The following is a 56,187-nucleotide window of genomic DNA, read 5'->3' on the forward strand; positions in this document are numbered from 1 at the left end:
GGGTCCTGGGGGTCGCGCCAGAGTAAAGGCGGTGCGTCCGGGCTGCCGGTGATCACCAGGCGCTCGCACTTGCCGGCGGCGAGCGTCAGGCTCGGCAGCAGCGTAAGGCCCAACAGTACAGTCCAGGGGCGCAGCGCCATGGCATGTTCCTTCCTAAAGTGCTCGCGAAAAACGTCAACGATAACGCGTGCGTTCTGAATAAATGCGGCGCCTGTGGTTTTTTCGCAAGCGAGCTCGCTCCTACAGGGAATAAAAAAGCCCGGTCATAAGACCGGGCTCTTTATAAGTGAAGCGGCTGGATTAGACCAGCTTCTCCAATTCAGGTACGGCTTCGAACAAGTCCGCCACCAGGCCATAATCGGCAACCTGGAAGATCGGAGCTTCTTCGTCCTTGTTGATCGCAACGATCACTTTGGAGTCTTTCATACCGGCCAAGTGCTGGATCGCGCCGGAGATACCGACGGCGATGTACAGCTGTGGCGCAACGATCTTGCCGGTCTGGCCGACCTGCATGTCGTTGGGTACGAAACCTGCGTCAACGGCTGCGCGGGAAGCGCCGACCGCAGCACCCAGCTTGTCGGCCAGGGCGTACAGGTGTTTGAAGTTGTCACCGTTCTGCATGCCACGCCCGCCGGAAACGACGATTTTGGCAGCAGTCAGTTCAGGACGGTCCGACTTGGCCAGCTCTTCGCCGACGAAGCTGGAAGTGCCAGCGTCGTGGGCAGCGGAGACGGCTTCAACGGCAGCCGAGCCACCTTCGGCAGCAACCGGGTCGAAACCGGTGGCGCGTACGGTGATGACCTTGACCGAAGCATTGGACTGCACGGTGGCGATGGCGTTACCGGCGTAGATCGGGCGCTTGAAGGTATCGGCGCTTTCTACCGAGATGATCTCGGAGATCTGGTCAACGTCCAGCTGGGCGGCAACGCGTGGCAGGATGTTTTTGCCGTTGGAGGTAGCGGCGGCCAGGATGTGGCTGTAGCCAGCGCCAAGCTCGGCGACCAGCGGTGCAACGTTTTCCGGCAGCTGATGCGCATAAGCGGCATTGTCAGCGTTCAGGACTTTGCTCACGCCTGCGATTTTTGCAGCCGCTTCAGCCACGGCGCCAGCGCCCTGACCAGCAACCAGCACGTGGATGTCCCCACCGATTTTAGCGGCAGCGGCCACGGTGTTCAGGGTGGCCGGGGCCAGTACCTTGTTGTCGTGTTCAGCGATTACCAAGATAGTCATGATTAGATTACCTTCGCTTCGTTTTTCAGTTTCTCGACCAGTTCAGCCACCGACTTGACCTTGATGCCCGCGCTGCGTGCAGCCGGCGCTTCGACTTTGACGGTCTTGTTGGTAGAGGCGGTGGAAACGCCCAAAGCGTCCGGAGTCAGCGTTTCCAGAGGCTTCTTCTTGGCTTTCATGATGTTTGGCAGGGACGCATAACGCGGCTCGTTCAAACGCAGGTCGGTGGTGACGATGGCCGGCAGTTTCAGGGAAACCGTCTGCGCGCCGCCGTCGATTTCACGGGTGACCGCAACGCTGTCGCCGCTCACTTCGACTTTCGAAGCGAAGGTGCCCTGGCCGTAACCGGTCAGTGCAGCCAACATCTGGCCAGTCTGGTTGTTGTCGCTGTCGATGGCTTGTTTGCCCAGGATCACCAGTTGTGGCTGTTCCTTGTCGACAACGGCCTTGAGCAGCTTGGCAACGGCCAGGGAGGTCAGCTCTTCAGCGGACTCCACCAGAATGGCGCGGTCGGCGCCCAGGGCCAAAGCGGTACGCAACTGCTCTTGGGCAGTGGTCGGCCCGATGGACACCACGACGATTTCCGTCGCCACGCCTTTCTCTTTCAGGCGTACGGCTTCTTCCACAGCGATTTCGCAGAAAGGGTTCATCGACATCTTGACGTTAGCAAGGTCGACGCCGGAATTGTCCGCCTTGACGCGAACTTTCACGTTGTAATCGACAACGCGTTTGACAGCTACAAGAACCTTCATGGATTCCTCGTTACTCTCCGGTGAAAAGAAAGTCGCCTAGGCGAACCTGGCGGTTGATGCTCATCGGCACACAAGGGCACCTCCAAAGACCTCGGCAGTGGCCTTGCACACGGGAAATGACGACCGTTCGTCAGTGGTGACTGAGAGGTCATTCTTTATCGTGGCGTGTAAACTGCGCTCCAACGTTTGGGTGCGCATCACCTTCATTGCCTTCGGCCTGTCTTTGGACGTGCTCTTGAAACCTGCAGTCTGCCTACGGGAAGCGCAAAACCGACCGTATCTTGACCGGAACGCCTATTCTGGTCAATACGGCAAAATGGTCAGTCATAAGCCCCGTTGCTTTGATTTATCTAGGCTGCAGGCGATTCAAACAAACGTTTGTATTGGACGCTGTCGGTGGTCTATATATAATGCGCCACCTAGAGAGACAGGTGGGTGCTGCCTTCGCGCAGAACCACACCGAACCTCCACCCATTAGAAAAAAAAGCCTGTTGAGCCTTGAGTAGGAGATAGCCTGTGGAACGCGAATACATGGAATTCGACGTGGTCATCGTCGGCGCTGGCCCGGCGGGCCTGTCTGCCGCCTGCCGACTGAAGCAGAAGGCCGCCGAAGCCGGTAAGGAAATCAGCGTCTGCGTGGTCGAGAAAGGCTCCGAAGTCGGCGCCCATATCCTCTCCGGTGCCGTGTTTGAACCACGTGCCCTGAACGAGCTGTTCCCGGACTGGAAAGCACTCGGCGCTCCGCTCAACACGCCCGTGGTGCGCGATGACATCTATGTACTGCGCAGCCCGGAAGCCTCCACCAAGGTGCCCGACTTCTTTGTGCCCAAGACCATGCACAACGAAGGCAACTACATCATTTCCCTGGGCAACCTGTGCCGCTGGCTGGCCCAGCAGGCCGAGAACCTCGGCGTGGAAATCTACCCAGGCTTCGCCGCCCAGGAAGCGCTGTTCGACGAGAACGGCGTGGTACGCGGCATCATCACCGGCGACCTCGGCGTCGACCGTGAAGGCAAGCCAAAAGACGGCCTGTACACCCCGGGCATGGAGCTGCGTGGCAAGTACACGCTGTTCGCCGAAGGTTGCCGTGGCCACATCGGCAAGCAACTGATCCAGCGCTTCAACCTGGACAGCGACGCCGACGCCCAGCACTACGGCATTGGCCTGAAGGAAATCTGGGAAATCGACCCAGCCAAGCACCAGCCGGGCCTGGTGGTGCACACCGCCGGTTGGCCGCTGGACATCATGGGTAAAGAGAACACCGGTGGCTCGTTCCTTTATCACCTGGAAAACAATCAAGTCGTGGTCGGCCTGATCGTCGACCTGTCCTACAGCAATACCTTCCTGTCGCCGTTCGATGAATTCCAGCGCCTCAAGCACCACCCGGTGCTGGCCCAGTACCTGGAAGGCGGCAAGCGGGTCAGCTACGGCGCCCGCGCGATCTGCAAAGGTGGCCTGAATTCGCTGCCGAAGATGGTCTTCAAAGGCGGCGCGCTGATCGGTTGCGATCTGGGCACCCTGAACTTCGCCAAGATCAAAGGCAGTCACACCGCGATGAAGTCCGGCATGCTCGCCGCCGACGCCGTGGCCGACCGCCTGTTTGCCGAATCCGAGGGCGGTGATGAACTGACCACATATGTCGACAGCTTCAAAGCCAGCTGGCTGTATGAAGAACTGTTCGCCAGCCGTAATTTCGGCCCGGCCGTGCACAAGTTCGGCGCAATCATCGGCGGCGGTTTCAACTGGCTCGACCAGAACATTTTCGGCGGCAAGATCCCTTTCACCCTGCACGACACCAAGCCGGACTACGCCTGCCTGAAGCTGGCCAAAGACAGCCAGAAGATCGACTACCCCAAACCCGACGGCAAGCTGAGCTTCGACAAACTGAGCTCTGTGTTCATCTCCGGCACCAACCATGAAGAAGAACAGCCGTGCCACTTGAAGCTCAAAGACCCAAGCATCCCGATCGGCACCAACCTGCCGCTCTACGATGAACCGGCGCAGCGCTACTGCCCGGCAGGCGTGTATGAAGTGGTGACCAAGGAAGACGGCGAGAAACGCTTCCAGATCAACGCCCAGAACTGCGTGCACTGCAAGACCTGTGACATCAAGGACCCCTCGCAGAACATCACCTGGGTGACGCCGGAAGGCGCGGGCGGGCCGACTTACCCGAATATGTAAGTCGTTCGCTTAACCAGAAAAGGCTCCCGAAATGGGAGCCTTTTTTGTGGGCGACATCGATCAATATGTGGGAGCTGGCTTGCCTGCGATGGCGGTCTTCAGGTGCCAAATGTATGGCTGACCCACCGTTATCGCAGGCAAGCCAGCTCCCACAATAACCTCGTGGTGTCAGGCGGCCCGCTCTTCGCCTGGGTTGCGCAGGAAGTAACGTTTGTACTCCCGACTGAACTGCGACGTACTTTGATACCCCACTTTGTGCGCCGCCTGCGCCACGCTCATGCCTTCCACCAGCAGCAACTGCTGGGCCTTCAATAGCCGCAGGCGCTTGAGGTACTGCACCGGCGATAACAAGGTGCAGCGTTTGAAATGCTCATGAAAGGTCGACGCACTCATGTGCGCATACCCGGCCAACGTCTCGATATTCAGCGGCTCGGCGTAATGGGCATGCAGGTGATTCAATGAGGTGGCGATGCGCGAAAACTGCCCCTGTTGTTCCACCAGCGCACGCAGCACATCGGCCTGAGGCCCACGCAAGGCGGTGAACAACAATTCGCGCACCCGCGCAGGCCCCATGATCCGGCTTTCCAGCGGATCGTGCAGGCACTGCAACAACCGCTCGACGCAGCCGCGCATCGTATCGTCCAGCACCACCGAACTCATCGACTCCAAGGTCTGCGCGGTCGGCGGCGGCCCGGCTTGCATGCCCATGGCAATCACCAACTCGCCCAACACCACGCGGTCGATGCCTACCGTCACGCCATACAACGGCGCCTCGGGGGCCATGGCAAAGGTCTCGCATTCGAACGGCACTGGCATCGCCTGGATCAGGTAATGCCCGGCGCCATACTCCAACGTGCGCGGGCCGAGGTAGGCGACCTTGCTGCCCTGGGCCACGAACATCAGGCTTGGCTCATAGATCTGCGGCCCACGCGCCACATCGCAACTGGCGCGCAGCACCTGCACGCCGGGCAGGTGAGTCGGGGAAAAACCGTCGCGGGGCGTGAGCCCTTCGATCAAGGCAACCAGCGTGGCATTGGCGTCCAAATGGCGGGTCAACAGCATGGCAAAAAACTTCGCGGATGAGGGATGACAGCATCATCGCAGGTCTGGCGGCCAATATATCCAAACCTCAGGCACTGCCGGACGAATAGGCATGAGACTCGGAGCAATTGCCATGTTCGCGCCAGGGGCCGGCGCGCAGAATTTGCCGCCTCTGCAGTCCAAGCTTTTGTGAGGTTTACTATGTACACCGCCATCGGTTACGCCGCCCAGTCGGCCACCACGCCCCTCGCCCCGATGTCATTTGAACGCCGCAGCCCGCGCGTCGATGACGTGGCCATCGAGATCCTTTACTGCGGCGTGTGCCACTCCGATATCCACCAGGCTCGCAACGAATGGGGCATCGCCGTGTACCCGCTGATGCCGGGCCACGAAATTGTCGGCAAAGTCACCGCCGTCGGCGCCAACGTCACTGCGCATAAAGTCGGTGACCTGGTGGGCGTAGGCTGTATGGTCGACTCGTGCCGTCACTGCGAAGCCTGCCAATCAGACCTTGAGCAATACTGCCTCGAAGGCCCGACCATGACCTATGCCACGCCGGACCGCGTGGATGGCAGCAACACCATGGGCGGCTACTCCGACAGCATCGTGGTCAGCGAGCATTTCGTGGTGAAGATCCCGGCCAAGCTCGACCTGGCCAGCGCTGCGCCGATCCTGTGCGCAGGCATCACCACCTACTCGCCCCTCAAGCACTACGGCGTGAAAGCCGGCGATAAAGTCGGGATCCTCGGCATGGGTGGCCTGGGCCACATGGGCATCAAATTCGCCAAAGCCATGGGCGCCGAAGTCACGTTGTTCACGCGCTCGGCCAGCAAGGCCGAGGAAGGCCGTCGCCAGGGCGCCGACCATGTGATCGTGTCCACTGATGCCGAGCAAATGAAAGCTGCTGCCGGGCACTTCGATTTCCTGCTGGACACCATCCCGGTGCAGCACGACCTGAACCCCTACCTCGATGTGCTGCGCTTTGACGGCGTGCATATCCTGGTCGGCCTGATCGAGCCGGTGGACCCACCCGTCAACGCTGCCAAGCTGGTGCTGGGTCGTAAAGTCTTGGCCGGCTCGCTGATCGGCGGCATTGCCGAAACCCAGGAAGTCCTGGATTTCTGCGCCGAGCATGGCATTACCTGCGACATCGAGATGCTCGACATTCGCCAGATCAACGAAGCTTATGCGCGCATGATTGCCGGTGATGTGAAGTACCGCTTTGTCATCGACATGGCGAGCCTGAAAGCCTGATCAGGCCTTGGCGCCCAACTCCGCTGACAGCCGGGCTGCGACCTGTTTGATCACAGGGATCAGTTCGGCCATTTTCTCCAGCGGCATGTAGGGCACCGTACTGGCAATGCTGATGCCGGCGACAATGCGCCCGCTGGCATCGCGCACCGGTGCGGCCACGCAGCGGATCGAAGGCTCGTTGTCTTCGAGGTCAAACGCGTAGCCACCCTCGACATACTCATGCATGCGCTGTTCGAACTGCGCCCAGGATTGCTCCGGGTGCTGCGGCCATTGCAGGCTCTTGCCCACCGCCGGCAAGCTCGCCTCATACAAGCGCTGCCACTCCTGCGGCGAATCGTCCAGCATCAACGCCTTGCCGATACCGGTGCGCGCCAGCGGCATGCGATGGCCGACCCGCGAGCGCATTTCCGGCCCATTGCGGCCGGGGTTCTTGTGCAGGTAAAGCACCTCGTCGTACTCACGAATCGCCAGGTGAATGGTATCGCCGGTCAGCGCCGACAACTCATCCAGGTAGGGCACCGCCAGGTTCACCAAGGGCAACTCTTCACGGGCCTGGAACCCCAACTCGATCAGCTTGGGCCCCAGCAGATAACCGACCTGGGGCACCACGCGCAGGTAACGCTCGTCCACCAGGCAACTGGCCAGGCGGTGCGTTGTGCTGCGCGTGGTGCCGATGCGCCGGGCGATCTCCTTGAGATCCCGCGCACCAGCCGCCACCGCTTGCACCACGCCCAGGCCGCGCAACAGGGTCTGGGTGCCGGTGGGGGCGGCGTCTTTGACGGGGGTGTGGGCGTTTTCCTGCATATCGGGCCTATAAGTATGAAAGCGGGGGCATTATGGCAAATACCGCCCTCTTGAACACAGGAGATCCAAGGTGGGAGCTGGCTTGCTGTGGCGAGGGAGCTTGCTCCCGTTCGACAGCGCAGCTGGAGCCGGCTTTTGGGGGCGCTTCGCACCCCAGCGCAAGCAAGCTTGCTCGCCACAGCAAGCCAGCTCCCACAGTTTGATCTTCAGAGGGCGACCATTAGCGTTGTTTCATGCGGTCGATTATCACCGCCAGCAACAGGATCGAGCCACGAATCACATATTGGTAGAAGGTATCGATGTTCTTCAGGTTCATCGCATTCTCGATGATCGCCAGAATCAACACCCCGGCAATCACATGGCGGATCATGCCGATGCCGCCGCTCAGTGACACCCCGCCCAGCACGCACGCCGAAATCACCGTCAGCTCGAAACCCTGGCCAATCATCGGCTGGCCCGAGGTCATGCGTGACGCGAGGATCACCCCGGCCAAGGCGCCGATCAAACCGTGCACGGCAAAGATGATGATCTTGGTGCGATCGACATTGACCCCGGCGAGCAACGCCGCTTCCTGGTTGCCGCCAATGGCCATGGTGTTGCGCCCATAGGTGGTGTAATTGAGCAGCCAGCCAAAGAACACAAAGCACAGGACGGTGATGATGATCGGCACCGGCACGCCCAGCAGCTGGCCGTTGCCGAACACGAAGAACCCTTCGTTCATCACCCCCACCGCCTTGCCGCTGGAGAAGATGTAGGCCAGGCCACGTACGATCTGCATGGTCGCCAGGGTGGCAATCAACGCATTGATGCGCAGCTTGGCGATCACAATGCCGTTGATCAGCCCTACCACCAGGCCCATGGCCAAGGCCGCCGACACGCCGAGTACCACGCTGTCGGTGTCACGCATCACGATGCCCGCCACCACCCCGGCGCAGGCTATCACCGAGCCTACCGACAAGTCGAAGTGCCCTGAGGCCAGGCAGAACAACATGGTGCACGCAGCAATACCGACGGTCGAAATCGCCAGGCCCAGACCGCGCATGTTCAGCGGTGACAGGAAGTTATCGATGAATACCGCGCTGAGCACAAAAATGCCCAGTGCCGCCAGCAGCATCACCCAGTCATCGAGAAATTTGCGCTGATTGAAACCCGGCCAGAAACCCTTTGCAGTTTTTACCTCAGACATAGCCAAACCCTCTTGTTCTTGTTCAAGCCCGCGACTGTGGCAGCGCCAGTTGCAGCAGGCGCGCTTCATCCGCTTGGGCGCGGGGCAACTCACCGGTCAGGGCGCCTTCACTCATCACCAGGATGCGGTCGGAGATGCCCATCACCTCCATCAGGTCGCTGGACACCACGATCACCGCAATGCCACTGGCCGCCAGGTTATGGATGATCTGGTAGATCTCCGACTTGGCGCCGATGTCGATACCCCGGGTGGGCTCGTCCAGCAGCAGGACCTTCATCGGCATCGACAACCAGCGGCCAAGGATGGCTTTCTGTTGGTTGCCACCGGACAGGTACAGGATTTTCTGCTCGGCACTGGGCGTCTTGACCTTCATGGCCTGGATCTGCCGCTCGGCGTTGTCCCTCTCCCAGCCGTCGCGCAGCAACCAGCCGAACGAGGCATGGGCACTACGGGCGCTGATGTTGATATTTTCCGCCACGCTGGACAGCGGAATGATGCCTTCCTTTTTGCGGTCTTCCGGACACAGCAATACCCCGGCGGAGATGGCGTCCCGGGGTGAGCGCAGTTGCAGCGCTTGCCCGCACAGTTCCAGGCTGCCGGCACTGGCGCGCTCCAACCCACTGAGCAGGCGAAACAGCTCGGTACGCCCCGCGCCCACCAGCCCGAACAGGCCCAGGATCTCGCCCTTGCGCACCTCAAAGCTGATCGGTTCACGCAGGCCAGGACCGAGCAAGCCGTCTACCTTGAGCGCCACTTCGCCCTGCTCACGCGGTCGGTAATCGTAAATATCCTGGATATCGCGACCGACCATGCAGGTCACCATCTGATCGTGGGTCAGCGTGTTCATGTCCTCGAACGTGCGCACGTAGCGACCGTCCTTGAACACCGTCACTGCGTCGCAGATACGGAACACTTCTTCCATACGGTGCGACACGTAGAGCACCACTTTGCCCTCCTCGCGCAGGCGCGTGATGATCGCCATCAAGCGGTCGATTTCCCGCGCCGAGAGGCTACTGGTCGGCTCGTCAAAGGCGATCACATGGGCGCCACGGGACAGCGCCTTGGCGATTTCTACCAGTTGGCGCTGGCCCAGGGACAGGCGCCCGAGTTTTTCGTCGGGGTCGATTTCATCGGCCAGGCCCTTGAGGCAGGCCAGGGCCTGCTTGCGCAGCAGGCTCCGGTTGACCACGCCAAAGCGCGTGGGCAAATGCCCGAGGAACAGGTTCTCGGCCACGCTCATTTCCGGCACCAGATGCAGCTCCTGGTGAATCACCGCCACACCGCTGGCGATGCTGTCGGCGGCGCATTTGAAGGCCATGGTCTGCGCGCCGATCTGCACCGTACCGCTGGACGGAATGTAGGCGCCGCCGAGGATTTTCAGCAGGGTCGACTTGCCTGCGCCGTTCTCGCCCATCAGCGCGTGCACCGAATGCGGCCGCGCTTCAAAGCTGATCTGCGCCAGGGCTTTCACACCGGGAAACTCCTTGCCGATGCCATTGAAACGCAGGGCCGCGCCGCTCATTTCCACAGGCCGATCTTGGTCAGTTCTTCCTGGAAATTGGCGCGGGTGATCAAGGTCACTTCGTCCATGGCGGTGTATTTGGCCGGTTCCTTGCCGGTGGTGACCCACTCGTACATCGCCAGCGCGGTGTTATAGCCCTCGATATGCGGGCTGGGCAGCATGGAGCCGAAGAAACCGCTGTCGGCTTTCTTCAATTCGCCAATGGCGTCGGTGCCATTGATGCCGATGCCGATGACGTTGGCGGCCTTGAAGCCGGCACTTTCGGTGGCGCGCACGCCGCCGAGCACGGTGTTGTCGTTCATGCCGCCGATGATCAGGTTCTTCGCCCCGTTCGGCAGCTTGACCAAGGCCGAGTTGGTGGCGTCCATGCTGCCGGGGACGTCGAGGGTTTTCAGCGCAGCGGTGAGGATGTGGTCCTTGGGAATACCGGCCTCCTCGAGGGATTTGATCGAGCCGTCTGTACGCTTCTTACCGGTGTCGAGTTCGTTGAAGGTATTGATCACCGCATAGGTGTCCTTCCAGTCCCAACCGCGTTTTTTCGCTTCGGCGGCCATGGCGGCGCCCTGCTTCTGGCCCACTTCAAACGCGGCCATTCCCAGGTATGGCACGTCTTCCATGAAGTTGCCCTTGGCATCGACAAAGCGGTCATCCACGGCCATCACTTTCAAACCGTTGACCTTGGCCTTGGCAACGATGGCCGGGCCCAGGGACACGTCCGGCGGGCAGATCACAAAACCCTTGGCGCCATTCGCGGCCAGGCTGTCGATGGCCGACAAGGTCTTTTCGCCATCGGGCACGGCGATCTTGATCACAGTAAAACCATGCTCTTTGCCGGCTTTTTCCGCGAATGCCCACTCCGTTTGAAACCAGGGTTCCTCGGCCTGCTTGACCAGGAAACCGATCTTCACTTCTTCAGCCGATACCCAGCCGCAGAACGCCATTGCCAGTGCCACGGCACCGAGTGTTTGCTTGAACATGGACCACCTCCTTCTTGTTATTGGAAAACGCTTTAGTCGTGGTACATCACAGACCGCCCGCCATCGATCATCAGGCAAGTGGCGTTGATAAAGGGCGCCTCGTCGGTCGCCAGGAACAGTGCTGTCATGGCCACTTCGATGGGCTGGCCAATGCGTTTGGGCGGGTGCAGGTCGAACGCACGCTGGCGTTCGGCGTGAGGGTCAGGGAAACCGTTCCAGTAATCGACGTTGAGCTGGGTTTCGATATAGCCGGGGGCGATGGCATTCACGCGGATGCCCTTGGGCGCGTACTCGATGCCCAGGGCCCGGGTAAGGCCGAGCAGGCCGTGCTTGGCCACAGGGTAAGGAAAGCAACCGGGAATGATGTGGCTGGAATGGGTGGACGCGATATTGATGATGCTGCCGATGCCCTGCTCGATCATGTGCGGCAACACCGAGCGGCAGCCGTACCAGGCACCGTCGAGGTCGATGGCGAAACAGCGGCGCCAGTCCTCTTCGCTCATCTCCAGCGGGTCACGGAACACGTTGACCCCGGCACAGTTGACCAGCACATCCACGCGGCCAAAGCGCTCGATGGCCAGGTTGACCAGTGCCTGCCATTGATCCTTGGAAGTAATATCAACCGGTTGGGCGTAAACCTGCGCACCGTGTTCGCGCCAATGAGCGGCGATTTTCTCGACTTTGTCGCCCTGGATATCCGCAATGATCAACCGCGCCTGCTGGGCCTGGAAACAGGTAACGATGGCTTCGCCAATGCCTTGGGCGGCGCCGGTGACGATCACCACCTTGTTCTTCAGCCGCTCGCCATAAGTCGGCTCGGGCACGGCGGGTAGGGACAACGGTTGCGCCTGCATCGCTTCACCTTTTTATTTTTTGTAGTGAGTGCTGATGCTGGCGACTATAAACCCATCGCCTGAAATATCTCAATATATAAATTAAGATCCCATATATTGAGAAAAATAAAAAAATGTTCGAGCGGGTTAGCTGTGGCGAGGGAGCTTGCTCCCGCTGTCTGCGCAGCAGACTCCCGCTTTTGGGGGGCGCTTCGCACCCCAGCGCAAGCAAGCTTGCTCGCCACAGGAAAGCTCACATTCTGGTTTTAGTGTTTACATAAACGAGGCTTCAGCCTTGGGCAAAGTCGCGCAGGGCATCGCCTTCCATGCGATAACGCACCCATTCTTCCTGAGGCTGGGCGCCTATGGATTTGTAGAAGGCAATCGCTGGCTCGTTCCAGTCCAGCACGCTCCATTCAAAGCGCCCGCAACCGTTGTCACAGGCGATCTTGGCCAAGTGGCGCAGCAACTTCTTGCCGGCCCCGCCGCCGCGTTGTTCCGGGTTGATGTACAGATCTTCCAGGTACAGGCAGTTACTGCCCAGCCACGTCGAGTAACTGAAAAAGAACACCGCAAAGCCAATCGGCAAGCCGTCGCGCAAGCAGATAAGGCCATGGGCCGTGGCGCCTTCGCTGAACAGGCTGCGTTCGATATCCACCACGCTGGCGATCACTTCATGCCGGGCTTTCTCGTACTCGGCAAGTTCAGTGATAAAGGTCAGGATCTGCGCAGCATCGCTGGGCACGGCGGGGCGAATCTCGATGGTCATGGGCGAGCCTTGGGCAAATTCAAAGGCCACATACTAAGACGGTTTGATGGCCGTTTGCAGTGCAATTGATGCCAATCAGCACGTTTCACTCCGGCGCGGGGTGAAGCAAGCATCAGCAACAACAGAACAAAGCCTGGGGACGCCCATGGTAAACAATGGGCATAAATCCAACGATCAGAGACCTGCTCATGCACGCCACGCCACCAGTGGGCACGAAGACATTCGCGCTGTTCTGCCTCGCCAGTTTCCTGCTGTCACTGTCTTACGGCTCGACCTTTTTGTTGTCACTGCTGATCCATGCCCGTGGCGGTAATGAACACGACGCGGGCAGTGTCATTGCCACGGCAATGCTCAGCACCTTCGTAGCGGTGGTGCTTTCCGGGCATCTGGCCGATGCGATGGGCGCGGCGCGAGCGATTGCGAGCACCGGCCTATTGTTAGTGGTGGCCTGCCTGGGGTTTGCCCTGACGCCAGGGTTTGGCCAGGGCTTGATGCTGTTTGGATTGTCCCTTGGCTTGGGCTGGGGCGTGTTCTATACCTTGGGTCCGATCATCGTGACGCTGCTGGTGGAACCCCGCCAGCGGGCCAAATATTTCGCCTTGCTCTCGGGCAGTATGTTGAGCGGCATAGGTTCCGGCCCTTTGCTGGGACGCGCCGCCACTGCGCTGGACCTGCCCCTGACAACGGCGTTTTATATTGCCGGGCTCGCCAGCCTCGCCGGGGTGGTGATGTTCTGGCGCATGGGCTCTCGGTTGCGACAGCACGCGAATGTACCGACATCCAGGATTTCCTGGGCTGCAAGCCGCCGCGTACTGTCTTCCAAGGCGGCGTTCGCCATCCTGATGGTTGGCCTGGGTGGCTGCGTATTCGGGGGGCTATCTTCGTTCCAGACCAGCTATGCCGTTGCCCATAAGCTGGACTATTCGCTGTTCTTCGCGGGTTTCCTGACAGCGGCAATTATCAGTCGCCTGCTGATCGCCGGTTTCGTGGTCAAGCGCGATGCGTACCAGGCTGCCTGCGTATTATCCGGGGTGATGCTCGGCGCGATCACGCTGTTCGCGTTTGGTGTCAGCGGCAACCTCAGTTATGTGCTCGCCGCCGCCACGCTAGGGATCGGGTATGGCCTGACGTATTCGGTGATTAACGGCCTGGTGGCCAACGAAGCGCCCAGCGGTACCACTTCCCAGGCGTTATTGCTGTTCAGCCTGGCGTACTTTATCGGCGTCTTCGGGTTTCCCTGGCTCGCAGGCAAGATCATCGTCGACTTCGGCCTTGCGACAATGATGCTGAGCGTACTGGTGATCGCCGCACTCAACTGGACGATCACAGTGGCGCGCTTGGTAGCGCGCCGACTATCGGCACATAAAGTGATACATGTGAGCTGATACCGTTCGTCGCCATCCCGGCACGATCGGCAAACGCGGGCAGACCAATACAGGGTAAGGACATTAATCATATGGAGACACCCTGATGAAAAATTCCAAATTTGCTGCCCTCGCCCTCACCGGCCTGTTGTCTGCCGCGTCCTTGAGCGCCTTTGCGGCTAGCTCGACCACTGGCCCCACCGATCCAACGCCGGACGCCACTACCGAGTCGCAAAAATCCATGGGCACCGGCCTGGATACCAACGGTGGCGCGATCATCGACAACAGCGCCGACCCACGCACCAAAGGCAACGACACCCAGCGCCAGGCACCGCCTGCCGTAGGCAACGGCAAGATGGGCCCTGGCACGAGCAACAATGAGCCGAAGATCAACAAGGGCGACGACTCGAACATCCCCGGCGCGCAGAAACAACCAGCGCCTTGATGCACCCTTGGTACGACCAACACCCGACCATTTCCCAGTGAAGAGGTACGCATGAACGTCGATAGAAACCTTGAAAAAGAAGTCCTCACCCGCCTGCTGCACGCCCATCCGCAAGGCTTGGGCAAGGAGGTGCTGGACAATTACCGCGGTGAAAAAGAGGTCGCCAGTGTCTTGGCGTTCCTGCAGGACCGCGGGCTGATCAAGGATGGGCATGTGACCACCGACGACGCCGGCGAATACGCGTTGAACCTGCCGATCAAGCTCACCGCTTCTGGTGTGGATGAGGCGCGCAAGCTCGACGCTCAAAGTACTCAGTAATCCATTTCTGGCCTGGCCCCGCGACTGGGGCCAGAGGGAGTTTTAGCGATGCCTCGTGGAAGCAAAGCCAAATACACCGACGAACAGAAACGCAAGGCCGCTCATATCGAAGACAGTTATGAGCATAAGGGGTTGCCCAAGGACGAAGCCGAAGCCCGCGCCTGGGCGACCGTCAACAAACAGTCCGGCGGTGGTGAAAAAGCCGGCGGATCAGGCAGGCGCAAAGCACCGGCCAAGAAAACCCAGGACCGGCAGGAATCGGCCAAGCGTGCCGCTGCCAGCCGTGAAGGCCACCCGCGCAGCAGTGGGGCTTCGCTGGGTACGCAGACTAAGGAAAGTTTGATGAAAGAGGCGAGGGCCAAGGATATTCCTGGGCGCTCAACCATGCGCAAAGATGAGTTGGTTCAAGCGCTGAAAAAAGCAGGTTAAACGCAGAACCCGTTGTGGGAGCGGGCTTGCTCGCGAATGAGGTGTGTCAGTCAGCACATGCTTTAACTGATACACCTCCTTCGCGAGCAAGCCCGCTCCCCTAGGGTTGTGCGTATTTATTCAGCCAGCAATGCGTCGACTTCGGTGACGCCAGGTGAAGTGGCCGGCCCCCAACGCGTCACCGCCAACGCCGCCGCTGCGTTCGCTCGACGCGCCGCCTCAACGGGTTTCAAGCCCTGCGCCAACCCGGCGATAAATACCCCTGCATGCGCATCCCCCGCACCATTGCTGTCTACCGCCTGCACCTTGAAGCCAGGTACATGCTCAGTCTCTACCCCGCGCCCTACCCAGCAACCATTTGGTCCATCACGCACAACCAGCAGTGCCTGCAAGTGCTGATTCAGCATGGGCAGCGCCTGACTCATATCCGCCGCCCCGGTAAACGCGAGGGCTTCAGGGCCATTGCTGGTCCAGATGTCGATACGCGGCAACAAGGCACGCATCAACGCCGAGTCCGGCGCCTTGACCAGCGGGCCCGGGTCGAATACCACCACGATCTCTCGCGGAAGCGCCAGCAGCCAGTCAAGCAACGGCTGCGCCTTACCTTCAAGCAGCAAGCTGTAGCCACTGACGTACACATAATCATCGATACGCGGGACGATCTGAGCCAAGTCGTCGGCACTCAGCTCACCCTCGGCGCCGAGATGGGAGATGAAGGTGCGTTCGGTGCTCGCTTCAGTCAGCGACACGCACAACCCGGTATCTTTGCCAGCGCTGGCCGCCAAGGCCATTTCAACACCTTCGGCCTGCATCGCGGCACGCGCCAGCTCGCCAAAGCGCCCATCGCCATGGCGGCCCAGGTAAACCACCGGCAACCCATTGCGCCGTGCCGCAGCCATTACGTTGAAACCGCCACCGACTTGGAAACTGGCGGAGTTGGCCAGCACGTCACCGCCGCTTGCCGGCAGGGTGTCGAGGCCCATGACCAGGTCGACAATGACCTGGCCGGTGTGCAGCAATCTAGACATTGGCGCTCTCTGCTAAACCCGGACGACGGTCAGAGGCCCCGCCCAAGACTGCATATATTCCGCCAGCCACCACGAAGGTCACGATCCAGCCCAGCCCGTTGTGGCCAAGCCAGGAGTCGGACAGCGGCCCGGCAAACCAAATGTTTTCGGCGGTGGTGCCGATGGTGGTGAAGCTGAACCCCAGCACAATGGCCACGGCCCAGGCGCCAAATGCACGCCACTCCACGCCGCCGCGATACCAGTAGGCACTGTTGGGGCTGACGTCCAGCAGGTCGGTGGGGCTGTAGTAATGACGGTGAATCAGGTCGACCACGAAAATCCCAACCCACGCCGTGATCGGCACCGCCAGCAGCGAAATGAAGGTAATGAACGGGCCATAGAAGCTATCGGCGATCAGCATGAAATAGATGGAGCCGGCAAAAATCGCCACGATATCGACGATCACTGCATGCACGCGCTTGACCTTCAAGCCCAGGGTCAGGGTAGTGAGGCCGGCCGAGTACACCGACAGGTTGTTCGACAGCAACAGGCCGCCGAACGCGGTGATCAGGTACGGCACGGCCATCCAGGTCGGCAGCATGTCGCGGATCGCGATGATGGGGTCGGTGGCCGATGCCAGGTCATTGTTACCCACCGACAACAGGCCACCCAGGGTGATCAGTAGCACCAGCGGGATACCTGCACCAAACGCGGCGGAGGCCACCAGGCGCACGGCCTTGACGCTGCGGTGCTGGTAACGCGACATGTCTGCACCGGCGTTGGCCCAACCGATACCGGTACCGGCAGCCATGGTGCCTACGCCAATGATCATCGCGCTCAACGGCGCCGGGGTGGCGTTGAACACCGCGCTCCAGTCGATGGTGGCACACAGAAAGCCGCCCACCAGAATGTTCAGGCCGCCGAATACGTAGGTGGCCCACTTCTGGATCACCAGCAACGTGGCGTGGCCCAGGCCCGATACGGCCAGGGTCAACAGCACGAAGATGGCAATGAAGATCAGGGTGAGCACCGGCGCGCTCTTGGCCTCCACTGCCGAGCCGAACAGGATGGAGCTCAACGACAACAATACGAAGGCTGCGGTGGTGGTGTTGACGGTTTCCCAACCCAGGCGGGACATCAGCGACACCAATGTCGGGCCGATATTGCCGCGCACACCGAAAATGGCGCGGGACAAGGTCAAGCTGGGCGCACGACCACGGCGACCGGCGATGGAGATGATGCCCACTACGGCAAAGGAGCCCGCGGCGCCAAGAATCGCGACGATGATCGCCTGCCAGATGGCCAGGCCACGAAACGCCACCAGCGTTGCACCAAGGGGCAAACCGAGGATGCTGATATTGGCCGCGAACCACACCCAGAACAGTTGCAGCGGATGACCGTTGCACTCGCCTTCCGGGACCGGCTCAATGCCGCGTGTTTCCAGTTGCCCGGCGGTTTGGCCGGAAGAGGGGCTGCTCATTAAGGGGGGCTCCTGATGCCTGTATTGTTGTTGTGGTTGTGGCAGCGAGTCGAATCTTTATCCAGTCTTCCTGACCCAACGCTTTTGAATGTGGGAGCTGGCTTGCCAGTTCCCACATTTGGTTCCGTGTTTATCGCAAGGCCAATAACCCTTGGGCCAGCGGCTGCAAGTCCAGGCCATTGACCCGCTTGACCTGTTCAACCAACGCCTCAGGCCAGCACTGCATACCCAGGCACGCCCCCAGCATGGCGCCGAGGATCGCGGCAATGGTGTCGGTGTCGCCGCCCAGGCTGGCCGCCAGGCACAGGGCTTCGAAGGCGTTCATATCACCCGACGCCACTTGCTGGGCCAAGGCAAACGAGACCACCACCGATTCCTGAGAAGCCACCGAAGTACCAATCAACTCGTAAAGCAGGTCGGCAAACAACGCTTTGTCGCCGCTGCCGACGCTCAGGGTGCGAGCCCAACTGATGCGGGTAGAAATGCGTCCGCCCGCGATCCAGTGACCATGGCTTTCGGCCTGTCGGGCAATCTGGGTCCCGATATTCAGGGCTTCCCCCAGGTCCACGCCATTGATGCCTGCCGAGACCACCGCCGCCACGGCCGCAGCGCTGGAAATACCCAGGCTGGTGTTATGGGTGACCTGGCACGCCTGGATCACCGCCTGGATAAACCGCGCCGGGTCGCTGACATCGGCGGCGATGCCCACCGGGGTTATGCGCATGGCCGCGCCATTGGTGGTGCCGTAGCGCCCGGATTCCTCCGGAGTATGACCGGCGAGGATCATGTCGATCGCGCGTTTGGTGGACGGCCCGAGCAAGTCCTGAGAACCCTTGGCACGCATCCCCGCTTCCCAGTCGATCAGGCGCTGGGCAAGCACGGCGGGCTCGATCTGGCCCTGGCCTTGCACCAGTAACTCGGCAACCAGGATGGCTTGTTCGGTGTCATCGGTGATGGAACCGGCAGGCATATTGGGCGCAATGGGCTGGTCCGCGTCGGCGTCTTCCAAGGCGGTGATAGCACCGAAGCGCTTTTGTACCTGCTCGCGGCTCAAGGATTGGGTGGGCATGCCCAAGGCATCGCCCAGGGCCAGGCCATAAAAGGCGCCAAGTGCGCGATTTTTTCGGGTCATTTCGACGCTCCAAACTGCAGGTGCAGGCGAAAGTGCAACGGGTCAAGCAGGCTTTCGACATGCTCCATGAAACGCTCGCGACGATCATAGGTGGTGCGTGACGCCTTGAGAAATACCGTACCGCTGGGGCGCCCGAGTAATTCGGCGTCTTCATCGCTCAGGGGTTCAGCACCGATCCACTGGTCGCCGTCGGCCCCGACGTAGCCGTAGGCGGCCAGGGTGATGGTCAGGGAATTATCGATCAGCCCAATGTGGGGCAGGTTTTCCAGATCGCCAACGGCCGGCATCAACGAGCGTTCCAGCGACACCGCTGTACCGTCAGCCGTGCGCCGGAGGCGGTCGAGGGTAATGAACTGGTCGGTGCCGAAACGGCTGAACAGATCCGGGCGCGTCACGGCTTCGAAACGCAGGACGTCGGTGCTTACTTGGGCGCCCGTATCGGCCAAGGCCTGGGCCCAACCGCTGCGTTGGTCCAACACCATGCCGTCAAAGGTGACAATCGAACCGACGCCGCTCTGGGTGGCGATGTAGTTGCGACGCTTGAGCTCGGCCAGCGCCTCGCGCAGCGTGCCCCGGCTGACCGCAAACTCCTCGGCCAGTTGGTGCTCGCCCGGCAATAGAAAGCCGTCGGCCATGACTCCACCTTCGATACGGCGGATGAGTTCATCGACGACGCGTTTTTTCTTATCAAATCGAACATGTCTAATCATGTACAAATTGATAACCGAAAGCGCGCGTTTACCGCAAGAGGATTATTTCAGGCTGAAGACAAAAACCGCCTCAGGGCTCCAGGCCGATGGGGAAAAACTCCCCGCTGCTCCAGACGCCAAGCCAATTCTGACCGTTGATCGGACGGCTCACCGCCAGCTCCACCAACTGGTAAAAAACGTTGCGATGCACGAGGGCTTCGAGGTTGGTGCGAACGCGCACATAGGGGGCGGGTTCCTGGGTGATGGGGTCGGTGACCACCCGCAGCGGGTGTTCGAGGCCTGCCTCGACCTGTTCGTCGACGTTGGTGGTAAAGCACAACACCTGGCTTTCGCCCTGCCCTTGCACTTGCAGGGTCACTGCGACAAACGGCGCATCATCAACGCGGATGCCGACCTTCTCCACGGGCGTCACCAGAAAATAATCATCGCCATCGCGGCGGATGATGTTGGAGAACAACTTGACCATCGGCTTTCGCCCGATAGGTGTGCCCTGGTAGAACCAGGTGCCATCGCGGGCGATGCGCATGTCGATGTTGCCGCAGAAATCCGGGTTCCACAGATGCACCGGTGCCGGCCCCTTGCCCTTGGGCAGTTGGGCCAATAAATCATTGGCCTTGGCGGAATCGGTCATGGCGGGCTCCTCTGTCTTACTGATCACTCATACCCAGCAAACCGCGGGCATATTGCGCCAGGGGGCGAGCGATCAAATCTTGTGGCGATGTGTCGTGGAACGTCAGTAAACCGCCACGACTGCGAATACGTGCAGTATCAATCAAATACTGGGTGCTGGTCTCGATCAACATGACTTGGATCACCCCGCTGTCCAGGCCAAGGCGGTCCAGGGCTTGCTGGTCGGTCCACTCGTCGGCGTTGCCGATACGGTCATCGGCTGCCGCAAAACGGCAATACAGCAGGTAGTGAGCACCGACGGCACGGGCTTCGGCCATGGCCTGTTCAAGACCTTCGGGCTGGCGGGCGCGACGCACCATAGGGAAATATTCAACGAAGCCATTGAAGGCTTCCTCGGCCACCACATTGGGCCGCGGGTAGGCGCTGCCCGGCGGCACGAAGGCGCCCTGGGCGATAAACACAAAGGAGTCCGGCTGTATGCGCACCGAGGCAGTACGGCGCGTATCGCTGTGATCGAGCAGTCCGGCATCGCTCATCTGATAGCGGGTGCCTTCGGCCATATCACTGACGGTCATGCAACCACCCAGGGCCAATGACGCCAGCAGCAAAACCAGACTACGCATCCTAATCCTCCAGAGGCCGGTGACAGGAAACCGGCGAATGGGGCGTGGGATGCAGAATCCGCGCCAGTCAGCTGCGCCACAAATCAAATGTGTGAACCCGCAATATCTACCTTAGCCACCAATGATCTTCATGATCGTGGCACCGCCGGAGAACGCCACTTCCTGCTTGTCGGCCAAGGCTTTCATCAACAAGCCCTGCAACGCTGGCAACGCTTGATGGCGTGGCTGATCGAGCAAGTCACCGACATAATGGCGATTGCTGGACGACAGGCAGCCATGCAGCCAACCAGTAGAGGACAACCGCAACCGCGAACAGGTGCGGCAGAACGGTACGCTCTCGTTGGCGATCACACCGAAGAAGCCTTTGCCCGGCACTTCGTAGCGTACCGCCGTCGCATCGACGGGTGCGTTGGCTTGCAGGTATTCATGTTGCTCGCCGATCAAGCTGAGCAGCTGTTGCAAGCTGACAAACTGTTGCAGGAACGCGTTGGAGTCTTTGGCCAGGTGCCCCATGCGCATCAGTTCGATAAAGCGCAGCTCGTAGCCACGCGCCAGGCAGTAATCGAGCAGCGGCATCACCTGGTCCAGGTTCTGGCCGCGCAACGGCACCATGTTGACCTTGATCTTGATTCCGGCAGCACTGGCCTGGTCCATGCCATCGAGCACGGTGGCCAGGTCGCCGCCACGGGCGATGCTGCGGAAAGCGTCGGCATCCAGCGTGTCGAGGGAGACATTGATGCGCCGAATACCGGCTGCCACCAGCAACGGCAGTTTACGCGCCAGCAGTTGGCCGTTGGTGGTCAGGCTGATGTCGCTCAGGCCCATCTGCCCTACCGCCCCCATGAAGGCTTCCAACTTGGGGCTGACCAACGGCTCACCGCCGGTAATGCGCAAGCGCTCGATACCCGCCGCTTCGATCAGGTAAGCCACGCCTCGGGCCATGGCCTCGGCCGACAGTTCATCCTGGGCAGCCACCAGCCGCTTGCCGTCAGGCACGCAATAGGTACACGCATAATTGCAGGCTGAAGTCAGGCTGATCCGCAAATTGCGAAAACGCCTGCCTTGACGATCAACGATCATGGATCACTCCGGCAGAGGATAATTCGGGCGCGCTAAAAGCTGACTCATAACTCAGCTTTTAGCAAGGTCCTTGCCTGAGTATATTCCTGGGTTACTGCGCCTGGCAGTAAATCGTTGCGCCATCACTGTGGCGAATGACTTACGTGGCAGGGGTGTCGCCGCTCTTCTCGGCGCCCGGCAGTTCCGGGCTGTGCTTGCGCTTGTTGCCCATGCGCACGCCGATGTCCATCAGGAATTGGAAGAAACCTTCCTGGTCTTCCAGCACATTGCTCCAGAACGGCGAGTGGTACAGCGCCACAGCGCCATGCACCAAGGCCCAGGCGGCGCAGTAGTGGAAATACGGTGGCACGTCTTCAAGCTTGCCTTCGCTGATACGGCCCTTGATCAACAGGGTCAGGCGTTCGAAGTTCGAGGCGCGGATCTTGTGCAGCTCCTCGACCATCTCCGGCACTTGGTGACCTTTGACCACCTTCTCTTCCAGGCGGTCGAACAGGCGGTAGCGCTGTGGGTCACGCATGCGGAACTCGAAGTAAGCGCGGGACAGGGCTTCCTTGTCTTTGTCGACATCCGCCGAGTGCAGCAACTCGTTCAAATCGCGCTCGTAGTCGAGCATCAGGCGCAGGTAGATTTCGGCCTTGGACTTGAAGTGTTTGTAGATCGTGCCTTTGCCGATACCCACGGCATCCGCAATCATCTCGACGGTGACGCTGTCTTCACCTTGTTCGAGGAACAGCTTGAGCGCGGTGTCGAGAATTTCCTGCTCACGGCGGCGAAATTCACGGACCTTACGGGGTTCTTTGTGCATGAGGAAGAGTCTGCAAAGGTCGGAAATAGGGAGGGTTGCGCAGGGCCATGGATACGTGGCGATACGATTTACCCGGTGCGAGGGATTATCCCGACTGAACGGTCGTTGGGCAATGTCTATGTGAACCCGTCAGGCACATAACTTTCAATGCACCAACGATTTCGCCGTTATCAGTCAGAAATAATACGCAACACCTGAACCTGCCCATCAGCGCAATGAGAACTCAAGCGAAGGCCGCGTATTCCAAATCTGTTTAAAAAACGATCAATCACGACTGGACTGAATGGGATAGTGGTCAATACTTCAACTGTCGGCGCGACATCTCCCCCAAGTGACGCGTCGACCTGGGTACCGACGGACTGCGTGCCCTTGTTTTACTCCTAATGGTCTTAGCCCGGATTCACCCCCCAGAACCCGGGTTTTTTTTGCCTGGGATTCGACCGCCCTAACCGGCCACGTGGGCCAGCGGGAACAGGCGCTTGAAGTTCTCGGTAGTCTGCTCGGCAAAGCGCTCGTACGACTCACCGCGCAGCATCGCCAGGTAATCAGCCACGTCACGTACATATTCGGGCAAGTTCGGTTTGCCGCGATGGGGGATGGGCGCCAGGTACGGAGAGTCGGTTTCCACCAGCAGGCGGTCGGCGGGCACCTGGCGGGCCACATCGCGCAGCGCGTCGGCATTGCGGAAAGTGACGATGCCCGACAGGGAAATATAGAACCCCAGGTCCAGGGCCGCCTTGGCCATATCCCAGTCTTCGGTAAAGCAGTGCAACACGCCAGCCTGCGACAACGCGGCTTCACGCAGCAAAGCCAGGGTATCGGCACGGGCGCCTCGGGTGTGCACGATCACCGGCTTGCCCGTCTGCTGGGCGGCTTGCAGGTGCAGGCGGAACGAGGCCTGCTGCAACTCGGCAGCTTCAGGCTCGTAGTGATAGTCCAGGCCGGTTTCGCCAATGGCCACCACTCGCGGATGGTTGAGTTCGCCCAGTAGCCAGTCCAGAGCCGGCGCTTCGCCTGGCTTGAGGTCAAGCGGGTGAATGCCCACCGAGCAATCGACGTCGGCGTAGCGATCAGCCAGGGCTTTGACGTCGGCGGCGTTGTCGGCGCTGACGCCAATGCACAGGAAGTGCCCTACCCCACGCTGGCGGGCAGCTTCAAGGGCGACGTCGAGGGAACCGCCGTGCTGGGCAAGGTCGAGGCGATCAAGGTGGCAATGGGAATCTACGAGCATAGGAATCTGAGCTTAAGTCACAAAAGAGGTAGGGCCAACGATACACCCGTCAGCCACGGAATTTAACGGCGCCCGAGCAGGCCGACCCACTGCACCAGCAACGCCTCGAGCAACAGCACGCGGTTGAGGTTGGCCTTGCCGAGGACTTTCTGGCGCTGGGCGAGGATCCAGTCCTGGATGTTCAGCACTTTGTCCTGGGCACTTTTTTGCGCCAGGTATTGCACGACCTTGCGCATATCCGCCAAGCCCAGGCCGTTCTCATCCTGGGTGAGCTGGTAGCGCAGGATCAGGCTGGACCAGTCGCAGAACCAGTCGAACAACAGCAACAGCGGAATATCCTTCCAGGCGCTTTCGGCCAGTTGCGTGGCGGACAATTCCTGCTTGAGCAGTTTCTTCACGCCATCCACGACCAGTGCACGCTGTTCGCGCACGCCCTGAGCCTGCAGCTTCACTGCCGCCAAAGGCGAGCCAGCCGCCAGGGTCAGCAACTCGCCTCGTTCTTCTGCGCTGCATTCCGGCAACGCCTGCGCCAGCCATTGCAGGCTCATGGCTTCGCTGGGCAACGGGCAAGCCTGCTGCACGCAACGGCTGCGAATGGTCGGCAACAAGCGGCTGGACTGGTGGCTCACCAGCAACAGCACGGTATCGCCGGACGGCTCTTCAAGGCTTTTGAGCAAGGCGTTGGCCGCGTTGATGTTCATCGCCTCAACCGGTTCAATCAGCACCACTTTGCGCCCGCCCATCTGCGCGGTCTGCACCACGAAGCTCACCAAGTCGCGCACTTGGTCGACCTTGATGGCCTTGTCCGCTTCCTCGGGCTCCAGCACATAGTTGTCCGGGTGACTGCCAGCCTTGAGCAACAGGCAGGACTTGCACTCGCCACATGCCTCCAGATTGACCGGGCGTTGGCACAACAGGCTGCCCATCAGGCGTTCGGCGAGGTGGCGTTTACCGATGCCCACCGGCCCATGCAGCAGATAGGCGTGGGCGTGCTGGGCGCGCCCTGCCAGTTGCTGCCAGAGGCCGTCCTGCCACGGGTAGGACTCAGCCACGGCTACGCTCCAACAGGGTGGGCAGCAGCGCGTCGATAGCCTGTTGCACCTGACTCAGCGGCTGGGCGGCGTCCAATAGGTAATAACGTGTGGGCTCAGCCTTGGCGCGCTGCAGGAAAGCGCTGCGCACTGCATCAAAGAAGGCCTGGCCTTCCAACTCGAAGCGATCCAGACGACCTCGCGCACTGGCGCGGGCCATGCCCACTTCCACCGGCAGGTCGAACAACAGGGTCAGGTCGGGGCGCAGATCGCCTTGCACGAAGGTTTCCAGGGTGGTGATGCGCTCCATGGACAACCCCCGGCCCCCACCCTGGTAGGCGTAGGTGGAATCGGTAAACCGGTCGCAGATCACCACGGCACCCCGCGCCAGGGCCGGGCGAATCACTTCGGCCAGGTGCTGGGCACGGGCGGCAAACACCAGGAGCAACTCGGTGTCCGGATTCATCGGCTCGTCACCCGGGGTCAGCAGGACGTCGCGAATGCGCTCGGCCAACGGCGTACCACCCGGCTCACGGGTCAGCACCACCTCGATGCCCTGCGCACGCAGGCGCTCGGCCAGGTAGTCACGGTTAGTGCTTTTGCCGGCGCCTTCCGGGCCTTCCAGGGTAATAAACAAGCCAGTCACAGGCAGTCCTTAGTCAGAGTCATTGCGGGCTTTGCGGCGCGGTCGTGTCCGGCGCGGGCTCGATCGGAGCGTCGGGGGTAGGCGCATCACTGGAAGGTGCCGAATCTTCAGGCGGTTTCACCACCGGTGCCGGGCTGGAACGGTAATCGGCACGGCGCTTGAGTTGGAACTCACGCACGGCGGCATTATGCGCATCCAGGTTATCCGAGAATATATGGCTACCATCGCCACGGGCGACGAAATACAGGCTGCTGCCCGGTACCGGGTTCAGTGCTGCATGGATCGCCTCGCGACCGACCATCGCGATGGGCGTGGGCGGCAGGCCAGCAACCATGTAGGTGTTGTAGGGGTTGGCTTCCTTGAGGTGGGTGCGGGTCAATTTACCGTTGTAGCGCTCACCCAAGCCGTAGATCACGGTGGGGTCGGTCTGCAGCAACATGCCGATCTTCAGGCGACGCACAAAAACACCGGCAATCTGCCCGCGCTCCTGAGGCACCCCGGTCTCCTTTTCCACGAGCGACGCCATGATCAGTGCTTGGTAAGGGTCGGTGTAGGGCGCGTCGGCGGCACGCTTGCTCCACTCCTGGGCGAGTACATCGTCCAGGCGGTTGTAAGCTTTTTTCAGGAACTCGACATCAGTCATGCCGCGGACAAAACGGTAGGTGTCGGGGAAGAACCGCCCTTCAGGAAACACACCTGGGTGGCCAAGCTTATCCATCACTTCGCTGTCAGTCAGGCCCGCGAGGGTCTGCACGATCTTTTCATGCTTGGCCAGGGCGGTGCGCACCTGACGGAAATTCCAGCCCTCCACCAAGGTCAGGCTGTACTGCACCACTTCGCCGCGCTGCCACAGGCCGATCAAACCCTCGGCGGTAAGGCCCGGGCTCATGCGGTACTCGCCGCTGTGCAGTGGCTGGCCTTCGAGGTTGAAGCGCCAGTACAGACGCAACCAGAATGCATCGTCGAGCACGCCGTCGGCTTCCAGACGATTGAAGGTGCCCGTCGGCGTAGCGCCAGCAGGTACATCGAGCAACTGCTCCTGAGGCAGCTTCAGGGGCTGCTTGAGGGCAGAGTCGAGTTTCCAGGCAGAAAAGCCCACGAGCAAAGCCGCCGAGATCAGGCTGATCTGCAGCAGTAACACCAGTTTTCGTATCAACTCAAATATCCAATAGCGCGCGAACAATGCCCTGCAGTTTACGGGTGAGCGGCCCAACCGGCCAGCTCATCGCAGCGCAGCCTCGCACCGGCCAAATGCCATAAACGCTGTTGCAGACGAAGACTTCATCGGCCTGTTGCAACTGCTCCAAACTGATGTCGGCCACGGCCACCGGGACGCCCAGCGCTTGTGCCTGGGCCAGAACTTCGGCGCGCATCACGCCCGCAACGCCACAACGGCTCAGATCAGCGGTTAGTAACAAGCCGTTGCTCACCAGGAAAAGATTGCTGAATATGCCTTCGATCACCCGGCCAGATATATCCAGCATCAGGCCTTCGGCATGTTCGGTATCTTGCCATTCGGCACGCGCGATCACCTGCTCCAGGCGATTGAGGTGCTTGATACCGGCCAGCAACGGCTGCTGCGCCAAGCGCGTGGCACACGCGAACAGGCGCACGCCTTCGACTTCATGGGTGGGCGGGTAAACAGCGGGCGCGCTGCCCTGCAAGATGCGGCGCACAGGGGCGCCAGGGTTGATGCCGTAACCGCGCAAGCTGTCGCCACGGGTGAGGATCAATTTGAGAATACCGTCGCCAAGGGCGGCGGCGAAGCTCAGCACTTCGTGGCGAATCAACCCGTGATCCACCACCAATGCCAAACGCCTGCAACCCTCTTCCAGGCGTTGCAGGTGACGGTCGAGCAGCAACGGCTGCCCGGCCTTGACGGCGATGGTCTCGAACACCCCATCGCCATAGGCCAGGCCGCGATCTTTCAGGGGCACGCTGTCCGCTGGCTGACCGTCGACCCAGCTGTGCATCACTCGGCGAACCGGCGGAACACCAGGGAACCGTTGGTGCCACCGAAACCGAACGAGTTGGAAATCGCCACGTCGATCGGCATGGGCTGCGCTTCGTGGGGCACGAAGTTCAGGTCGCAGCCTTCGTCCGGCTCATCAAGGTTGATAGTCGGCGGAGCGACCTGATCCCTGATTGCCATCACACTGAAGATCGCCTCGACCGCGCCCGCCGCACCCAACAGGTGGCCGGTCATGGACTTGGTGGAGCTGACCGCCAGCTTATAGGCGTGCTCGCCGAACACCGACTTGATGGCCTCTGCTTCCGCCAGGTCGCCGGTCGGGGTCGAAGTGCCATGGGCGTTGATGTACTGCACCTGGTTGGGGTTGACCTTCGCATCGCGCAAGGCATTGGTGATGCAACGCGCAGCACCCGCTCCGTCGGACGGCGGTGAAGTCATGTGGTAAGCGTCGCCGCTCATGCCAAACCCGATCAATTCGGCGTAGATAGTGGCACCACGCGCCTTGGCGTGCTCCAGCTCTTCGAGCACCAGCGCACCGGCACCGTCGGAGAGCACAAAGCCGTCACGGCCCTTGTCCCACGGACGGCTGGCACGGGTCGGCTCGTCGTTGCGGGTCGACAGCGCACGGGACGCGCCGAAGCCGCCCATGCCCAGGCCGCACGCGGCCATTTCGGCGCCGCCGGCGATCATCACGTCGGCTTCGTCGTAGGCAATGTTGCGTGCCGCCATGCCAATGCAGTGGGTACCTGTGGTACACGCCGTGGCGATTGCGTAGTTCGGTCCCTGTGCACCCAGATGAATGGACAGGAAGCCGGAAATCATATTGATGATCGAGCCCGGTACGAAGAACGGTGAAATTCGACGTGGGCCAGTCTCATGCAAGGTGCGGCTGGTTTCTTCGATATTGGTCAGACCGCCAATACCTGAACCCATGGCCACGCCGATGCGGTCACGGTTGGCGTCGGTGACTTCCAGGCCGGCGTTACGCACAGCCTGAAACCCGGCAGCCAGGCCGTACTGAATGAACAGGTCGAGCTTGCGGGATTCTTTGATCGAGAGATATTCCTCGACATTGAAGCCCTTTACCGAGCCGCCAAAACGGGTGGAATAGGCAGAAAGGTCCGTGTGTTCGATCAGACCAATACCACTGCGGCCAGCCAGAATGCCCTGCCAACTGCTCGGCACATCCGTACCCAGTGGCGACAACATACCCATACCGGTGACTACGACGCGTCTACGCGACACAGCACTCTCCTTTTTCTAATGACGACACTTTTCATCGCCGCTAAAGAAAAAACCGCACGCCTTTACAGCAGTGCGGTTTTTCCCTGACAGCAAGCGACGACTACAAACTATTACGCCTGGTGGCTAGTAACGTAGTCGATGGCAGCTTGAACAGTAGTGATTTTTTCAGCTTCTTCGTCCGGGATTTCGGTCTCGAATTCCTCTTCCAGAGCCATCACCAGCTCAACGGTGTCAAGGGAATCGGCACCCAGGTCTTCTACGAAGGAAGCAGTGTTGACCACTTCTTCTTCCTTAACGCCCAGTTGCTCGGCGACGATTTTCTTGACGCGCTCTTCGATGGTGCTCATACCTTGTTTAACTCCTAATGGACAAATTCAGGCAGCTGGCCAGTGGGTAAGTGTATAGAAAGCCATTTCAGCTTTTCAACTGAAAGCTTCACCCTGTACCCGGTCGGCCACCTGCCTATAAATTAAGTTGCAGCTTTATAACGGATTTTAGACAGCTCGTATGACATTTTTTTGAAGCGATCCGTCACAATTTAACTCATGTACATCCCGCCGTTAACCGGGATTGTAGCCCCAGTCACGTATGCCGCACCGTCAGATGCCAGGAAAGTGACCACATTCGCGATCTCTTGGGCCTGGCCCAGACGGCCCAGCGGAATCTGCGTCAGCAAGGCTTCGCGCTGCGCTTCCGGCAGTTCGCGGGTCATATCGGTGTCGATGAACCCAGGGGCCACCGAGTTGACCGTAATCGACCGCGAGCCGACTTCACGCGCCAGTGCGCGGCTGAAACCTTCCAGGCCGGCCTTGGCAGAGGCGTAGTTTACTTGGCCTGCGTTGCCCATGGCACCCACTACGGAGCCAATATTGATAATTCGGCCCCAACGCGCCTTGGTCATGCCGCGCAAAACGCCCTTGGACAGGCGAAACAGACTGTTCAGGTTGGTATCGACCACGTCGTACCACTCGTCGTCTTTCATGCGCATCATCAGGTTGTCACGGGTGATCCCGGCGTTGTTCACCAGGATAGCCGGTGCACCGAACTGAGCAGTGATCTGGGCCAGTACGGCAGCCACGGACTCATCGCTGGTCACATTCAGTTCAAGACCGGTACCTTGCACGCCGTTTTCCTTCAGGGTCGCGGCGATACGCTCGGCGCCCGAGGCGGAGGTGGCGGTGCCGATCACAACGGCGCCCTGACGGCCCAGCTCCAGGGCGATCGCCTGGCCAATGCCACGGCTTGCGCCGGTAACCAGTGCAACTTTACCTTGCAGACTCATGCAGGCTTCTCCTATGTACGGGATTCAGGCCAGTGCCGCGCGAGCGGCAGCGAAGGCTTCTGGGGTATTGAGGTTGGCGGTCGACACACCGTCGGCGCAGCGCTTGTTCAAGCCGGCCAGGACTTTGCCCGGGCCGCACTCGACCAGTTCGGCGGCACCGTTGGCGGCCAGGGTCTGGACCGATTCAACCCAGCGAACTGGCTTGTACAGCTGCTCCAGCAGGTCGCGCTTGAGGGTGTCGAGGTCGGCGGCCACGGCCGCGCTGACGTTCTGCACCAGCGGGATCTGCGGCGCCTGCCAGTTGATGGCAGCGATAGACTCGGCAAAGCGCTCGGCCGCCGGGCGCATCAGTTCGCAGTGGGACGGTACGCTCACCGGCAATGGCAGCGCTCGCTTGGCGCCACGGGCCTTGCAACCCTCGATGGCACGCTCGACGGCCGCCTTGGCACCGGCGATCACCACCTGGCCTGGGGAGTTGAAGTTCACCGCGCTGACCACTTCGCCTTGCGCCGCTTCGGCGCAGGCCGCGATCACCACCGCGTCGTCCAGGCCCAGGATAGCGGCCATGCCACCCTGCCCGGCCGGCACGGCTTCTTGCATCAGTTGACCACGACGCTCGACCAGCTTGACCGCTTCAGCCAAGGTCAGGCTGCCCGCGGCCACCAGGGCGCTGTATTCGCCCAGGCTGTGACCCGCGACGAAGGCAGGGCGTGCGCCGCCTTCAGCCAGCCACAAGCGCCACAGGGCGATCGAAGCGGTCAGGATGGCCGGCTGGGTTCTATCGGTTTGGTTGAGCAATGCTTCCGGCCCTTGCTGGGTCAGTGCCCACAGGTCATAACCCAGGGCGTCGGAAGCTTCCTTGAAGGTGTCCAGGATCAGCGGGTATTGCGCGCCCAGCTCGGCCAACATGCCGAGGGACTGCGAACCCTGCCCTGGAAAGACGAATGCGAGGGATGTAGACATGTAACAAGCCCCTAATGATCTGGTCGTCAAAAATGCTCGCGCCTACGGTGGGCGCGAACGAAACTGACTGATTGGATGGTCAATTGAACTGGCCGGTCACATTTAAGCACTCCCGGGCCAATTCGCCTAAGGCAACAGATCCTCGAGACGGCCGTGCAAGCGTTGCGGCAGGTTCTCCTGAATCTCGATCAAGGCCCGCGCAATTGCACTTTGAAAGCCCAGCACACCGGCCGAGCCATGGCTTTTTACCACAATGCCCTGCAAGCCAAGAAAGCTTGCACCGTTGTGCCGTGCTGGCGCCAGGTCAGCCTGCAAGCGTCGCATCAGGGGCAACGCCAAGGCACCCACCATACGTGCCCCCAGGTTGCGCTTGAACAAAGCTTCAATACGCGTGGCAATCATGGTTGCCAGGCCTTCGCTGGACTTGAGCAGGATATTACCGACAAAGCCGTCGCACACCACCACATCAGCTTCACCACGGTACAAACCATCACCTTCAACAAAGCCGATGTAGTTCAAGCCCCGCGCGCTTTGTAGCAAGGTGGCGGCAAGCTTGACTTGCTGGTTGCCTTTGATGTCCTCGGTACCGATATTCAGCAGGGCAATCCTGGGTCGGGCCACGCCCAGCGCTTCGGCGGCCACCGAGCCCATTACGGCGAACTGCAGCAGGTGCTCGGCGCTGCAATCAACATTGGCGCCCAGGTCCAGCAGTTGGCAATAGCCCTTCTGCGTCGGGATCGCCGCCACCATTGCCGGCCGATCAATACCCGGCAGGGTTTTGAGCACGTGCCGCGACAAGGCCATCAACGCGCCGGTATTACCGGCACTGACACAGGCGTGCACCTTGCCATCACGCAATAGCTCAAGGGCCACCCGCATTGAAGAATCGGGTTTGCCACGCAGGGCAACCGCCGGCTTTTCATCCATGCTGATGGTTTCGCTGGCTGGCGTAATCGTCAGGCGCGCGCGATCCACCGCCGGATGGCTGGCAATCAGTTCTTCAAGTAGGGAGGGTTGACCGACGAGGGTCAGATGCAGCGAGGGCGTGGCAGACAGGCTGGCAATGCAGGCCTGAACAATGCTGCGGGGACCGAAGTCCCCGCCCATTGCGTCAATCGCGATGACTTGAGCAGACAAGTGATTACTCGTCAGCGCCCTTGTCGATCACTTTACGGCCACGGTATACGCCTTCTGGCGATACGTGGTGACGCAGGTGAACTTCACCAGTGGTCTTTTCCACGGACAGGGTGCTAGCCTCGAGAGCGTCGTGCGAACGGCGCATGTCACGGGCGGAGCGGGATTTTTTGTTCTGCTGAACAGCCATAATTGATTAACTCCTAAACGTTTGGGTCACGCTTTAACTGCGCCAATACACTGAACGGGTTGGACCGCGTTACCTCGTCCTCGCTCGGCTCGGCCTCGTCATCGAGACCCTCCGGCTGCTGGCATTCTTCCGGATGATGAGCAGGCACAATGGGCAAGGCGAGCAAAAGCTCCTCCTCGATCAGTGCATGCAGATCCAATGGATCTTCGCCCAGTTCCAGCACGTCATAACCTTTCGGCAACGACTGGGTATTCGCACCCTCTTTCACCACAGCATAACTGCATTCGCTGTGGATCGGCAGGGTGACCAGCTCAAGACAACGCTGGCAAACCATTTTGACTTCGGTGTCGATAACGCTGTGGATTACCACAGATTTACGTTCATCTCGTTCAAAAACGAATTTCGCCTGCACCGTACCGACAGTGTCGGAAAGCGGGTCGCAGAGTCTCTCCAAATCGGCCAGCAGCACTTCACCTTGAAGGGTGGTGCCACGATCAGCCAATTTGCGCGGGTCAACGTGAGGTGGAATCGGGTCATTCAACATAGGCGCAGCATTATAGGGATGCACCCGGCCATGTCAAAGGAAATTCAGCCCTGTGCGTCAGCCGGTCACGTCGCTAGAATCGGCGACTGCCTTGAGGAGACGTATATGCTGCCTTTATTACTCGCGTCCAGCTCGGTTTATCGCCGGGAATTACTGAGTCGCCTGCACCTGCCGTTCACCTGCAGCTCGCCGGATATCGACGAAAGCCACCGCCCGGATGAATCCGCCATCGAACTGGTCAAGCGCCTGGCCGAACAAAAGGCCCGCGCCCTCGCCGCCAGCCATCCTGGGCATTTAATCATTGGCTCGGATCAGGTCGCCGCACTGGAAGGCCGGATCATCGGCAAGCCGCACACCTTCGAAAATGCCCGCGAGCAATTACTGGCTGCCAGCGGCAAGCGTGTGAGCTTTCTTACCGGGCTGGCACTGCTCAACAGCGAGACCGGGCGCTGCCAGGTGGACTGCGTGCCGTTTACCGTACACATGCGCGAACTGGATGCAGAGCGTATTGAGCGCTATCTGCGGATCGAGCAGCCTTATGACTGTGCGGGCAGCTTCAAAGCAGAAGGGCTCGGTGTGAGCTTGTTCCGGAGCACCGAGGGACCGGATGCGACCAGCCTGGTTGGGCTGCCACTGATTCGACTGGTGGACATGCTGCTGACCGAAAGCGTACAGATCCCTTGAAACCTTCGTAAAGCAATGTGGGAGCTGGCTTGCCTGCGATAGCGATGTACCAGGCGACACTTATATCGACTGATCCATCGCTATCGCGGGCAAGCCCGCTCCCACAGTTGATCTACACCTAGCTTGGAATTTCAGCGCAGGGACGGCCCCTGGAAGCCCATGTACAGGGCTAGCTTCTCCGCCACGCTAGCACCGAGCTTTTTGGAGAAGCGATCAAACGGCGATTCCTCGACCGTAAAATCCACCAACTCCTTCTCGCCAATCACATCCCGCGCCACCGAGCTGGCACTGCCCAAGCCGTCAATCAGGCCCAGCGGCAATGCCTGCTCGCCCGACCAGACCAGGCCGGAGAACAGCTCCGGATGCTCCTTATCCTTCAACCGGTCACCACGGCCCTGCTTGACGCTGGCAATGAACTGACGATGGGTAGTGTCGAGCACGCCTTGCCAGAACGCGGTTTCATCCGCCTTCTGCGGTTGGAAAGGATCGAGGAACGACTTATGCTCGCCCGAGGTGTAGGTGCGACGCTCCACCCCCAGCTTCTCCATGGCACCCACAAAACCGTAACCGGCCGCCGTGACACCAATAGAGCCCACCAGGCTGGCCTTGTCGGCATAGATCTGGTCTGCGGCGCTGGCAATGTAATAGGCACCCGAGGCACCCAAGTCGGAGATTACGGCATAGAGCTTGGTATCCGGATGCAAGGCGCGCAGACGACGAATCTCGTCATACACATAACCCGACTGCACTGGGCTGCCACCTGGGCTGTTGATGCGCAGGATAACGCCCTTGACCTTGGCATCCTCAAAAGCCGCGCGCAGGCTGGTGACAATATTGTCGGCACTGGCGGGCTCCTTGTCGGCAATCACGCCGCGCACTTCAATCAAGGCGGTGTAATGACTGCCACGGGTGGCGCTCTTTTCCATGTCCATCAGCGGACTGAACAGCGCCAGCATCCCAAGCAGGTACACAAAGGTCAGCAGCTTGAAAAAAATCCCCCAGCGCCGCGAACGCCGCTGTTCCTGGACGCTGGCCAGGAGGGTCTTCTCCAAAAGCTTCCAGCTTTTATCATCACTGCTCTGTGCCTTTTCAGGCGCCTTCCACTCGTCACTCATGCCATCAACCCCAGCAAAGACTTATCGGGCCCGGCTGAGCCAGACCTGCAGTTCGGAAAAATGATCAATCGTCAGCCTCGGCTCGTACTGCTGCAACGCCTCGGCAGACTGGGCGCCGTAGCTGACGGCGACACTATCCATGCCTGCATTGCGCGCCATCATCAGGTCGAAAGACGCATCACCCACCATCAATGCCTCGCGTGGCGTAACGCCACAGTGCGCAAGGATCTGCTCCAGCATCAAGGGATGAGGCTTGCTGGCGGTTTCATCCGCAGCGCGGGTGATATCAAAGTAATCTTCCCAGCCGTGAGCCTTGAGCACACGGTCCAGGCCGCGACGAGCTTTGCCGGTGGCGACCGCCAAGTGATAACCCTCGGCACGAAACGCTTGCAGCGATTGCACCACGCCTTCAAACAGCGGCGAAGGCGTAGCTTCCAGCGCAATGTAGTGGTCGGCGTAGTGCTCGCGAAACGCTACCAACTCGGCGTCGCTGATGTCGGGGTACAGGGTGCGAATGGCTTCAGGCAAACCCAGACCGATAATGCCCTTGACCGCCAGGTCCGTGCACAACTCAAAGCCCGAGCGGGTCGACGCCATGTGCATGGACTCGACGATGCGGCCAATGGAATTGGCCAGCGTCCCGTCCCAATCGAAGATCAGCAGCTTGTAGTCAAGGTGCGACACTCAAACGCTCCACGGTCTTGGCCCACATTTCATCGACCGGCGCCTGCAGTTTCAGCTCGCCGCCATCGGGTAGCGGCACGGTGAGCATGTAGGCGTGCAGGAACAGGCGCTTGCCGCCCAGGTCGCGAATTTCCTTGGAGAAATCTTCGTCGCCGTACTTGGTGTCGCCCGCAATGCAGTGGCCCGCATGCAGGGTATGCACACGAATCTGGTGAGTGCGGCCAGTGACCGGCTTGGCCTCGACCATCGTGGCGAAGTCACCGAAGCGACGCAGCACCTTGAACAGGGTCAGGGCTTCTTTGCCCTCCTCGTCCACTTCGACCATGCGCTCGCCGGAGCGCAGATTGCTCTTCTGCAGCGGCGCACGCACGCTCTTGATCGAGCTGGCCCAGTTGCCGCGCACCAGCGCCATATAGCGTTTGTCCACACCATCACCACGCAAGGCGGTGTGCAAGTGGCGCAACATGCTGCGCTTCTTGGCGATCATCAACAGGCCGGAGGTGTCACGGTCCAGGCGATGCACCAGTTCCAGTTCCTTGGCATCCGGGCGCAACTGACGAAAGGCTTCGATCACGCCGAAGTTCAAGCCACTGCCACCATGAACCGCAATGCCACAGGGCTTGTTGATCACGATCAGCTTGTTGTCTTCAAACACGATCGACGCTTCCAGGCGCTGCAACAACCCCTGGGCCAGCGGTACCGGTTCGTCGCGTTCAGGCACGCGCACTGGCGGCACACGGACGATATCGCCCGCCTGCAGCTTGTACTCAGGCTTGATGCGCCCCTTGTTCACGCGCACTTCGCCTTTACGCAAAATGCGATAAATCAAGGTCTTGGGCACGCCTTTGAGCCTGGCCAAAAGAAAGTTGTCGATGCGTTGGCCGGCATATTCCGGCGAGACCTCAAGCAGCTGGACGCTGGGGGTCGGGGGGGTGGTAGTCGTCATGGCGGCGATGATAACAATTTTTTATGGAATTGAAGCACTTAATCATTACTGCTATAGTCGCGAACGCCGCCAAAAGCGGCCTGGACAGAGGACATGCGGCAAACTGCCGGCCCTGACCATCGCAATTCATCAGGACGCGAGGCCGTCCTACGGGGCTTTCGCCACCCAGGAAGGCTCAAGATTGTAACAAGCGCAGGTGACATGAGGCCTGAAGCGAGTGCAGAAAGCAGAGTGAATACTCGCCTTTTGCGCCGATATTTACGGCCAGTTCACAAAGTGCAGTCAGTTTTGAGCCAGACCATGGCGAATGCTTCGGAAACAACGCCTGTTAAGAGCTGAGTGAGAGCGCAACCGCCCACACCTAGTCTTGTTTAGCCATGAGCGTGTTCTCCCCATTGGAGAACACGGTAAATGCCAACCCGCTGCGGATTCTGCGCGCGGCAGCACCCGAATTATCAGGGATACGTGTAGGGTGGAGATGCACAACCGTCGGACTGTGTAGCACTAGGCTTGTTTTAGACGCTTCATCTCGTCCACAGTCGCCGGTTGATTCCTCCTCCTGACCTTAGCTTTTGTTGAAGTGGTGCCTTTGTCACCACCGCTAACGAGCAGGACGCGTCCGTCGCGATACCGGCCCAATTGGCCGATTTTGCTGGACACTGGAGTGGCCAACCACTCTTGACGCACCTGACACCGACCGTGAGAAGTCGTGTGTGCCGAACGCCGTTTCCGGCAGCCCGGAAACCGACGGTACAACATGAAAAGAATGCTGATTAACGCAACTCAACCCGAAGAGTTGCGTGTTGCACTGGTAGATGGCCAACGCCTCTACGACCTGGACATTGAATCCGGTGCACGCGAGCAGAAAAAGGCCAACATCTATAAAGGCCGTATCACTCGCATCGAACCAAGCCTTGAGGCTGCCTTTGTCGATTTCGGCTCCGAGCGCCACGGCTTCCTGCCCCTCAAAGAAATCTCCCGCGAATACTTCAAGAAAGCCCCTGAAGGCCGCGTGAACATCAAGGACGTCCTGAGCGAAGGCCAGGAAGTCATCGTCCAGGTCGAAAAAGAAGAACGTGGCAACAAGGGCGCAGCCCTGACCACCTTCATCAGCCTCGCCGGTCGTTACCTGGTGCTGATGCCGAACAACCCACGTGCAGGCGGTATTTCCCGTCGCATCGAAGGCGAAGAGCGCAACGAACTGCGTGAAGCGCTGAACGGCCTGATCGCACCGGCCGACATGGGCCTGATCGTTCGCACTGCAGGCCTTGGCCGCAGCAGCGAAGAAATGCAGTGGGACCTCGACTACCTGCTGCAGTTGTGGACCGCTATCAAAGAAGCGTCCCTGGATCGTTCCGCGCCGTTCCTGATCTACCAGGAAAGCAACGTAATCATCCGCGCCATCCGCGATTACCTGCGCCAGGACATCGGCGAAGTGCTGATCGACAGCGTTGAAGCTCAGGACGAAGCCCTGACCTTCATCCGCCAGGTAATGCCGCAGTACGCCAGCAAGATCAAGCTGTACGAAGACAGCGTTCCGCTGTTCAACCGTTTCCAGATCGAAAGCCAGATCGAGACCGCTTTCCAGCGCGTGGTCGAGCTGCCTTCCGGCGGCTCCATCGTGATCGACCCGACCGAAGCCCTGGTGTCCATCGACATCAACTCGGCACGTGCGACCAAAGGCAGCGACATCGAAGAAACCGCCCTGCAGACCAACCTGGAAGCGGCTGAAGAAATCGCCCGCCAACTGCGTCTGCGTGACATCGGCGGCCTGATCGTGATCGACTTCATCGACATGACCCCTGCCAAGAACCAGCGCGCCGTGGAAGAGAAAGTCCGCGAATGCCTGGAAGCTGACCGCGCCCGCGTACAAGTGGGCCGTATCTCGCGCTTCGGCCTGCTGGAAATGTCCCGTCAGCGCCTGCGTCCATCCCTGGGCGAGAGCAGCGGCATCGTCTGCCCGCGTTGCAACGGCACCGGCATCATCCGTGACGTTGAATCGCTGTCCCTGGCGATCCTGCGCCTGATCGAAGAAGAAGCCCTGAAAGACCGCACCGCCGAAGTTCGCGCGCAAGTGCCGATTCCGGTTGCCGCCTTCCTGCTCAATGAAAAACGCAACTCGATCACCAAGATCGAACTGCGCACCCGTGCCCGTATCGTCATCCTGCCGAACGATCACCTCGAGACGCCGCACTTCGAAGTACAGCGCCTGCGTGACGACAGCCCGGAAGCCCATAGCGGGCAGTCCAGCTATGAAATCGCCGCGGCTGCCGCCGAAGTCGAAGAAGTCCAGCCAGCCGCTGCGACCCGCACCCTGGTTCGCCAGGAAGCCGCGGTGAAGACTGCACCGGCCCGCGCCAACGCACCGGTACCGACCGAAGCTGCCGCCCCGGTTGCCGCGCCGGCCGCCCTGCCTGAGCCGAGCCTGTTCAAGGGCCTGGTGAAGTCGCTGGTCAGCCTGTTCGCCACCAAGGAAGAGCCTGCTGCCCCGGTTGTGGTTGAAAAACCTGCCACCGAGCGCCCGGCGCGCAACGAAGAGCGTCGCAACGGTCGCCAGCAGAGCCGTAACCGCAACGGCCGCCGTGACGAAGAGCGCAAGCCTCGCGAAGAACGTGCCCCGCGTGAAGAACGCGCACCACGTGAAGAGCGTGCGCCTCGCGAAGCCCGCGAAGAAACCCCGACCGTCGCCCGTGAAGAACGTGCACCGCGTGAAGAGCGCGCCCCACGTACCCCACGCGCTCCACGTGAAGACCGCAAGCCACGTGGCGAGCGTGAAGAACGCGTGCGTGAACTGCGCGAGCCTCTGGACGCGGCACCTGCCGTTGCCGCTGCCGCAGCCGTTAGCACCGAAGAACGCCCGGCCCGCCAGCCGCGTGAAGAACGTGCACCACGCGAAGAGCGCCAACCGCGCCCGCCACGTGAAGAGCGTCAACCACGCGCCGAGCAAGCCGCTGCTGCCACCGAAGAAGAAGTACTGACCGGCGAAGAGCAGTTGCAGGAAGACGGCCAGGACAACGCCGAAGGCGATCGTCCACGCCGCCGCTCCCGCGGCCAGCGTCGTCGCAGCAACCGTCGTGAGCGTCAGCGTGATGCCAACGGCAACGTAATCGAAGGTTCGGAAGAAACCGGCGAGAACGCAGAAGCTGCCAACAACGAGCCAACAGGCGCCGAACTGGCTGCCGGTTTGGCCGTTACCGCTGCCGTTGCCAGCTCAGTCATCAGCGCACCTGCTGAAGCCCAGGCTCACGAGCAAGCCGAACGTGCTACCGCTGCCATCGAAGACACTGTTGCCGTAGAAGCGCCAGCCGCCGAAACCCCAGCGGTTGAAGCGCCGGTTGTTGAAGCGCCAGTCGTTGAAGCCACGACCCCTGTCGAAGCCCCAGTGGTTCCGGAAGTGGAAGTTGCCCCGGTTCGCGATGCACAGCCAGAAACCGACGTGGTTGCCGTTGAGCCAGCTCCATCGGTTGAGCCTCAGCCAGTAGTCGAAGCGGCTGTAGAAGCTCCGGTGGTCGAAGAAGCTGCTCCGGCTGTGCGTGAAGTTCGCGAAGAACAGACCGCCTTCCAGTGGACCGCCGAACCGGCTGCACCGGTTGAAGCGCCAGCGCCTGCCCCAGTGGTAGAAGAAGCACCGGCACCGGTTGCTGAAGTCGTCGCCGAGCCAGCCCCAGTGGTTGAGCCGACGCCGGTTGCTGAGCCTGCGCCCGTGGTTGAAGTTGAAGCCCCAGTGGTTGCCGAAGTGGCCGCCCCTGTGGTTGAAGCTGCACCTGCAAGCGCCCTCACCGAAAACGGCCGTGCGCCGAACGACCCGCGTGAAGTGCGTCGTCGCCGCAAGGAAGCCGAAGCTGCTGCAGCCGCAGCCAAGGCGGTAGAGCACGAGGCCCAGGAAGCAGAGCACGAGCCTAAACCCCTCGTCTGATTCCATAAGCCACTAAAAAGCCCCGCCTGAGTGATCAGGCGGGGCTTTTTTATGGCTGATTATCTCGACCTGGAATGCGATCACTGCGGGAGCTGGCTTGCCTGCGATAGCGTCGATTCAGCCAGCGTGGCGGTGACTGACACACCGCTATCGCAGCAGAGGTATCTACACAACTTTGTGGGCTGTAACGACAGACGGTAACCACGATGCGAAGCGAGTCGCTCTTGATCTGCTTTTGATCTTAGGCGCCCCGTCAAACCACGCTGGCCGGAATTCGACAGGGATTTGGGGGGTAAACCGGCAGGGATGCCGGTTTAGCCTCCGTCAGGGCGGAACCTTAAGTGGTCGTTACCGCAGGAATGGAAATGTACACAATCCAACTGTGTTGACTGTCAGGCCGCTATCGCAGGCAAGCCAGCTGCCACACTTAACCTGCAGTAAAACTCAACCGTTGCGGCACATCCACATCCCAAAGCACACCAGGATCATCTACCTGCACCTCTCGCACCTGAGTTTGTGCAAACAACGGCCTGGCCCCACGATCCCCACTCAGAGCCATCAGCGCCGGCCCAAATCTGTGATGGAAAGCCACCGGATGCCCGTACTGCCCGGCAGATACCGGCACAGTGATGCCCTCCACGCTGGCAATCACCCGTTCGATACTCGATGACTGAATAAACGGCATATCCCCCAACACCACCAGCCACCCATCCGCTGCACCGCTGGCCTTGACCGCCGCCGCAATGCTGTCGCCCATCCCGCTCGAGTCCAGCAGCACAACCTGACAGCCGTAAGCCTCTGCCAGGCGGATAACCTCCCCGCGCTCCGGCGACGTCACCAGCCAGCGCGTTACAACACGTTCAGGCAAGTTGCGCAGCACCTGCTCGATGACCGGCCGACTAACGCCATCCAGCCCCGCACACGCGGCAAGCAATTTGTCTTGATCAGCTCCAGCTTCGGCGCGAAAACGACTGCCCTGCCCCGCCGCCAGCACAATCGCCGCCACCATCACTCGGCCACCACTGCCATCGGTTTTTTCTGCATCGGTGCCACACCGTTCTTGATCGCAACAATTTCCGCCATCAGCGACAGCGCAATTTCAGCTGGCGTATGGCTGCCGATATGCAGGCCGATCGGCCCGTGCAAACGCGCAATGGCCTCCGCCGACAAGCCCAGCGCGGCCAGGTTCTCCCGGCGCTTCTGGGTATTGACCCGCGAACCCAGGGCGCCGATATAGAACGCCGTGGAGTTCAGCGCCGTCAGCAACGCCATGTCATCCAGACGTGGATCGTGGGTCAGGCAAACAATAGCCGTGCGTTCATCGGTATGGATATTCAACACCGCCTCGTCGGGCATGCCCGGCACAAAGCGTCCATGCTGGTCTTCCCAGCCGTAGACGAACTCTTCGCGGGGGTCGCAGATCAGCACTTCGAAATCCAGCAGACGTGCCATTTCCGCTACGTAGCGCGACAGCTGCCCGGCGCCGATCAACAGCAGGCGCCAGCGCGGGCCATAGATGGCGCGCAAGCGTTCGCCGTCGAAGCTCACCACGTCGGTCTTGCTGGCGGCGCTCAAGGTCACTTCGCCGGTGGCCAGGTTCAGCTCGCGAGCGATAATCTGATGATCTTCACAACGCGCCAGCAGCGTTTCGACCCAACCCCACTCTTCCACGCGCTCCTCGGTGAGCCGCAGGGTGCCGCCGCAGGGCAGGCCAAAACGCGCCGCCTCGTCGCGGGTGACGCCGTAGGTCACCAACTGCACGGGCGGGCCGTCAGCGGGTAAGCGGCCGTCCTGCAGGCGCGCGATCAAGTCATCCTCGATGCAACCGCCCGACACCGAACCAATCACCACACCATCACCGCGCAGGGCCAGCATCGCTCCCGGCGGGCGCGGCGCGCTGCCCCAGGTTTGCACCACGCTGTACAACATCACGCGCTGCCCGGCGCGGCGCCATTGCAGCACGCTGCGCAGGACGTTCAGATCCACACTGTCCATCAGGCCTCCGGTAAGTACTGTCGCGCTCACTGTAAACCAAAAATATCGGTTGTATCCCGCCAGAAACGCAAACGCCCCGAACCAGTCGGGGCGTTTACGGATAGCGTTGGCGTCAGTTCACGCCAGCAGCCACTTACTTGACGACAGGCGCCGGGCCTTCAGCCACGCCCAGGTCATCGAGCTCGCGGGTTTCGGAGATACCGGTACCGCCAGACGCCAGCTCGCTTTGCAGCTTGTCGGTGTCCAGTTCCTTGACCCACTTGGCCACAACGATGGTGGCAACTGCGTTACCCACCAGGTTGGTCAGTGCACGGGCTTCGGACATGAAACGGTCGATACCCAGGATCAGCGCCAGGCCGGCAACCGGCAGGTGGCCAACGGCCGACAGGGTGGCGGCCAGTACGATGAAGCCCGAACCGGTCACGCCAGCAGCGCCTTTGGACGACAGCAGCAGCACCAGCAGCAGGGTGATCTGGTGAGTGATGTCCATGTGGGTGTCGGTCGCCTGGGCGATGAACACGGCCGCCATGGTCAGGTAGATCGACGTACCGTCGAGGTTGAAGGAGTAACCGGTTGGAATCACCAGGCCGACCACGGACTTCTTCGCGCCCAGGCGTTCCATCTTGATCAGCATACGCGGCAGTGCGGATTCCGACGACGAGGTGCCCAGTACGATCAGCAGTTCTTCACGGATGTAGCGGATCAGCTTCAACACGCTGAAACCGTGAGCGCGGCAGATAGCGCCCAGCACCAGCACCACGAACAGAATGCAGGTGATGTAGAAGCAGATCATCAACTGGCCCAACTGCACCAGGGAACCGACACCGTAGGCGCCGATGGTGAACGCCATGGCACCCAGGGCACCGATTGGCGCGAGCTTCATGATCATGTTGATGATGTTGAACATCACATGGGCGAAGCGATCGATGAAGTCCAGCACCGGCTTGCCGTAGGCACCCAGGCGGTGCAGGGCGAAACCGAAGATCACCGAGAACATCAGCACTTGCAGGATGTCGCCGTTGGCGAAGGCGCCGACGATGGTGTTCGGGATGACGTTGAGGATAAAGCCGACGATGCTCTGGTCTTTACCGGCGGTGACGTAGGCCGCCACTTTGGAAGCATCCAGGGTCGCGACGTCGATGTGCATGCCGGCGCCCGGCTGCACCACGTTGACCACGACCAGGCCAATCAGCAGGGCGATGGTGGAAACGATTTCGAAGTACAGCAGCGCGTAGCCGCCGGTCTTGCCCACCGACTTCATGCTTTGCATGCCAGCGATGCCGCTGACCACGGTACAGAAGATGATCGGGGCGATGACCATTTTGATCAGCTTGATAAAGCCGTCACCCAGTGGCTTGAGGGCCACGCCGGTCTGCGGGTAGAAGTGGCCGAGCAAAATACCGATAACGATTGCAACGATCACCTGGAAATACAGGGATTTGTAGATTGGCTGACGAGTCGTCATTGCAAAGTTCCTCAATCGTCCCGTGTGGCAAATATCCGCCATTGCCCACGGCACTTGAATTGCGAACCCTCCTGCACTGGAGGGATTTGTTGTTTGCGAAGCCTGTAGGAGCAAGCCTGCGCTGTAATCCTTATCGCAAACAGCGTGCCACTTTGCTTAAACGCGCTGAAGGCCTTTAGACATGAGGGCTTTGGGTTCACGGGCGACTCCGGAGAGTGCAACACAGTGGCGGATTTCCGCCCACTCATCCTGTCTCGTCCTACAATTTGGCGGATATCCGCCTTGTCGCCCCACTGGGTGATGGCTACCATCCGCCACTCCATGGATGAGGCCCTTGCATGCGTGAACGTACCATCGCCAGCCATTACGCCCGAGCGGCCCTCGGCGGTGCGCGCCGAGCCGGTTTCGACTACTCGGGGGTGTTGCAGCAGGTGGGCATCACCCCGGAACTGCTGACCGAACCCCGCGCCCGCATCGCTCCAGAGCAATTTGCCCGCTTGCTGCAAATGCTCTGGCTGGGGTTGGATGACGAATACCTGGGGTTTGCCGAAGGGCCGAGCAAACGCGGCACTTTCGCCATGATGTGCCACGCGCTGATCCATTGCCGCACGCTGGAGAAGGCGCTGGAGCGCGGCTTATTGTTCTATAGCCTGTTCCCCCAAGGCCCACGCTGGCAGCTGACCAAAGAAGGCGACATGGCGCGCCTGAGCCTGGACGACTCACAGCTATGGGACCCGGACCACTTCCTCAGTGAATGCCTGCTGGTGATCTGGCATCGCCTGGGCAGTTGGTTGATCGGCCAGCGTATCCGGCTGCAGCAGGCCACCTTCAGTTACCCGATGCCGGCCCATGCCGGTGAATATGACCTGCTGTTCCCCTGCCGCCAGGTGTTCGGCGCGCCGACCAGCAGCCTGGTGTTTCCCAGCCGCTACCTGAGCCTGCCGCTGTTGCAGGATGAACGCACCCTCAAGCACTTCTTGCAGCGCTCCCCTGCCGACTTGTTGTCCCGGCCGGATGAAGGTGACAGCCTGAGCAGCCAGTTGCGCCGCCTGCTGAGCCGCGACCGCACGCTCTGGCCAGACCTGGAAGCCGTCGCCCAGCACTTGCACATCAGCCCACAGACCCTGCGCCGCCACCTGCGCGAAGAAGGCACAAGTTTTCAGGCATTGAAGGATGAGCTACGCCGGGATATCGCCATTTACCACCTGGGGCGGGCGGATTTGTCTTTGCAGGAGATCGCGGAACAGTTGGGGTTTTCCGAACCGTCGGCGTTTCATCGGGCCTTCAAGAAGTGGACGGGGTTGACGCCGGGGGCCTACAGAGCGCAGGAGAGTTAGCGGTGTATTGGCTGGGAGGGCCTCATCGCAGGCAAGCCAGCTCCCACAGTTGAATGTATTCACACATCAAAATGTGGGAGCTGGCGTGCCTGCGATGAGGCCAGTGCAGATCACAAGGCAGGAAAGTGAATCCTGAACGCCGCCCCACCCAACGCTGAATCCCCCAACGTCAACCGCGCGTGATAGCTTTCGATGATGTCCTTGACCACCGCCAGCCCGATCCCCTGCCCCGGGTGCTGGCGATCTAGCCGTTCGCCGCGCTGCAGGATCCGTGCACGCTGGTCCGGTGGTACGCCGGGGCCGTCGTCTTCGATACACAGCTCAATGCCATCGAGGTTTTCCACCAGGCTGATACGCACTTGCTTGAGGCACAGGCGGTAGGCGTTTTCCAGCAGGTTGCCGAGCATTTCGAGCAACGCGCCCTTCTCGATGGGCACTTCGCAGGCCTGCGGTAAATCGAAGGTCACGGTGACCCGCTTGTCGCGGTAAACTTTTTCCAATGTATCGCACAGGCTTTGCACCACCGGTTCCAGGCGGACCTGGTGGCGCACCAGGCCACTTTTACGCAGGCTGGCACGCTGCAGTTGGTAACCGATCTGCTGGCTCATGCGTTCGATTTGCGATTGCAGCACCCACGCCTGGCTACGTTCTTCAGGCCGCTGGGCCATGTCTTCGCTCACGCCCTGCAACACCGCCAGTGGCGTTTTCAGGCTGTGAGCCAAGTCATCAAGAGAATCGCGGTAGCGCGCACGCTGTTCGCGCTCGCTGTGCAGCAAGCGGTTCAGGGAGCCAGTCAGGCGCAGCAGCTCACGGGGGTGTTCTTCGCTGAGGCTTTCGCGGGTGCCGCCTTCGATCTGGTCGAGCTCATGGCTCAGGCGCCGCAGGGCTTGCAGGCCCCAGGTCAGACCCAGCCACAACAGCGTCAACAGCACCAGCAACGCCGCGCCGAACCCGAGGTAGAGGTTCTCACGCAGGCCTTCGAGGGTCAGTTGGTATTCGCGCACCGGCTGCAAGGCGACAATGCTGAACGCCGCGCTCTTGCCTCCCAGTAGGCGCACCTCGACGTCATACACGAAGAATTCCTGGCCATTGGCCTCGCGAATCCGCGCAAATTCGTTGCCGCGCCCGTCATAGCGCGGTTTGTAGTTGATGTTTTCTTCCTGGGTCGCCCGCGAGCGCCATACCAGATGGCCTTCACGGTCGTAGATATAACCCAGCAGCCGACTGTCGGTGAGGTTGAAACGCTCATCGGGCAGCTGCGCCGGCATCAGCAGGCGGTTATTGTCGACCCGCGCCGCAGAAATCAGGGTGGTCACATCCGACGCCAGGCGCTGTTCGATGGAATCCTGCAACGCCAGGCTGAACGCGCCTTGCATGGCCGGCAACAGGCCGAGCATAAACAGCACGGCCAGGGTGGCGGCCGCCAGCATCAGGCGCACACGTAGCGAACGAATCAACGGCAGCGCTCATTGAACAGGTAGCCCAGGCCACGCACGGTGTCGATCGGCTTGAACCCGGCCGGGCCTTCCAGCTTGCGGCGCAGGCGGCCGACCAGCACTTCGATCACGTTTGGATCGCGCTCGTCGTCATCCGGGTACAGTTGCTCCATCAAGCGGTCCTTGGCGACCACTTGTTGATGATGACGCATCAAGTATTCGAGGATCCGATACTCATAGGCTGTCAGCGCCAGGGGCTGCTCGTCCAGGGAGGCTTGCTTGCGGTTTAGGTCCAGCAGCAGCGGCCCGGCAACGATAGTCGACTGGGTAAAACCGCTGGAGCGGCGCAGCAAGGCGTTCATGCGTGCCTCCAGCTCTTCGAACTGGAACGGCTTGACCACGTAGTCGTCGGCCCCGGCCGCCAAGCCTTCAACCTTGTCCTGCCAGTTGCCGCGGGCGGTGAGGATCAGGATCGGGAAGGTCTTGGTCTGGGTGCGCAACTGGCGAATCAGGTCCAGGCCGCCCATGCCGGGCAGGCCAAGGTCGATGATCGCCAGGTCATGGTTGAACTGGCCGGTCTGGTACAGGGCTTCTTCGGCATTGGCCACGGCTTCGACCACATGCCCGCTGTCGGTCAGGCGGGTAAACAGGTGATGACGCAGCAGCGCCTCATCTTCCACCACCAGCAATTTCATAAGGTTCTCCACTGCAATTCAACTAGCCGACAGGGGGATATCATAGCGGCCCTGCAGCTCTTGGGGGCGCAGTTTTATGCCATTGTAGTGGCCAGTCAGGTGCGCGTAGCCGCTGCGATAGTCGGGTTGCGCAGGGGTAGCGCCCAGGGCCTGGCCCCACGGCGCGGCCTGGGTGCCGGCGTCTTCGAAGCTGACACGATGGATCAGGTTGCTGGATTTCTTGGTTTTCTCGCTGCCAAAGGCCGCAAAGGCGCCATCGGACGCCTGCACGCCGGCAGTGGCGCCGAGCATGGTCAAGGCCAACATCAGCTTTTTGATCGCAGTCATGGTGGTTACCTCATACGCATTTAGGCTGTGGGGCCCAGACTACGCAGGCGCCCCTGAACTCCCCCTGAACGGGCTCTGAACCGCAGCTGAACCGCATCGGGCTATCCACTGGCGCACCAACTCGGCAAAATACCGCGCATGACGCCCCTACCCGCTTGCTGCACCCCACTCGATGATCATTGGCCGTTGCCGGTTTCTTTGCCGGGCACGGTGTTTTTGAGCACGCGATTCGACCCGGCTTTATTGAGCCACGGCGATTTTCAGCGCTGCGATGTGCCGCCGCCCGCGAGCATCCAACGCTCGGTCGCCAAGCGCCAGGCGGAATTTCTCGCCGGCCGCCTGTGCGCGCGCGAAGCGCTGCAACGACTCGATCATCTGCACTGCATCCCGGCCATCGGCGAAGACCGTTCCCCGGTCTGGCCAGGGCATATCAGTGGTTCCATCACCCACAGCACCGGGCACGCTGCGGCGATTGTCGGGCACAAGGCGCAATGGCGCGGGCTGGGCATGGACCTGGAGCATCTGCTGACGGTGGAACGGGCCGAACGCCTGGCCGGGGAAATTTTGACGGCCGATGAGCTCCAGCGCATGGCCGCCCTGCCCCGTGAGCAACACGCCTTGCTGGTGACGCTGACGTTTTCGGTGAAGGAAAGCTTGTTCAAGGCGCTCTATCCGATCGTGCACAAGCGCTTTTATTTCGAGCATGCCGAGGTGTTGGAGTGGTCAGCGGCTGGGAAGGTGCGCCTGCGGTTGCTGACCGATCTTTCGCAAGAATGGAAGCATGGCAAAGAGCTGGAAGGGCAGTTTGTGGTGCAAGGGGAGCAGTTGTTGAGCTTGGTGGCTATCGCAATGTAGGAGCGAGCTTGCTCGCGAAAAACTCACAGGCTCCGCGTTTATTCAGGCAGCACGCGTTATCGTTGAGGTTTTTCGCGAGCAAGCTCGCTCCTACAGTTAGGTTTTCAGGGTTTATCTTGATCCCTGGGCCAGCTCAGGCTGAAACACGCCCCACCCAGGTTATTGCTCTTGCTGATCAGCGCCCGCCCGCCGTGCCAATAGATAATCCGCCGCACGATCGACAAGCCCAGGCCATGCCCGCCAGAAGCGCGGGTACGGCTGTCATCCAAGCGCAGGAACGGCGTGAAGATCCGCTCCCAGGCGCTTTCCGGCACACCAGGGCCGTCGTCTTCCACATCGATGCGACAGCGCACCTGCCCCACCTGATAACTGATCAACACCTGGCCTCTGGCGTGGCGCATGGCGTTACTCACCAGATTTTGCAGGGCACGGTGCAAGTAGCGCGGTTCAGCGTCGACCCAGGCGTCATCCCAATGTGCCGAAGACAGGCAAATACCCCGAGTGACGGCGACCTGCGGGCGCAATGGCGATAATTCGCCAATCACCTGATCGAGCAATGCATCAAGGTCTACGCGCTGGAAATTCAGCTCCGGCGCACCCTGTTCCAAGCGCGCATAAGTGAGCATCTCGTCCACCAGGCCATCGAGGTCCTGGATATCGCCATCCATGCCTTCCAGGTATTTGCGCCGCGCCTCGGGCGTGGCGGCGTCACCGATCATCTCCAGGCCAAAACGCAGGCGCGCGACCGGTGTGCGCAACTCGTGGGAGACCGCGCGCACCAGCTCGCGCTGAATCGCCAGCAATTGCTGCAGGTGCTCGGCCATGCCATTGAAAGCTGCCGCCAGCCGCCCGACCGAGTCTGCACCGCGAGCGGGTACGCGCACTTCCAGGTTGCCCTTGGCGATACGCGTAGCCGCCGCCTCAAGGCCTTTGAGCCGACGCTCAAGTTGACGCACCAGCAGATAGACGATCAAGCCGATCAGAGTCAGGCCGATCAAGGTGATCAGGATCAGCCATTGCGCCGGGTACGGGTTCATCTGGTACAGCGGGCCGATCTCCAGTACCCATGGGGTGCCGACCATGCCGGCAAACACGCGAATCGAATCGCCGCCCTTGCCCAGCGCCATCACCGTATCGCCCTCCGCCACGCGACGACGCTGGTCGTCGTCCATGTCGGCCTGGTCAAGGGCCATCAGGTGCATTTCAAAACCAAAACCCTTGGCGTGTTTGATGTCGGCCAGGCGCTGGGGCTGTTCGGCCACCGGGAAACGCACCAGTTCGTCGGCCAGCAGGTAAATAGTCGCACGGGCCAATTGCTCGCTGATCTGCTGCACTTCGCCGGTGAGCACCAATTGCTCTTGCTCGCTGACCAACCGCAGCACCCGCGCCGCATGAGGCCCGGTCTGCTCAACCAGGACCTGGCCGCGTTGCAGGCGGTTGCGCTGGCCCAGGTCCAATTGCGCATCGGTGAACGTGCGCAGCTCTAGCGGGATGCCCAGCAAGCGCTCCCACACCGCCAAGGCGCGCTGCCGTTCAATGGTGCTCATGGGTTGCAGGTTATCGCCCATCAACGCAAAGGTGCCGTGGGCCAGGCGCTCACGGTACTGGCCGCTGCGCACATCATTAAGCAGGTGCAGTGCCAGCGCGCCGAGCAACGCCACCAGGATCAGCGCCGCGCACATGCCGCCGTAGATGCGCAGGAAGATCGAGTTCACAGCGGCATGTCGGCAGCGGCTTCGGGGACGAACAGGTAGCCTTTGCTGCGGATGGTCTTGATCAGGCGTGGGTGGAGCGGATCGTCGCCGATCTTTGGCCGAATGCGCGAGATACGCACGTCAATGGAACGATCCTGGCCGTCATAGCCGATACCACGCAGCGCTATGAAGATTTCTTCGCGGGACAGGATGCGCCCGGCGTTCGCGACCAGCAGCCACAGCAAGTCGAATTCAGCGCTGGTCAGTTCGATGCTGCCCTCATGCAACCAGGCTTCGCGCAAGGCATTGTCCACCACCAGTGGGCCAAACTGCAGGCGGCGTTGATGTTCCATTGCGGGCGGCAACACCGGCTCGCTGCGGCGTAGCAGCGCCTGGATACGCGCCAGCAACAACCGCGGGCGCACGGGTTTGCACACGTAGTCGTCGGCGCCCATGTCGAGGCCCAGCACCTGGTCCATGTCGTCGGTGCGCGCGGTCAGCATCAGGATCACGCCGTCATAGCGCTCGCGCACTTTACGGCAGATGCTCAGGCCGTCTTCGCCGGGCAGCATCAGGTCGAGGATCACCAGGTCCGGCTGCTCGGCGATGATGCGCGCCGCGGCCTTGGCACCATCGCCTTCCACCGACACACGCAGGCCGTTGCTTTCCAGGTACTCACGGGTCAATTCGGCGAGTCGCTCGTCGTCCTCGACGATCAGTATCTGCCAGGCTTCTTGCTCCATGCGCTACCTCGGTTCTCTATTGTAGGAGCGAGCTTGCTCGCGAAGAACGCAAGAGCACCGCGGTTATCCAGGTTTGCTGCATTATCGTTGACGATTTTCGCGAGCAAGCTCGCTCCTACAGTTGTCATGTGGAGCAAGCATGCTATTGCCCTGATCAAGGCCGATTGTAGCCATGCACCGGCCCTTGAACACAAGCCGGGAAATCCATTCGGTCATGGCGATTTTTTGTGGTAGGGTTCGCGCCCTCAAAATTCCCGCCGGCAGTTTCTACCCGGGAATATTCGGTGACAAACGGTGTAATCCAGTAGTAGTGCGGCCTACACGGGTGTTCCATGATTCATACACATTTTACCCACAGCGTTATCCACAGGTAGTGCGTTGCTAAGCCCCCAAAAACGCATTATCTTGTACCTCGGCGCTAAAAAAACCCTACATGTAGGGTTTTCAGCGAAAAGACCAAACACATATCAGACAAGAAACTCAAGCGCTTTCTTGCTCGCGTTTGGTTGAACCAAAGCATTTTTTGAAAGCCCAAACCGCGCACGCGGATGGCGGCCGTTTTCCAACCCGATTGGCAGAAAACGGTACGGGTGTTGCAGGGCTTGAATGGGGCCACTGTCACCCACCAGGAATACGGCGAAGGGCTCCCCGGCCCCGAACCAAAGACTTCGGCATGGAAGCGGCGCGATGAGCTCCCTTCCTCCTGTCCCGAAGTTGTTATGCCAGGCCCAGGCCTGCTGTAAGTGCTTCAGGACGGAACGGTGGGCACCGTGATGGTGCCCAAATAAATATAGAATGTGGAGACACCCCCTCATGCAAACCGACACAACTCGCGAGAACCCGCAGGGCTCCGTGCCGCAGGCCGCTGATTCGAACCTGGATCTGTCCGCCACTGCACCTGGCCAACTGCGCGTGATCAAGCGTAACGGCACTGTCGTTCCTTATACCGATGACAAAATCACCGTCGCCATCACCAAAGCGTTTCTTGCAGTTGAAGGCGGCACCGCTGCCGCTTCGTCGCGCATCCACGACACCGTTGCACGCCTGACCGAACAGGTCACCGCGACCTTCAAGCGTCGCATGCCATCGGGCGGCACTATCCACATCGAAGAAATCCAGGACCAGGTAGAACTGGCCCTGATGCGTGCCGGCGAGCAAAAAGTGGCCCGCGACTACGTGATCTACCGTGATTCGCGCGCCAAGGAGCGTGCCGTACGTTCCCCGGCCGAAGAAGCCGCCGTACAAGCGCACCCGTCGATCCGCATCACCCTGGCCGATGGCAGCTTTGCCCCGCTGGACCTGGGCCGCCTGAACACCATTATCACCGAGGCCTGCGAAGGCCTGGAAGAAGTCGACGGTGACCTGATCCAGCGCGAAACCCTGAAGAACCTGTACGACGGCGTAGCCCTGACCGACGTCAACACCGCCCTGGTAATGACCGCCCGTACCCTGGTCGAGCGTGAGCCGAACTACTCGTTCGTGACCGCCCGCCTGCTGATGGACACCCTGCGTGCCGAAGGCCTGGGCTTCCTGAAAGTCGCCGACAGCGCCACTCACCACGAGATGGCCGACCTGTACGCCAAGGCCCTGCCGGCCTACATCGCCAAAGGTATCGAATTCGAATTGCTGAACCCGATCCTGGCCACTTTCGACCTGGAAAAACTCGGCAAGGCGATCAACCACGAGCGTGACCAGCAGTTCACCTACCTGGGCCTGCAAACCCTGTACGACCGTTACTTCATCCACAAGGACGGTATCCGCTTCGAACTGCCGCAAGTGTTCTTCATGCGCGTGGCCATGGGCCTGGCGATCGAAGAGAAGAACAAAGAAGACCGTGCCATCGAGTTCTACAACCTGCTGTCGTCCTTCGACTACATGTCGTCGACCCCGACCCTGTTCAACGCCGGCACCCTGCGTCCACAGCTGTCGAGCTGCTACCTGACCACCGTGCCGGATGACCTGTCGGGCATCTACCACGCGATCCACGACAACGCCATGCTGTCCAAATTCGCCGGCGGCCTGGGCAACGACTGGACACCGGTGCGTGCACTGGGTTCGTACATCAAGGGCACCAACGGCAAGTCCCAGGGCGTCGTACCGTTCCTGAAAGTGGTAAACGACACCGCCGTTGCCGTGAACCAGGGTGGCAAGCGCAAAGGCGCTGTATGTGCCTACCTGGAAACCTGGCACATGGACATTGAAGAGTTCATCGAGCTGCGCAAGAACACCGGTGATGACCGTCGTCGTACCCACGACATGAACACCGCCAACTGGATCCCTGACCTGTTCATGAAGCGCGTCTTCGATGACGGCAAGTGGACCCTGTTCTCGCCATCCGAAGTCCCGGACCTGCACGACCTGACCGGCAAGGCCTTCGAAGAGCGCTACGAGTACTACGAAGCCCTCACCGAGTACCCAGGCAAGGTCAAGCTGTTCAAGACCATCCAGGCCAAAGACCTGTGGCGCAAAATGCTGTCCATGCTGTTCGAAACCGGCCACCCATGGTTGACCTTCAAGGACCCATGCAACCTGCGCAGCCCGCAGCAGCATGTGGGCGTGGTCCACAGCTCGAACCTGTGCACCGAGATCACCTTGAACACCAACAAGGACGAGATCGCCGTTTGCAACCTGGGCTCGATCAACCTGCCGAACCACATCGTCAACGGCAAGCTGGACACCGCCAAGCTGGAGCGTACCGTCAACACCGCCGTACGCATGCTCGATAACGTCATCGACATCAACTACTACTCGGTGCCACAGGCGCAGAACTCCAACTTCAAGCACCGTCCGGTTGGCCTGGGGATCATGGGCTTCCAGGACGCGTTGTACCTGCAGCACATCCCTTACGGTTCCGATGCAGCGGTCGAGTTCGCCGACAAGTCCATGGAAGCGGTCAGCTACTACGCGATCCAGGCTTCCTGCGACCTGGCCGACGAGCGCGGCGCCTACGAGACGTTCCAGGGTTCGCTGTGGTCCAAGGGCATCCTGCCGCTGGATTCGCAACAGATCCTGATCGAAGCCCGTGGCCAGAAGTACATCGACGTCGACCTGAACGAAACCCTGGACTGGGCACCGGTACGTGCCCGTGTGCAGAAAGGTATTCGTAACTCCAACATCATGGCCATCGCACCGACCGCCACCATCGCCAACATCACTGGCGTGTCGCAGTCGATCGAACCGACCTACCAGAACCTGTATGTGAAATCGAACCTGTCGGGCGAATTCACCGTGATCAACCCGTACCTGGTTCGCGACCTGAAAGCTCGTGGCCTGTGGGACTCGGTCATGATCAACGACCTGAAGTACTACGACGGGTCCGTGCAGCAGATCGAGCGCATCCCGCAAGAACTCAAAGAGCTCTACGCGACCGCCTTCGAAGTGGACACCAAGTGGATCGTTGACGCCGCCAGCCGTCGTCAGAAGTGGATCGACCAGGCCCAGTCCCTGAACCTGTACATCGCCGGCGCTTCGGGCAAGAAGCTGGACGTGACCTACCGCATGGCGTGGTACCGTGGCCTGAAAACCACTTACTACCTCCGTGCCCTGGCCGCCACCAGCACCGAGAAGTCGACCATCAACACCGGCAAGCTGAACGCAGTGTCCAGCGGCAACCACGGTGATGACTCGGTACTCGCAGCGCCAGCCGGCCCGGCACCTGTGCCAAAGGCCTGCGCCATTGACGAGCCGGATTGCGAAGCTTGCCAATAAGCTGAACCTGCCCTGGGTTTAACCACCCGAGGCAGAAAAGCCCCCGATACACCTAGGGTGTATCGGGGGCTTTTTCTTGGGCGGGCATAAAGCCCTTGTTGCGGTATTGCTGTTCGGTCAATACCTGGATGGACAGCGTGAAGCAGATGCAAATGTGGGAGGGGGCTTGCTCCCGATAGGGTGTCAGTCAATGGATACTTGGCTGATTCACCGCTATCGGGGGCAAGCCCCCTCCCACATTTTAAAGCGCTAACCTATCAGGTCATCTGAATGATGGTCTGCATGATGGTGCTTTGGGTGGAGATGGTCTTGGCGTTCGCCTGGTAGTTGCTCTGGGCCTTGATCAGGTCCACCAGCTCGTTGGTCAAGTTGACGTTGGAGTTCTCCAGGGAACTGGCCTTGATCGACCCCAGAGTGCCAGATTCCGGTGCGTCGTAGCCCGGCTGGCCCGACGCGAAGGTCTCTTTCCAGGTCGTACCGCCGGCGGGCTGCAGGCCCTGCTCGTTGTTGAAGCTGGCCAGGGAAATCTGGCCGATGGCCTTGCTCTGCTGGTTACTGAAGGTGGCGAAGAGCACGCCGCTGCCATCGATCTTCAGGCCGGTGATCTGGCCGGTGGCGTAACCATCTGTGACCGGCGGGTTACGGTAGCTGGCCGAGTTGTACTGGGTGACGGTGCCCATGTTGATGGCGATGCCATCCTTGTTAGCCGTCGCATCGTTAGCTTTCCATACTCCATCGGTCACCGTGCCAGGTACCCAATCCTTGATGGTCAAGGTGTTACCGGCAACACCGCCGGTCACGATGCTCTTGAGGTTACCAGCACCATCGAAGCTCAACGTCGACGGCACAGGCGCCTTCACGTCAGCACCGGTACCGGTAGGAGCCGAACCATCAGGATTGCGGCCATCGATCAAGGTGTAGGCCTGCCACTGGTTGGCATCGGTTTTGACCAAGTACTGCACCATCGGGTGCGCATTGCCCTGGGAGTCGTACAAGGTGGTGCTGTATTGCGTGGTGAAGCTTTCGGACTTGGTTGGATCAAACGGGTTCTTGGACTGATCGATCACCGGCGACGAGGAGTTCAGGTTGCTGGAAGAGTCCACCTTGGTAGACGCCTTCGGCGGCAGGTTCGCCAGGTTCAGCTGCAGGTCAACCAGGCCGCCTTTGGTGATTTTGCCATTCTCGTCCGCGGCATAGCCTTGCAGGCGCGAGGTGCCGGTATTGTTGGTGATATAGCCGTCTTTGTCCGCACGGAAAGCACCGCTACGGGTGTATTCCAGCGAACCGTCGCTGCCCTTCTGCACGAAGAAGCCACCACCCTGGATCGCCATGTCGAGGATGCCGCCACTCCCGTTGACGTCGCCCTGGGTGAACTGCTGGGACACCGCCGCCAGGTTCACACCGTTGCCGATGCTGTTCTGGCCGGTGCCCAGCTTGGAGGCCGCGTAGATATCCGCGAATTCCGCACGGGATGACTTGAAGCCAGTGGTCGCGACGTTGGCGATGTTGTTGCCGGTCACGTCCAGTTGTTTGTTGGCCGCATAGAGGCCGCTAAGGCCGATGTTAAAAGACATGTTTCTCTCCTCTGCCGTATTTAGCCGGCTCTATGTACCGATAGTCTGAATTTGCGACAGCTTGACGCTGCCCATGCCGCCTGCAAGGTTGAGCAGCATTTCGCCGCCGGTCTTGCTCAGGGTCACGCTGGTGACCGTGGCTGGTAGCGAGGTGGTCAGGGCCACCGCGTCACCTTTGTCGTTCTTGGTGGAGGCATTGAAGG

54 protein-coding genes and 1 pseudogene (2 of these 55 running past the window's edge) are annotated in these 56,187 nt (G+C 60.5%); 11 read left to right on the plus strand and 44 right to left on the minus strand.

The genetic code is table 11. The features are described 5' to 3' along the window. From AC1RAC_RS18745 to AC1RAC_RS18755, 3 genes are all read right to left on the minus strand, one after another. A protein-coding gene (locus tag AC1RAC_RS18745) for a substrate-binding periplasmic protein (RefSeq protein ID WP_205547393.1) crosses the window boundary here: on the minus strand, positions 1-140 show its 5' portion. 676 nt of this gene lie to the left of the window's left edge; only the first 140 of its 816 coding nucleotides appear in the window; its start codon is at positions 138-140; its stop codon lies off the left edge, out of view. Between the two features lie 160 nt (positions 141-300). After that, complete coding sequence (locus tag AC1RAC_RS18750) at positions 301-1,230, minus strand: electron transfer flavoprotein subunit alpha/FixB family protein (RefSeq protein ID WP_034120769.1); 930 nt, start codon at positions 1,228-1,230, stop codon at positions 301-303. A gap of 2 nt (positions 1,231-1,232) precedes the next feature. Continuing rightward, on the minus strand, positions 1,233-1,982 hold the full coding sequence (locus tag AC1RAC_RS18755) for an electron transfer flavoprotein subunit beta/FixA family protein (RefSeq protein WP_014719538.1): 750 nt from the start codon (positions 1,980-1,982) through the stop codon (positions 1,233-1,235). 516 nt (positions 1,983-2,498) lie between these two features. Between AC1RAC_RS18755 and AC1RAC_RS18760 the strand changes: the two genes are divergently transcribed. Continuing rightward, positions 2,499-4,163 carry an electron transfer flavoprotein-ubiquinone oxidoreductase gene (locus AC1RAC_RS18760; RefSeq protein ID WP_034126749.1) on the plus strand — a complete coding sequence of 555 codons (1,665 nt, stop codon included), beginning with the start codon at positions 2,499-2,501 and terminating at the stop codon, positions 4,161-4,163. A 168-nt stretch (positions 4,164-4,331) separates the two neighbouring features. On the opposite strand, the gene AC1RAC_RS18765 is transcribed toward AC1RAC_RS18760, so the two are convergent. Further along, the gene (locus AC1RAC_RS18765; RefSeq protein WP_054922615.1) at positions 4,332-5,225 is read right to left on the minus strand and encodes an AraC family transcriptional regulator; all 894 of its coding nucleotides are present in this window, start codon (positions 5,223-5,225) and stop codon (positions 4,332-4,334) included. A 180-nt stretch (positions 5,226-5,405) separates the two neighbouring features. Here AC1RAC_RS18765 and AC1RAC_RS18770 point away from each other — a divergent pair, with 180 nt between their 5' ends. Beyond that, the gene (locus AC1RAC_RS18770) at positions 5,406-6,458 is read left to right on the plus strand and encodes an NAD(P)-dependent alcohol dehydrogenase (RefSeq protein ID WP_054897943.1); all 1,053 of its coding nucleotides are present in this window, start codon (positions 5,406-5,408) and stop codon (positions 6,456-6,458) included. Here AC1RAC_RS18770 and AC1RAC_RS18775 read toward each other — a convergent pair whose 3' ends face one another. From AC1RAC_RS18775 to AC1RAC_RS18800, 6 genes are all read right to left on the minus strand, one after another. Further along, entirely contained in the window at positions 6,459-7,262 is an 804-nt protein-coding gene (locus tag AC1RAC_RS18775; RefSeq protein WP_034126746.1) for an IclR family transcriptional regulator, read from the minus strand. It abuts the gene before it with no gap. Positions 7,263-7,482: 220 nt separating this feature from the next. Then, positions 7,483-8,448 carry an L-arabinose ABC transporter permease AraH gene (gene araH, locus AC1RAC_RS18780; RefSeq protein ID WP_127881155.1) on the minus strand — a complete coding sequence of 322 codons (966 nt, stop codon included), beginning with the start codon at positions 8,446-8,448 and terminating at the stop codon, positions 7,483-7,485. Between the two features lie 22 nt (positions 8,449-8,470). Continuing rightward, positions 8,471-9,970 carry an L-arabinose ABC transporter ATP-binding protein AraG gene (araG, locus tag AC1RAC_RS18785; RefSeq protein ID WP_492616885.1) on the minus strand — a complete coding sequence of 500 codons (1,500 nt, stop codon included), beginning with the start codon at positions 9,968-9,970 and terminating at the stop codon, positions 8,471-8,473. Next, complete coding sequence (locus AC1RAC_RS18790) at positions 9,967-10,947, minus strand: substrate-binding domain-containing protein (protein WP_082423423.1); 981 nt, start codon at positions 10,945-10,947, stop codon at positions 9,967-9,969. Before AC1RAC_RS18790 ends, araG begins: the two co-directional genes overlap by 4 nt. 32 nt (positions 10,948-10,979) lie before the next feature. Further along, positions 10,980-11,801 carry an SDR family oxidoreductase gene (locus tag AC1RAC_RS18795; RefSeq protein WP_236282289.1) on the minus strand — a complete coding sequence of 274 codons (822 nt, stop codon included), beginning with the start codon at positions 11,799-11,801 and terminating at the stop codon, positions 10,980-10,982. 268 nt (positions 11,802-12,069) lie between these two features. Beyond that, positions 12,070-12,549 (minus strand): GNAT family N-acetyltransferase, encoded by a 480-nt coding sequence (locus tag AC1RAC_RS18800; RefSeq protein ID WP_034128422.1) that lies wholly within the window; start codon positions 12,547-12,549, stop codon positions 12,070-12,072. 188 nt (positions 12,550-12,737) lie between these two features. On the opposite strand from AC1RAC_RS18800, the gene AC1RAC_RS18805 reads away from it, so the two are divergent. The 4 genes from AC1RAC_RS18805 to AC1RAC_RS18820 all read left to right on the plus strand — a co-directional run bounded on the left by AC1RAC_RS18805 (position 12,738) and on the right by AC1RAC_RS18820 (position 15,105). Then, positions 12,738-13,934 (plus strand): MFS transporter, encoded by a 1,197-nt coding sequence (locus tag AC1RAC_RS18805; protein WP_197900977.1) that lies wholly within the window; start codon positions 12,738-12,740, stop codon positions 13,932-13,934. Between the two features lie 85 nt (positions 13,935-14,019). Further along, the gene (locus AC1RAC_RS18810; protein WP_034128424.1) at positions 14,020-14,358 is read left to right on the plus strand and encodes a hypothetical protein; all 339 of its coding nucleotides are present in this window, start codon (positions 14,020-14,022) and stop codon (positions 14,356-14,358) included. Between the two features lie 51 nt (positions 14,359-14,409). After that, on the plus strand, positions 14,410-14,676 hold the full coding sequence (locus AC1RAC_RS18815; protein WP_032895690.1) for a hypothetical protein: 267 nt from the start codon (positions 14,410-14,412) through the stop codon (positions 14,674-14,676). 48 nt (positions 14,677-14,724) lie between these two features. Further along, positions 14,725-15,105, plus strand: a complete 381-nt coding sequence (locus AC1RAC_RS18820; protein ID WP_054897938.1) for a hypothetical protein — start codon at positions 14,725-14,727, stop codon at positions 15,103-15,105. Between the two features lie 116 nt (positions 15,106-15,221). Here AC1RAC_RS18820 and AC1RAC_RS18825 read toward each other — a convergent pair whose 3' ends face one another. From AC1RAC_RS18825 to AC1RAC_RS18920, 20 genes are all read right to left on the minus strand, one after another. Then, a complete protein-coding gene (locus AC1RAC_RS18825; RefSeq protein WP_034128426.1) occupies positions 15,222-16,133 on the minus strand; it encodes a PfkB family carbohydrate kinase in 912 nt (303 codons plus the stop codon). Continuing rightward, positions 16,126-17,592, minus strand: a complete 1,467-nt coding sequence (locus tag AC1RAC_RS18830; protein ID WP_054922125.1) for a purine-cytosine permease family protein — start codon at positions 17,590-17,592, stop codon at positions 16,126-16,128. Before AC1RAC_RS18830 ends, AC1RAC_RS18825 begins: the two co-directional genes overlap by 8 nt. A 130-nt stretch (positions 17,593-17,722) precedes the next feature. Next, a complete protein-coding gene (locus AC1RAC_RS18835) occupies positions 17,723-18,724 on the minus strand; it encodes an ADP-ribosylglycohydrolase family protein (RefSeq protein WP_492616886.1) in 1,002 nt (333 codons plus the stop codon). Then, positions 18,721-19,434, minus strand: coding sequence for a GntR family transcriptional regulator (locus tag AC1RAC_RS18840; RefSeq protein WP_057976379.1), 714 nt, complete (start codon positions 19,432-19,434; stop codon positions 18,721-18,723). Before AC1RAC_RS18840 ends, AC1RAC_RS18835 begins: the two co-directional genes overlap by 4 nt. Positions 19,435-19,504: 70 nt before the next feature. Beyond that, on the minus strand, positions 19,505-20,065 hold the full coding sequence (locus tag AC1RAC_RS18845) for a DUF1285 domain-containing protein (RefSeq protein ID WP_197882735.1): 561 nt from the start codon (positions 20,063-20,065) through the stop codon (positions 19,505-19,507). Positions 20,066-20,081: 16 nt separating this feature from the next. Next, positions 20,082-20,687, minus strand: a complete 606-nt coding sequence (locus AC1RAC_RS18850; protein WP_034128431.1) for a DUF4823 domain-containing protein — start codon at positions 20,685-20,687, stop codon at positions 20,082-20,084. A 111-nt stretch (positions 20,688-20,798) separates the two neighbouring features. Further along, positions 20,799-21,767 (minus strand): GTP 3',8-cyclase MoaA, encoded by a 969-nt coding sequence (locus AC1RAC_RS18855; RefSeq protein ID WP_019817203.1) that lies wholly within the window; start codon positions 21,765-21,767, stop codon positions 20,799-20,801. Positions 21,768-21,906: 139 nt separating this feature from the next. Then, complete coding sequence (locus AC1RAC_RS18860; protein WP_034128432.1) at positions 21,907-22,572, minus strand: TetR/AcrR family transcriptional regulator; 666 nt, start codon at positions 22,570-22,572, stop codon at positions 21,907-21,909. 445 nt (positions 22,573-23,017) lie between these two features. Further along, positions 23,018-23,803, minus strand: a complete 786-nt coding sequence (locus tag AC1RAC_RS18865; RefSeq protein ID WP_034128433.1) for a TatD family hydrolase — start codon at positions 23,801-23,803, stop codon at positions 23,018-23,020. A gap of 62 nt (positions 23,804-23,865) precedes the next feature. Beyond that, positions 23,866-24,855: a DNA polymerase III subunit delta' gene (locus AC1RAC_RS18870; protein ID WP_034128434.1), complete on the minus strand. Its 990-nt coding sequence runs from the start codon at positions 24,853-24,855 to the stop codon at positions 23,866-23,868. After that, positions 24,848-25,480 (minus strand): dTMP kinase, encoded by a 633-nt coding sequence (gene tmk, locus AC1RAC_RS18875; protein WP_054897935.1) that lies wholly within the window; start codon positions 25,478-25,480, stop codon positions 24,848-24,850. The genes AC1RAC_RS18870 and tmk overlap by 8 nt, the downstream gene beginning before the upstream one ends. A 19-nt stretch (positions 25,481-25,499) precedes the next feature. Next, the gene (gene mltG / locus AC1RAC_RS18880) at positions 25,500-26,636 is read right to left on the minus strand and encodes an endolytic transglycosylase MltG (protein WP_034128436.1); all 1,137 of its coding nucleotides are present in this window, start codon (positions 26,634-26,636) and stop codon (positions 25,500-25,502) included. 1 nt (position 26,637) lies between these two features. After that, entirely contained in the window at positions 26,638-27,453 is an 816-nt protein-coding gene (pabC, locus tag AC1RAC_RS18885) for an aminodeoxychorismate lyase (RefSeq protein WP_054897934.1), read from the minus strand. Then, positions 27,453-28,697, minus strand: coding sequence for a beta-ketoacyl-ACP synthase II (gene fabF, locus AC1RAC_RS18890; RefSeq protein WP_034128438.1), 1,245 nt, complete (start codon positions 28,695-28,697; stop codon positions 27,453-27,455). Before fabF ends, pabC begins: the two co-directional genes overlap by 1 nt. Positions 28,698-28,807: 110 nt before the next feature. After that, positions 28,808-29,044, minus strand: a complete 237-nt coding sequence (gene acpP, locus AC1RAC_RS18895) for an acyl carrier protein (RefSeq protein ID WP_003175607.1) — start codon at positions 29,042-29,044, stop codon at positions 28,808-28,810. 191 nt (positions 29,045-29,235) lie between these two features. Continuing rightward, complete coding sequence (gene fabG / locus AC1RAC_RS18900) at positions 29,236-29,979, minus strand: 3-oxoacyl-ACP reductase FabG (protein WP_003189275.1); 744 nt, start codon at positions 29,977-29,979, stop codon at positions 29,236-29,238. Positions 29,980-30,003: 24 nt separating this feature from the next. Then, positions 30,004-30,942 carry an ACP S-malonyltransferase gene (gene fabD, locus AC1RAC_RS18905; protein ID WP_492616887.1) on the minus strand — a complete coding sequence of 313 codons (939 nt, stop codon included), beginning with the start codon at positions 30,940-30,942 and terminating at the stop codon, positions 30,004-30,006. A gap of 126 nt (positions 30,943-31,068) precedes the next feature. After that, positions 31,069-32,079, minus strand: a complete 1,011-nt coding sequence (plsX, locus tag AC1RAC_RS18910; protein ID WP_072448778.1) for a phosphate acyltransferase PlsX — start codon at positions 32,077-32,079, stop codon at positions 31,069-31,071. Between the two features lie 4 nt (positions 32,080-32,083). Further along, entirely contained in the window at positions 32,084-32,266 is a 183-nt protein-coding gene (gene rpmF / locus AC1RAC_RS18915; protein WP_003179396.1) for a 50S ribosomal protein L32, read from the minus strand. A 13-nt stretch (positions 32,267-32,279) separates the two neighbouring features. Continuing rightward, positions 32,280-32,810, minus strand: a complete 531-nt coding sequence (locus tag AC1RAC_RS18920; RefSeq protein WP_003175611.1) for a YceD family protein — start codon at positions 32,808-32,810, stop codon at positions 32,280-32,282. Positions 32,811-32,915: 105 nt separating this feature from the next. Here AC1RAC_RS18920 and AC1RAC_RS18925 point away from each other — a divergent pair, with 105 nt between their 5' ends. Beyond that, positions 32,916-33,494, plus strand: coding sequence for a Maf family protein (locus AC1RAC_RS18925; RefSeq protein ID WP_198791664.1), 579 nt, complete (start codon positions 32,916-32,918; stop codon positions 33,492-33,494). Between the two features lie 131 nt (positions 33,495-33,625). Here AC1RAC_RS18925 and AC1RAC_RS18930 read toward each other — a convergent pair whose 3' ends face one another. The 3 genes from AC1RAC_RS18930 to rluC are packed head-to-tail and all read right to left on the minus strand — an operon-like array spanning position 33,626 to position 36,239. Beyond that, complete coding sequence (locus AC1RAC_RS18930; RefSeq protein ID WP_492616888.1) at positions 33,626-34,609, minus strand: S49 family peptidase; 984 nt, start codon at positions 34,607-34,609, stop codon at positions 33,626-33,628. Between the two features lie 21 nt (positions 34,610-34,630). Next, positions 34,631-35,293, minus strand: coding sequence for an HAD-IA family hydrolase (locus tag AC1RAC_RS18935; protein ID WP_034128443.1), 663 nt, complete (start codon positions 35,291-35,293; stop codon positions 34,631-34,633). Further along, entirely contained in the window at positions 35,280-36,239 is a 960-nt protein-coding gene (gene rluC, locus AC1RAC_RS18940; RefSeq protein ID WP_034128444.1) for a 23S rRNA pseudouridine(955/2504/2580) synthase RluC, read from the minus strand. The genes AC1RAC_RS18935 and rluC overlap by 14 nt, the downstream gene beginning before the upstream one ends. Before the next feature lie 757 nt (positions 36,240-36,996). On the opposite strand from rluC, the gene rne reads away from it, so the two are divergent. After that, positions 36,997-40,155 carry a ribonuclease E gene (gene rne, locus AC1RAC_RS18945; RefSeq protein ID WP_492616889.1) on the plus strand — a complete coding sequence of 1,053 codons (3,159 nt, stop codon included), beginning with the start codon at positions 36,997-36,999 and terminating at the stop codon, positions 40,153-40,155. A gap of 427 nt (positions 40,156-40,582) precedes the next feature. Here the strand turns inward: rne and AC1RAC_RS18950 are convergent, their stop codons facing one another. From AC1RAC_RS18950 to AC1RAC_RS18960, 3 genes are all read right to left on the minus strand, one after another. Further along, on the minus strand, positions 40,583-41,167 hold the full coding sequence (locus AC1RAC_RS18950; protein WP_492616890.1) for a nucleotidyltransferase family protein: 585 nt from the start codon (positions 41,165-41,167) through the stop codon (positions 40,583-40,585). Next, positions 41,164-42,150 carry an XdhC family protein gene (locus AC1RAC_RS18955; protein ID WP_072448789.1) on the minus strand — a complete coding sequence of 329 codons (987 nt, stop codon included), beginning with the start codon at positions 42,148-42,150 and terminating at the stop codon, positions 41,164-41,166. The genes AC1RAC_RS18950 and AC1RAC_RS18955 overlap by 4 nt, the downstream gene beginning before the upstream one ends. Before the next feature lie 133 nt (positions 42,151-42,283). Continuing rightward, positions 42,284-43,615: a dicarboxylate/amino acid:cation symporter gene (locus tag AC1RAC_RS18960; protein ID WP_003189258.1), complete on the minus strand. Its 1,332-nt coding sequence runs from the start codon at positions 43,613-43,615 to the stop codon at positions 42,284-42,286. Between the two features lie 338 nt (positions 43,616-43,953). On the opposite strand from AC1RAC_RS18960, the gene AC1RAC_RS18965 reads away from it, so the two are divergent. Beyond that, a complete protein-coding gene (locus AC1RAC_RS18965; protein WP_492616891.1) occupies positions 43,954-44,952 on the plus strand; it encodes an AraC family transcriptional regulator in 999 nt (332 codons plus the stop codon). Between the two features lie 110 nt (positions 44,953-45,062). On the opposite strand, the gene AC1RAC_RS18970 is transcribed toward AC1RAC_RS18965, so the two are convergent. From AC1RAC_RS18970 to AC1RAC_RS18980, 3 genes are read right to left on the minus strand one after another with little or no spacing between them, the layout of a single operon-like run. After that, complete coding sequence (locus AC1RAC_RS18970; RefSeq protein ID WP_019817208.1) at positions 45,063-46,409, minus strand: ATP-binding protein; 1,347 nt, start codon at positions 46,407-46,409, stop codon at positions 45,063-45,065. Continuing rightward, positions 46,406-47,083, minus strand: coding sequence for a response regulator (locus AC1RAC_RS18975; protein ID WP_003193559.1), 678 nt, complete (start codon positions 47,081-47,083; stop codon positions 46,406-46,408). Before AC1RAC_RS18975 ends, AC1RAC_RS18970 begins: the two co-directional genes overlap by 4 nt. A gap of 18 nt (positions 47,084-47,101) precedes the next feature. After that, positions 47,102-47,410 (minus strand): hypothetical protein, encoded by a 309-nt coding sequence (locus AC1RAC_RS18980; protein ID WP_003193560.1) that lies wholly within the window; start codon positions 47,408-47,410, stop codon positions 47,102-47,104. Between the two features lie 138 nt (positions 47,411-47,548). On the opposite strand from AC1RAC_RS18980, the gene AC1RAC_RS18985 reads away from it, so the two are divergent. Further along, a complete protein-coding gene (locus AC1RAC_RS18985; RefSeq protein WP_259284624.1) occupies positions 47,549-48,265 on the plus strand; it encodes a 4'-phosphopantetheinyl transferase superfamily protein in 717 nt (238 codons plus the stop codon). 104 nt (positions 48,266-48,369) lie between these two features. Here the strand turns inward: AC1RAC_RS18985 and AC1RAC_RS18990 are convergent, their stop codons facing one another. The 3 genes and pseudogenes from AC1RAC_RS18990 to AC1RAC_RS19000 form a co-directional block, all read right to left on the minus strand. Beyond that, a complete protein-coding gene (locus tag AC1RAC_RS18990; RefSeq protein WP_492616892.1) occupies positions 48,370-49,980 on the minus strand; it encodes an ATP-binding protein in 1,611 nt (536 codons plus the stop codon). After that, positions 49,977-50,702, minus strand: coding sequence for a response regulator (locus AC1RAC_RS18995; RefSeq protein ID WP_054897921.1), 726 nt, complete (start codon positions 50,700-50,702; stop codon positions 49,977-49,979). Before AC1RAC_RS18995 ends, AC1RAC_RS18990 begins: the two co-directional genes overlap by 4 nt. 17 nt (positions 50,703-50,719) lie before the next feature. After that, positions 50,720-50,830, minus strand: a pseudogene (locus AC1RAC_RS19000) (outer membrane lipoprotein carrier protein LolA); the annotation flags it as partial. Between the two features lie 685 nt (positions 50,831-51,515). Here AC1RAC_RS19000 and AC1RAC_RS19005 point away from each other — a divergent pair. Beyond that, positions 51,516-54,410, plus strand: a complete 2,895-nt coding sequence (locus tag AC1RAC_RS19005) for a ribonucleoside-diphosphate reductase subunit alpha (RefSeq protein ID WP_032879843.1) — start codon at positions 51,516-51,518, stop codon at positions 54,408-54,410. Between the two features lie 257 nt (positions 54,411-54,667). Here AC1RAC_RS19005 and flgE read toward each other — a convergent pair whose 3' ends face one another. Together flgE and flgD are read right to left on the minus strand one after the other, a co-directional pair. Further along, positions 54,668-55,984 (minus strand): flagellar hook protein FlgE, encoded by a 1,317-nt coding sequence (gene flgE / locus AC1RAC_RS19010; RefSeq protein ID WP_054922158.1) that lies wholly within the window; start codon positions 55,982-55,984, stop codon positions 54,668-54,670. Positions 55,985-56,014: 30 nt separating this feature from the next. Then, on the minus strand, positions 56,015-56,187 hold the 3' end of the coding sequence (gene flgD / locus AC1RAC_RS19015) for a flagellar hook assembly protein FlgD (protein WP_034128455.1). The gene runs 547 nt beyond the window's last position; 173 of the gene's 720 nt are visible here — the last part of the coding sequence; the start codon falls outside the window, past its right edge; its stop codon occupies positions 56,015-56,017.

This window comes from Pseudomonas sp. GW823-FHT02F05 (genome assembly GCF_058797315.1).

What these genes read in the sequence shown, in the direction of transcription:
- AC1RAC_RS18965 (WP_492616891.1), top strand. Translation starts at nt 43,954, where the DNA reads ATGCGTGAACGTACCATCGCCAGCCATTACGCCCGAGCGGCCCTCGGC.
- AC1RAC_RS18805 (WP_197900977.1), top strand. Translation starts at nt 12,738, where the DNA reads ATGCACGCCACGCCACCAGTGGGCACGAAGACATTCGCGCTGTTCTGC.
- AC1RAC_RS18800 (WP_034128422.1), bottom strand. Translation starts at nt 12,549, where the DNA reads ATGACCATCGAGATTCGCCCCGCCGTGCCCAGCGATGCTGCGCAGATC.
- rpmF (WP_003179396.1), bottom strand. Translation starts at nt 32,266, where the DNA reads ATGGCTGTTCAGCAGAACAAAAAATCCCGCTCCGCCCGTGACATGCGC.
- AC1RAC_RS18755 (WP_014719538.1), bottom strand. Translation starts at nt 1,982, where the DNA reads ATGAAGGTTCTTGTAGCTGTCAAACGCGTTGTCGATTACAACGTGAAA.
- AC1RAC_RS18750 (WP_034120769.1), bottom strand. Translation starts at nt 1,230, where the DNA reads ATGACTATCTTGGTAATCGCTGAACACGACAACAAGGTACTGGCCCCG.
- AC1RAC_RS18975 (WP_003193559.1), bottom strand. Translation starts at nt 47,083, where the DNA reads ATGAAATTGCTGGTGGTGGAAGATGAGGCGCTGCTGCGTCATCACCTG.
- AC1RAC_RS18845 (WP_197882735.1), bottom strand. Translation starts at nt 20,065, where the DNA reads ATGACCGATTCCGCCAAGGCCAATGATTTATTGGCCCAACTGCCCAAG.
- AC1RAC_RS18815 (WP_032895690.1), top strand. Translation starts at nt 14,410, where the DNA reads ATGAACGTCGATAGAAACCTTGAAAAAGAAGTCCTCACCCGCCTGCTG.
- AC1RAC_RS18795 (WP_236282289.1), bottom strand. Translation starts at nt 11,801, where the DNA reads ATGCAGGCGCAACCGTTGTCCCTACCCGCCGTGCCCGAGCCGACTTAT.
- AC1RAC_RS18955 (WP_072448789.1), bottom strand. Translation starts at nt 42,150, where the DNA reads ATGGACAGTGTGGATCTGAACGTCCTGCGCAGCGTGCTGCAATGGCGC.
- fabD (WP_492616887.1), bottom strand. Translation starts at nt 30,942, where the DNA reads ATGTCTACATCCCTCGCATTCGTCTTTCCAGGGCAGGGTTCGCAGTCC.
- AC1RAC_RS18925 (WP_198791664.1), top strand. Translation starts at nt 32,916, where the DNA reads ATGCTGCCTTTATTACTCGCGTCCAGCTCGGTTTATCGCCGGGAATTA.
- AC1RAC_RS18765 (WP_054922615.1), bottom strand. Translation starts at nt 5,225, where the DNA reads ATGCTGTTGACCCGCCATTTGGACGCCAATGCCACGCTGGTTGCCTTG.
- araH (WP_127881155.1), bottom strand. Translation starts at nt 8,448, where the DNA reads ATGTCTGAGGTAAAAACTGCAAAGGGTTTCTGGCCGGGTTTCAATCAG.
- pabC (WP_054897934.1), bottom strand. Translation starts at nt 27,453, where the DNA reads ATGCACAGCTGGGTCGACGGTCAGCCAGCGGACAGCGTGCCCCTGAAA.
- fabG (WP_003189275.1), bottom strand. Translation starts at nt 29,979, where the DNA reads ATGAGTCTGCAAGGTAAAGTTGCACTGGTTACCGGCGCAAGCCGTGGC.
- AC1RAC_RS18860 (WP_034128432.1), bottom strand. Translation starts at nt 22,572, where the DNA reads ATGCACAAAGAACCCCGTAAGGTCCGTGAATTTCGCCGCCGTGAGCAG.
- AC1RAC_RS18840 (WP_057976379.1), bottom strand. Translation starts at nt 19,434, where the DNA reads ATGATTAGACATGTTCGATTTGATAAGAAAAAACGCGTCGTCGATGAA.
- AC1RAC_RS18770 (WP_054897943.1), top strand. Translation starts at nt 5,406, where the DNA reads ATGTACACCGCCATCGGTTACGCCGCCCAGTCGGCCACCACGCCCCTC.
- AC1RAC_RS18865 (WP_034128433.1), bottom strand. Translation starts at nt 23,803, where the DNA reads ATGCTCGTAGATTCCCATTGCCACCTTGATCGCCTCGACCTTGCCCAG.
- araG (WP_492616885.1), bottom strand. Translation starts at nt 9,970, where the DNA reads ATGAGCGGCGCGGCCCTGCGTTTCAATGGCATCGGCAAGGAGTTTCCC.
- AC1RAC_RS18960 (WP_003189258.1), bottom strand. Translation starts at nt 43,615, where the DNA reads ATGACGACTCGTCAGCCAATCTACAAATCCCTGTATTTCCAGGTGATC.
- AC1RAC_RS18980 (WP_003193560.1), bottom strand. Translation starts at nt 47,410, where the DNA reads ATGACTGCGATCAAAAAGCTGATGTTGGCCTTGACCATGCTCGGCGCC.
- AC1RAC_RS18930 (WP_492616888.1), bottom strand. Translation starts at nt 34,609, where the DNA reads ATGAGTGACGAGTGGAAGGCGCCTGAAAAGGCACAGAGCAGTGATGAT.
- rne (WP_492616889.1), top strand. Translation starts at nt 36,997, where the DNA reads ATGAAAAGAATGCTGATTAACGCAACTCAACCCGAAGAGTTGCGTGTT.
- AC1RAC_RS18775 (WP_034126746.1), bottom strand. Translation starts at nt 7,262, where the DNA reads ATGCAGGAAAACGCCCACACCCCCGTCAAAGACGCCGCCCCCACCGGC.
- AC1RAC_RS18790 (WP_082423423.1), bottom strand. Translation starts at nt 10,947, where the DNA reads ATGTTCAAGCAAACACTCGGTGCCGTGGCACTGGCAATGGCGTTCTGC.
- acpP (WP_003175607.1), bottom strand. Translation starts at nt 29,044, where the DNA reads ATGAGCACCATCGAAGAGCGCGTCAAGAAAATCGTCGCCGAGCAACTG.
- rluC (WP_034128444.1), bottom strand. Translation starts at nt 36,239, where the DNA reads ATGACGACTACCACCCCCCCGACCCCCAGCGTCCAGCTGCTTGAGGTC.
- AC1RAC_RS18995 (WP_054897921.1), bottom strand. Translation starts at nt 50,702, where the DNA reads ATGGAGCAAGAAGCCTGGCAGATACTGATCGTCGAGGACGACGAGCGA.
- AC1RAC_RS18835 (WP_492616886.1), bottom strand. Translation starts at nt 18,724, where the DNA reads ATGACCCGAAAAAATCGCGCACTTGGCGCCTTTTATGGCCTGGCCCTG.
- AC1RAC_RS18830 (WP_054922125.1), bottom strand. Translation starts at nt 17,592, where the DNA reads ATGAGCAGCCCCTCTTCCGGCCAAACCGCCGGGCAACTGGAAACACGC.
- AC1RAC_RS18920 (WP_003175611.1), bottom strand. Translation starts at nt 32,810, where the DNA reads ATGTTGAATGACCCGATTCCACCTCACGTTGACCCGCGCAAATTGGCT.
- AC1RAC_RS18820 (WP_054897938.1), top strand. Translation starts at nt 14,725, where the DNA reads ATGCCTCGTGGAAGCAAAGCCAAATACACCGACGAACAGAAACGCAAG.
- AC1RAC_RS18855 (WP_019817203.1), bottom strand. Translation starts at nt 21,767, where the DNA reads ATGATCGTTGATCGTCAAGGCAGGCGTTTTCGCAATTTGCGGATCAGC.
- AC1RAC_RS18810 (WP_034128424.1), top strand. Translation starts at nt 14,020, where the DNA reads ATGAAAAATTCCAAATTTGCTGCCCTCGCCCTCACCGGCCTGTTGTCT.
- AC1RAC_RS19005 (WP_032879843.1), top strand. Translation starts at nt 51,516, where the DNA reads ATGCAAACCGACACAACTCGCGAGAACCCGCAGGGCTCCGTGCCGCAG.
- AC1RAC_RS18985 (WP_259284624.1), top strand. Translation starts at nt 47,549, where the DNA reads ATGACGCCCCTACCCGCTTGCTGCACCCCACTCGATGATCATTGGCCG.
- AC1RAC_RS18825 (WP_034128426.1), bottom strand. Translation starts at nt 16,133, where the DNA reads ATGTCTAGATTGCTGCACACCGGCCAGGTCATTGTCGACCTGGTCATG.
- AC1RAC_RS18850 (WP_034128431.1), bottom strand. Translation starts at nt 20,687, where the DNA reads ATGCGTAGTCTGGTTTTGCTGCTGGCGTCATTGGCCCTGGGTGGTTGC.
- flgE (WP_054922158.1), bottom strand. Translation starts at nt 55,984, where the DNA reads ATGTCTTTTAACATCGGCCTTAGCGGCCTCTATGCGGCCAACAAACAA.